At 68.4% G+C, this 57,671-nt stretch carries 52 protein-coding genes, 1 tRNA gene, 1 pseudogene and 1 riboswitch (1 of these 55 running past the window's edge); of the genes and pseudogenes, 36 read left to right on the top strand and 18 right to left on the bottom strand.

From position 1 onward, the window contains the following. The 8 genes from AMD30_RS08930 to AMD30_RS08895 form a co-directional block, all read left to right on the top strand. A protein-coding gene (locus tag AMD30_RS08930; RefSeq protein ID WP_055475400.1) for a M56 family metallopeptidase crosses the window boundary here: on the top strand, positions 1-282 show its 3' end. The gene continues 672 nt to the left of window position 1, outside the view; the window shows 282 of its 954 coding nt (coding positions 673-954); its start codon lies off the left edge, out of view; its stop codon occupies positions 280-282. A gap of 100 nt (positions 283-382) precedes the next feature. Beyond that, positions 383-1,840: an NADP-dependent phosphogluconate dehydrogenase gene (gndA, locus tag AMD30_RS08925; RefSeq protein WP_010843817.1), complete on the top strand. Its 1,458-nt coding sequence runs from the start codon at positions 383-385 to the stop codon at positions 1,838-1,840. A gap of 15 nt (positions 1,841-1,855) precedes the next feature. Next, entirely contained in the window at positions 1,856-3,289 is a 1,434-nt protein-coding gene (locus AMD30_RS08920) for a GuaB1 family IMP dehydrogenase-related protein (protein ID WP_055475399.1), read from the top strand. 1 nt (position 3,290) lies between these two features. Further along, a complete protein-coding gene (locus tag AMD30_RS08915) occupies positions 3,291-4,739 on the top strand; it encodes a hemolysin family protein (protein ID WP_055475398.1) in 1,449 nt (482 codons plus the stop codon). Further along, positions 4,732-5,805 carry a hemolysin family protein gene (locus AMD30_RS08910; protein WP_055475397.1) on the top strand — a complete coding sequence of 358 codons (1,074 nt, stop codon included), beginning with the start codon at positions 4,732-4,734 and terminating at the stop codon, positions 5,803-5,805. The genes AMD30_RS08915 and AMD30_RS08910 overlap by 8 nt, the downstream gene beginning before the upstream one ends. 5 nt (positions 5,806-5,810) lie before the next feature. Next, a complete protein-coding gene (locus AMD30_RS08905) occupies positions 5,811-6,713 on the top strand; it encodes a hypothetical protein (protein WP_055475438.1) in 903 nt (300 codons plus the stop codon). A gap of 73 nt (positions 6,714-6,786) precedes the next feature. After that, positions 6,787-8,979 (top strand): malate synthase G, encoded by a 2,193-nt coding sequence (locus tag AMD30_RS08900; protein ID WP_014926982.1) that lies wholly within the window; start codon positions 6,787-6,789, stop codon positions 8,977-8,979. A gap of 140 nt (positions 8,980-9,119) precedes the next feature. Beyond that, entirely contained in the window at positions 9,120-10,355 is a 1,236-nt protein-coding gene (locus AMD30_RS08895; protein ID WP_055475396.1) for a substrate-binding domain-containing protein, read from the top strand. Between the two features lie 91 nt (positions 10,356-10,446). On the opposite strand, the gene gcvP is transcribed toward AMD30_RS08895, so the two are convergent. From gcvP to secA2, 8 genes are all read right to left on the bottom strand, one after another. Continuing rightward, positions 10,447-13,398, bottom strand: a complete 2,952-nt coding sequence (gene gcvP, locus AMD30_RS08890; RefSeq protein WP_388033297.1) for an aminomethyl-transferring glycine dehydrogenase — start codon at positions 13,396-13,398, stop codon at positions 10,447-10,449. Positions 13,399-13,571: 173 nt separating this feature from the next. Next, a riboswitch (glycine riboswitch) is annotated at positions 13,572-13,675 on the bottom strand. A 29-nt stretch (positions 13,676-13,704) separates the two neighbouring features. Next, entirely contained in the window at positions 13,705-14,349 is a 645-nt protein-coding gene (locus AMD30_RS08885; RefSeq protein ID WP_055475395.1) for a MerR family transcriptional regulator, read from the bottom strand. A 295-nt stretch (positions 14,350-14,644) separates the two neighbouring features. Continuing rightward, positions 14,645-15,157 carry a bifunctional nuclease family protein gene (locus AMD30_RS08880; RefSeq protein ID WP_055475394.1) on the bottom strand — a complete coding sequence of 171 codons (513 nt, stop codon included), beginning with the start codon at positions 15,155-15,157 and terminating at the stop codon, positions 14,645-14,647. A 174-nt stretch (positions 15,158-15,331) separates the two neighbouring features. Further along, the gene (gene ftsR / locus AMD30_RS08875; protein WP_431840247.1) at positions 15,332-16,054 is read right to left on the bottom strand and encodes a transcriptional regulator FtsR; all 723 of its coding nucleotides are present in this window, start codon (positions 16,052-16,054) and stop codon (positions 15,332-15,334) included. Between the two features lie 5 nt (positions 16,055-16,059). After that, positions 16,060-16,512, bottom strand: coding sequence for a glycogen accumulation regulator GarA (gene garA, locus AMD30_RS08870; RefSeq protein WP_055475393.1), 453 nt, complete (start codon positions 16,510-16,512; stop codon positions 16,060-16,062). A 315-nt stretch (positions 16,513-16,827) separates the two neighbouring features. Then, on the bottom strand, positions 16,828-17,232 hold the full coding sequence (gene gcvH / locus AMD30_RS08865; protein WP_055475392.1) for a glycine cleavage system protein GcvH: 405 nt from the start codon (positions 17,230-17,232) through the stop codon (positions 16,828-16,830). 20 nt (positions 17,233-17,252) lie between these two features. Then, complete coding sequence (locus AMD30_RS08860) at positions 17,253-17,882, bottom strand: CDP-alcohol phosphatidyltransferase family protein (protein WP_055475391.1); 630 nt, start codon at positions 17,880-17,882, stop codon at positions 17,253-17,255. Further along, positions 17,879-20,290 (bottom strand): accessory Sec system translocase SecA2, encoded by a 2,412-nt coding sequence (gene secA2 / locus AMD30_RS08855; protein ID WP_055475390.1) that lies wholly within the window; start codon positions 20,288-20,290, stop codon positions 17,879-17,881. Before secA2 ends, AMD30_RS08860 begins: the two co-directional genes overlap by 4 nt. Positions 20,291-20,442: 152 nt before the next feature. Here secA2 and AMD30_RS08850 point away from each other — a divergent pair, with 152 nt between their 5' ends. Beyond that, a complete protein-coding gene (locus tag AMD30_RS08850; RefSeq protein WP_055475389.1) occupies positions 20,443-21,990 on the top strand; it encodes a hypothetical protein in 1,548 nt (515 codons plus the stop codon). A 39-nt stretch (positions 21,991-22,029) separates the two neighbouring features. Here the strand turns inward: AMD30_RS08850 and AMD30_RS08845 are convergent. Further along, positions 22,030-23,264, bottom strand: a pseudogene (locus AMD30_RS08845) (hypothetical protein). Positions 23,265-23,428: 164 nt separating this feature from the next. Here AMD30_RS08845 and AMD30_RS08840 point away from each other — a divergent pair. Genes AMD30_RS08840 through AMD30_RS08825 form a run of 4 tightly spaced genes read left to right on the top strand, consistent with a single transcriptional unit; the run spans position 23,429 to position 25,963 of the window. Then, positions 23,429-23,845, top strand: coding sequence for an META domain-containing protein (locus AMD30_RS08840; RefSeq protein WP_055475388.1), 417 nt, complete (start codon positions 23,429-23,431; stop codon positions 23,843-23,845). Between the two features lie 8 nt (positions 23,846-23,853). Further along, positions 23,854-24,825 (top strand): malate dehydrogenase, encoded by a 972-nt coding sequence (locus AMD30_RS08835; RefSeq protein ID WP_193363278.1) that lies wholly within the window; start codon positions 23,854-23,856, stop codon positions 24,823-24,825. A gap of 11 nt (positions 24,826-24,836) precedes the next feature. Continuing rightward, a complete protein-coding gene (ppk2, locus tag AMD30_RS08830; protein ID WP_010843798.1) occupies positions 24,837-25,667 on the top strand; it encodes a polyphosphate kinase 2 in 831 nt (276 codons plus the stop codon). Continuing rightward, entirely contained in the window at positions 25,667-25,963 is a 297-nt protein-coding gene (locus tag AMD30_RS08825) for a DUF503 domain-containing protein (protein WP_004022174.1), read from the top strand. The genes ppk2 and AMD30_RS08825 overlap by 1 nt, the downstream gene beginning before the upstream one ends. Here the strand turns inward: AMD30_RS08825 and AMD30_RS08820 are convergent. Both AMD30_RS08820 and AMD30_RS08815 read right to left on the bottom strand, forming a co-directional pair. Then, positions 25,944-26,546, bottom strand: a complete 603-nt coding sequence (locus AMD30_RS08820) for a mismatch-specific DNA-glycosylase (protein WP_055475387.1) — start codon at positions 26,544-26,546, stop codon at positions 25,944-25,946. The two genes, AMD30_RS08825 and AMD30_RS08820, sit on opposite strands and share 20 nt — an antisense overlap. Before the next feature lie 40 nt (positions 26,547-26,586). Next, positions 26,587-26,955: a VOC family protein gene (locus AMD30_RS08815; protein WP_055475386.1), complete on the bottom strand. Its 369-nt coding sequence runs from the start codon at positions 26,953-26,955 to the stop codon at positions 26,587-26,589. A 112-nt stretch (positions 26,956-27,067) separates the two neighbouring features. Here AMD30_RS08815 and AMD30_RS08810 point away from each other — a divergent pair, with 112 nt between their 5' ends. The 10 genes from AMD30_RS08810 (at position 27,068) to AMD30_RS08765 (ending at position 39,701) form a co-directional block, all read left to right on the top strand. Further along, the gene (locus AMD30_RS08810; protein ID WP_055475385.1) at positions 27,068-30,268 is read left to right on the top strand and encodes an AAA family ATPase; all 3,201 of its coding nucleotides are present in this window, start codon (positions 27,068-27,070) and stop codon (positions 30,266-30,268) included. Between the two features lie 122 nt (positions 30,269-30,390). Next, positions 30,391-31,818 (top strand): FAD-binding oxidoreductase, encoded by a 1,428-nt coding sequence (locus AMD30_RS08805; RefSeq protein WP_055475435.1) that lies wholly within the window; start codon positions 30,391-30,393, stop codon positions 31,816-31,818. Between the two features lie 68 nt (positions 31,819-31,886). Beyond that, on the top strand, positions 31,887-32,300 hold the full coding sequence (locus AMD30_RS08800) for a hypothetical protein (protein WP_055475434.1): 414 nt from the start codon (positions 31,887-31,889) through the stop codon (positions 32,298-32,300). A 115-nt stretch (positions 32,301-32,415) separates the two neighbouring features. Then, positions 32,416-34,044 carry an FAD-dependent monooxygenase gene (locus tag AMD30_RS08795; RefSeq protein WP_055475384.1) on the top strand — a complete coding sequence of 543 codons (1,629 nt, stop codon included), beginning with the start codon at positions 32,416-32,418 and terminating at the stop codon, positions 34,042-34,044. Between the two features lie 69 nt (positions 34,045-34,113). Continuing rightward, positions 34,114-35,418 carry a polysaccharide pyruvyl transferase family protein gene (locus tag AMD30_RS08790; protein WP_055475383.1) on the top strand — a complete coding sequence of 435 codons (1,305 nt, stop codon included), beginning with the start codon at positions 34,114-34,116 and terminating at the stop codon, positions 35,416-35,418. Positions 35,419-35,490: 72 nt separating this feature from the next. Then, positions 35,491-36,693 (top strand): serine hydrolase domain-containing protein, encoded by a 1,203-nt coding sequence (locus AMD30_RS08785; RefSeq protein WP_231632668.1) that lies wholly within the window; start codon positions 35,491-35,493, stop codon positions 36,691-36,693. A gap of 67 nt (positions 36,694-36,760) precedes the next feature. Beyond that, complete coding sequence (locus AMD30_RS08780) at positions 36,761-37,246, top strand: PPOX class F420-dependent oxidoreductase (RefSeq protein ID WP_055475381.1); 486 nt, start codon at positions 36,761-36,763, stop codon at positions 37,244-37,246. Positions 37,247-37,280: 34 nt separating this feature from the next. Beyond that, the gene (locus AMD30_RS08775; RefSeq protein ID WP_055475380.1) at positions 37,281-38,249 is read left to right on the top strand and encodes a daunorubicin/doxorubicin resistance ABC transporter ATP-binding protein DrrA; all 969 of its coding nucleotides are present in this window, start codon (positions 37,281-37,283) and stop codon (positions 38,247-38,249) included. Then, the gene (locus tag AMD30_RS08770; protein WP_055475379.1) at positions 38,246-39,049 is read left to right on the top strand and encodes an ABC transporter permease; all 804 of its coding nucleotides are present in this window, start codon (positions 38,246-38,248) and stop codon (positions 39,047-39,049) included. The genes AMD30_RS08775 and AMD30_RS08770 overlap by 4 nt, the downstream gene beginning before the upstream one ends. Positions 39,050-39,059: 10 nt before the next feature. Next, positions 39,060-39,701: a GyrI-like domain-containing protein gene (locus AMD30_RS08765; protein WP_055475433.1), complete on the top strand. Its 642-nt coding sequence runs from the start codon at positions 39,060-39,062 to the stop codon at positions 39,699-39,701. Positions 39,702-39,730: 29 nt separating this feature from the next. On the opposite strand, the gene AMD30_RS08760 is transcribed toward AMD30_RS08765, so the two are convergent. Then, positions 39,731-40,762 carry an LLM class flavin-dependent oxidoreductase gene (locus AMD30_RS08760; protein WP_010843785.1) on the bottom strand — a complete coding sequence of 344 codons (1,032 nt, stop codon included), beginning with the start codon at positions 40,760-40,762 and terminating at the stop codon, positions 39,731-39,733. Positions 40,763-40,894: 132 nt separating this feature from the next. Between AMD30_RS08760 and poxB the strand changes: the two genes are divergently transcribed. Further along, complete coding sequence (gene poxB / locus AMD30_RS08755; protein WP_055475378.1) at positions 40,895-42,631, top strand: ubiquinone-dependent pyruvate dehydrogenase; 1,737 nt, start codon at positions 40,895-40,897, stop codon at positions 42,629-42,631. On the opposite strand, the gene AMD30_RS08750 is transcribed toward poxB, so the two are convergent. Then, on the bottom strand, positions 42,628-43,278 hold the full coding sequence (locus tag AMD30_RS08750; protein WP_055475377.1) for an MBL fold metallo-hydrolase: 651 nt from the start codon (positions 43,276-43,278) through the stop codon (positions 42,628-42,630). The two genes, poxB and AMD30_RS08750, sit on opposite strands and share 4 nt — an antisense overlap. 143 nt (positions 43,279-43,421) lie before the next feature. Here AMD30_RS08750 and AMD30_RS08745 point away from each other — a divergent pair, with 143 nt between their 5' ends. Both AMD30_RS08745 and AMD30_RS08740 read left to right on the top strand, forming a co-directional pair. Further along, on the top strand, positions 43,422-44,681 hold the full coding sequence (locus AMD30_RS08745) for an oxygenase MpaB family protein (RefSeq protein WP_055475376.1): 1,260 nt from the start codon (positions 43,422-43,424) through the stop codon (positions 44,679-44,681). A 63-nt stretch (positions 44,682-44,744) separates the two neighbouring features. Next, positions 44,745-45,794, top strand: coding sequence for a fused (3R)-hydroxyacyl-ACP dehydratase subunits HadA/HadB (locus tag AMD30_RS08740; protein ID WP_055475375.1), 1,050 nt, complete (start codon positions 44,745-44,747; stop codon positions 45,792-45,794). Between the two features lie 9 nt (positions 45,795-45,803). Here AMD30_RS08740 and AMD30_RS08735 read toward each other — a convergent pair whose 3' ends face one another. Together AMD30_RS08735 and AMD30_RS08730 are read right to left on the bottom strand one after the other, a co-directional pair. Next, on the bottom strand, positions 45,804-46,280 hold the full coding sequence (locus tag AMD30_RS08735; RefSeq protein WP_055475374.1) for a hypothetical protein: 477 nt from the start codon (positions 46,278-46,280) through the stop codon (positions 45,804-45,806). 96 nt (positions 46,281-46,376) lie between these two features. Then, entirely contained in the window at positions 46,377-46,802 is a 426-nt protein-coding gene (locus AMD30_RS08730; protein ID WP_035717879.1) for a nitroreductase family deazaflavin-dependent oxidoreductase, read from the bottom strand. 120 nt (positions 46,803-46,922) lie between these two features. On the opposite strand from AMD30_RS08730, the gene AMD30_RS08725 reads away from it, so the two are divergent. Continuing rightward, positions 46,923-47,426, top strand: coding sequence for a methylated-DNA--[protein]-cysteine S-methyltransferase (locus tag AMD30_RS08725; RefSeq protein WP_055475373.1), 504 nt, complete (start codon positions 46,923-46,925; stop codon positions 47,424-47,426). A gap of 9 nt (positions 47,427-47,435) precedes the next feature. On the opposite strand, the gene AMD30_RS08720 is transcribed toward AMD30_RS08725, so the two are convergent. After that, positions 47,436-48,350 carry an alpha/beta fold hydrolase gene (locus AMD30_RS08720; protein ID WP_055475372.1) on the bottom strand — a complete coding sequence of 305 codons (915 nt, stop codon included), beginning with the start codon at positions 48,348-48,350 and terminating at the stop codon, positions 47,436-47,438. A 370-nt stretch (positions 48,351-48,720) separates the two neighbouring features. On the opposite strand from AMD30_RS08720, the gene AMD30_RS08715 reads away from it, so the two are divergent. The 9 genes from AMD30_RS08715 to AMD30_RS08675 all read left to right on the top strand — a co-directional run bounded on the left by AMD30_RS08715 (position 48,721) and on the right by AMD30_RS08675 (position 56,789). Then, on the top strand, positions 48,721-49,290 hold the full coding sequence (locus tag AMD30_RS08715; protein WP_055475371.1) for a recombinase family protein: 570 nt from the start codon (positions 48,721-48,723) through the stop codon (positions 49,288-49,290). Next, a complete protein-coding gene (locus tag AMD30_RS08710) occupies positions 49,287-49,589 on the top strand; it encodes a hypothetical protein (RefSeq protein WP_010843775.1) in 303 nt (100 codons plus the stop codon). The genes AMD30_RS08715 and AMD30_RS08710 overlap by 4 nt, the downstream gene beginning before the upstream one ends. A gap of 289 nt (positions 49,590-49,878) precedes the next feature. Further along, positions 49,879-50,298 carry a chorismate mutase family protein gene (locus tag AMD30_RS08705; protein ID WP_055475370.1) on the top strand — a complete coding sequence of 140 codons (420 nt, stop codon included), beginning with the start codon at positions 49,879-49,881 and terminating at the stop codon, positions 50,296-50,298. A gap of 1 nt (position 50,299) precedes the next feature. Then, positions 50,300-52,423, top strand: coding sequence for an aminodeoxychorismate synthase component I (gene pabB, locus AMD30_RS08700; RefSeq protein WP_010843773.1), 2,124 nt, complete (start codon positions 50,300-50,302; stop codon positions 52,421-52,423). Next, positions 52,420-53,313: a prephenate dehydrogenase/arogenate dehydrogenase family protein gene (locus AMD30_RS08695; RefSeq protein ID WP_010843772.1), complete on the top strand. Its 894-nt coding sequence runs from the start codon at positions 52,420-52,422 to the stop codon at positions 53,311-53,313. Before pabB ends, AMD30_RS08695 begins: the two co-directional genes overlap by 4 nt. Then, positions 53,310-54,251 carry a diiron oxygenase gene (locus AMD30_RS08690; protein WP_010843771.1) on the top strand — a complete coding sequence of 314 codons (942 nt, stop codon included), beginning with the start codon at positions 53,310-53,312 and terminating at the stop codon, positions 54,249-54,251. Before AMD30_RS08695 ends, AMD30_RS08690 begins: the two co-directional genes overlap by 4 nt. A gap of 23 nt (positions 54,252-54,274) precedes the next feature. Further along, entirely contained in the window at positions 54,275-54,748 is a 474-nt protein-coding gene (locus AMD30_RS08685) for a GNAT family N-acetyltransferase (RefSeq protein ID WP_010843770.1), read from the top strand. A gap of 38 nt (positions 54,749-54,786) precedes the next feature. Next, positions 54,787-55,875: an ATP-binding protein gene (locus AMD30_RS08680; RefSeq protein ID WP_014927020.1), complete on the top strand. Its 1,089-nt coding sequence runs from the start codon at positions 54,787-54,789 to the stop codon at positions 55,873-55,875. 182 nt (positions 55,876-56,057) lie between these two features. Further along, a complete protein-coding gene (locus AMD30_RS08675; protein ID WP_055475369.1) occupies positions 56,058-56,789 on the top strand; it encodes a dienelactone hydrolase family protein in 732 nt (243 codons plus the stop codon). Between the two features lie 14 nt (positions 56,790-56,803). Here the strand turns inward: AMD30_RS08675 and AMD30_RS08670 are convergent, their stop codons facing one another. After that, positions 56,804-57,280, bottom strand: coding sequence for a DUF6389 family protein (locus tag AMD30_RS08670; protein WP_231632667.1), 477 nt, complete (start codon positions 57,278-57,280; stop codon positions 56,804-56,806). Between the two features lie 143 nt (positions 57,281-57,423). Further along, positions 57,424-57,497, bottom strand: a tRNA-Pro gene (locus AMD30_RS08665). Between the last annotated feature and the right edge of the window lie 174 nt (positions 57,498-57,671).

The raw sequence follows: 57,671 nt of genomic DNA, 5'->3' as shown, positions 1-57,671 counted from the left end.
CTCGTCGAGGCACTGGCCGACGACCAGGCCGTCCGGGCGACCGCCCCGACCACCCTCGGTCGTGCCCTGGTCGCCTGTGCCGACGCGGTGGCGCCGCGCGGTGCGATGGCGGTCGGCGGGCCGACCACCCTGACGCGTGTCCATCGTCTCCGCGATGACCGTCCCGCCCGGGCCCTCGCCGCCGGCGCCTATGTCGCGGCGGCCGCGATCCTGGTCCTCCCGACCCTTGCGGTCGCGATCCCGTGGCTGACCGAGCTCAACCGCCTCATGTCGGCATTCTGACGACCCGACTCCCCGACAGCCGACTCCCGACAGCAATCGGACCGCGGTCACACGTGGAGGCAGATCGCCGGTTCGGACACCGAGGCAATAGGCTGTCGGCATGAACAACGTCGACTCATCGTCTCCCTCCGCGAAGGCCCAGATCGGTGTCACCGGCCTGGCCGTCATGGGTTCGAACATCGCACGCAACTTCGCCCGGCACGGGTACACCGTCGCGCTGCACAACCGCAGCATCGCCAAGACCGACGCGCTGCTCGAGAACCACGGCGGTGACGGTGATTTCATCCGCACCGAGACAGTCGCCGAGTTCGTGGCCGCCCTCGAGCGTCCGCGCCGGGTGCTGATCATGGTGAAGGCGGGCGACGCCACCGACGCGGTGATCGAAGAGCTCGCCGACGCGATGGAGCCCGGCGACATCATCATCGACGGCGGCAACGCCCTCTACACCGACACCATCCGGCGCGAGGCCGCGATGTCGGCCCGCGGACTCAACTTCGTCGGCGCCGGGATCTCCGGTGGCGAAGAGGGTGCGCTCAACGGCCCGTCGATCATGCCGGGCGGTCCCGTCGAGTCCTACGAGTCCCTCGGGCCGCTCCTCGAGTCGATCGCCGCCCAGGTCGACGGCGAGCCGTGCTGTACCCACATCGGCCCCGACGGCAGCGGCCACTTCGTCAAGATGGTGCACAACGGCATCGAGTACGCCGACATGCAGCTGATCGGCGAGGCCTACGACCTCATGCGCAAAGCCCTGGACATGCCTGTCTCGGAGATCGCCGACGTCTTCCGTGACTGGAACACCACCGAACTCGAGAGCTACCTGATCGAGATCACCGCGGAGGTCCTCAGCCAGGTCGACGACGAGACCGGCAAGCCGCTCGTGGATGTCATCGTCGACGCCGCGGGCCAGAAGGGCACCGGCCGCTGGACCGTGAAGTCCGCGCTCGATCTGGGCATCCCGACGACCGGCATCGCCGAGGCCGTGTTCGCCCGTGCCCTGTCGAGCGCCACCGACCAGCGCGTCGCCGCTCGCGGTCTGTCGGCGGGCAATCTCGGCTCGGCCCCCGCCGACCGCGAGACCTTCGTCAACGACATCAAGACCGCCCTGTACGCCTCGAAGGTCGTCGCCTACGCCCAGGGCTTCGATCAGATCGCCGCCGGCAGCGCCGAATACGGCTGGGACGTCGACCGCGGGGCACTGGCCACCATCTGGCGCGGCGGCTGCATCATCCGGGCGCAGTTCCTCAACCGCATCCGCGAGGCCTACCACGACGATCCGGCACTCCCGAGCCTGCTGCTCGCGCCGTACTTCCGCGAGGCCGTCGAGGTCGGCATCGACAGCTGGCGCCGGGTGGTTTCGACCGCGACCCTCCTCGGTATCCCGGTGCCGGCCTTCGCGTCGTCGCTGTCGTACTACGACGGTCTGCGCGCCGAACGCCTGCCCGCCGCACTGACCCAGGGCCTGCGCGACTACTTCGGCGCGCACACCTACCAGCGCATCGACAAAGAAGGCACGTTCCACACCCTGTGGAGCGGGGACCGCTCGGAAGTGACCGAATAGGAGCCTGCGAACTCAGTGCGATTCATCGAAGGCCACCGGCCGACACACGATCTGACGTACGACGATCTGTTCATCGTCCCGGGCAGGTCGGACGTCAGTTCGCGCTTCGACGTCGACTTGTCGACCTCAGACGGCAGCGGGACCACGATTCCGCTGGTCGTGGCGAACATGACGGCGGTCGCGGGCAAGCGGATGGCCGAGACGGTGGCCCGCCGCGGTGGGCTCGTGGTGCTCCCCCAGGACCTGCCCATCGAGGCGGTGTCCGCGTCCATCCAGTACGTGAAGTCGCGGCATCTGGTCGCCGACACCCCGGTCATCCTCGACCCGGGGGCGTCGGTGACCGACGCGGTCGCGTTGATCCCGAAGCGTGCGCACGGGGTGGCCGTCGTGGTCGAGGACGGCCGACCGGTGGGTGTCGTCACCGAGAAACGCTGCCGCGACGTCGACCGGTTCGCACGGGTGCGCGAGGTCGCCGACCCCGACATCGTGACGCTGCCCGTCGACACCCCGCCCCGCGAGGTCTTCGACGCACTCGGTGATCTGCACCTCGGCCTGGCCGTGCTCGTCGAACCCGACGGCCGGCTCGCCGGGGTCCTCAACCGCGTGGGGGCCCTGCGGCACGCGATCTACTCGCCGAACGTCGACTCCGCCGGCTCACTGCGCATCGCAGCGGCCGTCGGCATCAACGGCGATGTCGTGGGCAAGGCTCGCGCGCTGGTCGCGGCGGGTGCCGACCTGCTGGTCATCGACACCGCGCACGGTCACCAGGAGAAGATGCTCACCGCGCTCTCCGCGGTCGCCGACGCCGACCTCGGCGTCCCGATCGCCGCCGGAAACGTCGTGTCCGCCGAGGGCACCCTCGATCTCATCAGCGCGGGGGCATCGATCATCAAGGTCGGAGTCGGCCCGGGGGCGATGTGCACGACGCGGATGATGACCGGCGTCGGGCGCCCGCAGTTCTCGGCCGTCGCCGAATGCGCCTCGGTCGCCGCGGGGCACGGTGCGGCCGTGTGGGCCGACGGCGGCGTTCGACACCCGCGCGATGTGGCTCTGGCCTTGGCCGCCGGGGCGTCGAACGTCATGGTCGGCTCCTGGTTCGCCGGTACGCACGAATCGCCGGGTGACCTTCTCGAGGACGCGCAGGGCCCCTACAAGGTCAGCTTCGGGATGGCCTCGAAGCGGGCCGTCGCGGCGCGGTCCAGCGGCGACAGCACCTACGACCGCGCACGCAAGAGCCTGTTCGAGGAGGGCATCTCGAGTTCGCGGATCCGCCTCGACCCGGAGCGTCCCGGCGTCGAGGACCTGATCGATCACATCTGCGCCGGTGTGCGCAGCACGGCGACCTACACCGGCGCCCGAAATCTGCGCGAGCTGCACGACAAGGTGGTGCTGGGGATCCAGTCGCCCGCCGGTTTCGCCGAAGGACGGCCCCTGCCGGGCGGGTGGTGACGTGGAGATCCTGCTCCTGATCGCGAGTCTCGTCGGGTTCATCGCGCTGACCCTGGGAACCGCCCTGTTCGTGGCGGCCGAGTTCTCGCTGACCGCGCTGGAGCGTTCGACCATCACCGCCGACGTCGCCGATCGCGGGGACCGGCGTGCGCGGATGGTGCAGCGCGCGCACTCCACCCTCTCGTTCCAGCTCTCCGGCGCCCAGCTCGGTATCACCATCACGACGCTGATCACCGGCTACATCGCCGAACCGGTCCTCGCCCGGATCCTCCGGCCGCCGCTGGACGCACTGGGGGTCGGCGAGGCGGTCGCCTCGGCGACGTCGCTGATCCTCGCGCTGGTCATCGCGACGTCACTGTCGATGGTGCTCGGCGAGCTGATCCCGAAGAACCTGGCGATCTCGAAGCCGCTTGCGGTGGCACGAGCCACCGCGGGCCCGATGACCGTGTTCTCCGCGGTGTTCCGCTGGGCGATCGACGGACTCAACGGCGCGGCGAACTGGATCGTGCGCCGGCTGGGCATCGAACCGACCGACGAGCTGGCCTCGGCGCGGTCGCCTCAGGAACTCGTGTCGCTCGTGCGGAACTCGGCACGTCGCGGCGCTCTGGACGAGCAGACCGCAACCCTCGTCGACCGGTCACTGCGCTTCGGCGAGCTCACCGCGGAAGACCTGATGACCCCCCGCGTCACGATCGATTGTCTCGACCGCGCCGACACCGTCCGCGACCTGGTCATGGCATCGTCGCGGACCGGTCACTCGCGTTTCCCCGTCGTGATCGACGGCGACCTCGACGACCTCGTCGGGGTCGTGCACATCAAGCAGGCGTTCACCGTTCCGCCGGAACGGCAGGCCACCACGTCGGTCACCTCGATCGCCCGGCCGGTCCCACGCGTGCCGGCCAGCCTGGACGGCGACGCGCTGATGGAGCGGATCCGCGCCGACGGCATGGAACTGTGCGTGGTGATCGACGAATACGGGGGCACCGCAGGGATCGTCACCACCGAGGACCTCATCGAGGAGATCCTCGGCGATGTCACCGACGAGCACGACGACGAACGCGCCGACGTGGCCGTCGACGGCAACGGTTTCCTGTGCGCCGGGCTGTTGCGGATCGACGAGCTCTACGACGCCACCGGCTACCATGCGCCCGATGGTCCGTACGACACGCTGGGCGGGCTCGTCATGTACTGCCTGGGTCGCATTCCCGCCGTCGACGACGTGGTGGACCTGCCGCGCCGCTCACCCGGCGGCGAGACCGACGACGACACCAGCCAATCGCCTGATCGCGGCCCGGACGTCGCCTGGCGTGCGACCGTGACACAGATGGACGGGCGCCGGGTCGATGTCGTCGCCATCCGGCCCGCGCCCGCGGACCAGGACGACGTACAAGGGGCCGCCGGCCAGGACATCCACACGCCGACAACTCAGGAGGAGGACCCACATGGGTGATCTGTGGGCGGTCGGACTGACCGTCGTCCTCCTCGCCGGCAACGCGTTCTTCGTGGGTGCCGAGTTCTCCCTGATCTCGGCACGACGCGACCGCCTCGAAGCACTCGCCGAGAGCGGTAAGACCCGTGCGCGCACCGTGATCTACGCCGGCCAGCGGCTGTCGCTCATGTTGGCGGGTGCACAACTCGGCATCACGATCTGCTCCATCCTGCTCGGCCGCGTCGGCGAGCCCGCGGTCGCGCATCTCATCGAGGCGCCGCTGCATCTCGCGCACGTTCCCGACGCCCTGCTGCACCCCATCTCGTTCGCCATCGCGCTGTCGCTCGTCGTGGTGTTGCACATCCTGCTGGGTGAGATGGTGCCGAAGAACATCGCGCTCGCCGGGCCGGAGACGTCGGCGATGCTGCTCGTGCCGGCGCACCTGCTGTTCATCCGCCTGGTCCGGCCGCTGATCGCCTTCTACAACTGGACGGCGAACATCTCGCTGCGACTGCTCCGCGTGGAGCCGAAGGACGAACTGGAGTCGACGGTGTCGCTGGGCGAGCTGGCCGAGATGGTCGGCGAGTCCAAGCAGGAGGGCCTCCTCGATGCCGAGGAGCACGAACGCCTCACCCGCGCCCTGCAATCCGTCGGCCGCACGGTATCCGAGGTGATGATCCCGCTGGAACAGATGCGTAGTGTCGGCGTGCAGGTGTCCGGTACCGGCGGCATCGGGCCCACGCTGGGCGCCGTGGAGAAGGCGGTCACCGAGACCGGATTCTCCCGGTTCCCCGTCCGCGGGCCCGACGGCACCTTCACCGGTTACCTGCACCTCAAGGACGTGCTCGACGAGATCCTGGACGAGCACATCGGATCGGACACCATCATCGGCGTCGACAAGATCCGGCCGCTGCCGGTGATCGATTCGACCACGCCACTCGACGAGGCCACCGGCGTGCTGCGTCGTTCCAGTTCGCACCTGGGCGCCGTGGTCGACGACAGCGGCCGCACCATCGGCATCGTTCCCCTCGCCGATCTGGTGGAGGAATTCGTCGGCAACGTTCGCGACGAGACCCATCGGGTGTGAGTGCGATGGCGAGCACGCGACTGACCTCCCCGGGCACGGTTCGCGACGCCACGCTCCTCACCGGCGGAGCGTGGCGATCCCGCCGCGACGCGCATCGTCGGGCGGTCGACGACCTGATCGGCCCCTACCTCGACGCTCGGCGGCGCGGTGCGCGGCATCCGGTGATCGACTTCTTGTTCACCTACTACTCGTCACGCCCGGCGCACGTACTGCGCTGGCATCCCGGCTTCGGCGTGACTCTCGAGGAGGGTGAGGAGTTCCTCGGTCTGCGCGGTTACGAGCAGAACGAGGCCGGCGTGCACGTCGGCGAGTTCTATCTCCGGAGCCGGGCCGACGCGCTCGCAGCGGCCGTCGACATGCTCGGCGCCACCGCCCGGCGGCCCGCCCGGCTGGGGTGTTTCGGCCTGCACGAGTGGGCGATGGTCTATCGCACCGACCACACCCGGCACGACATGCCGTTACGTCTGGGAACGGCCGGGACGGACGCGGTCGTCGAGTCCATGCCGTTGCGGTGCACGCATTTCGACGCCTTCCGGTTCTTCACCGATCCGGCGCGGCCGCACAACGACACCATGCTGACCCGGGCGTCCCAGATCGAGCACGAGCAACCGGGGTGCCTGCACGCGACCATGGACCTCTACCGGTACTGCTTCACTCTCGCGCCGCTCGTGCCGTCGGACCTGACGCTCGACTGCTTCGCGCTCGCCCTGCGGGCACGTGACCTCGACATGCGCGCGAGTCCCTACGATCTCAGCGATCTCGGGTATTCACCGGTCCGAATCGAGACACCCGCGGGCCGCGCCGAGTACGTCCGCGAGCAATCGGCGATCGCCGAACGCGGAGGGACCCTGCGGTCTCGGCTCTTCGACCTGTGTACGGAGCTCGCGGAGCGCGCACACCACTCGTGACGGGAGGCGCCTGCCGCGCGCCGTTACCGACGAGTAGCATGTATGCGTCGTCATTCGCTCGAGAAAGGCTGCCATGTCTGACCGGATCACCGTCAACGGGTTGCAGGTCGCCACCGTCCTGCACGACTTCATCAACAACGAGGCGTTGCCCGGTTCCGGTGTAGATGCGGATGCCTTCTGGGCCGGCGCGGCATCGGTGATCGCCGATCTCGCCCCGCGCAACCGCGAGCTGCTCGCCGTCCGCGACGAACTGCAGACCAAGCTCGACGCCTGGCACCGTGACCACAAAGACGCCGATCTCACCCCCGGCACCGCCGACTTCGACGAGTACACCTCGTACCTCACCGAAATCGGTTACCTCGCCGAGGTCCCGGCCGACTTCCAGATCACCACGTCCAACGTCGACCGCGAGATCGCCGACACCGCAGGTCCGCAGCTCGTGGTCCCGATCCTCAACGCGCGCTTCGCGCTCAACGCCTCGAACGCACGGTGGGGCTCGCTCTACGACGCGCTCTACGGCACCGACGCGATCCCCGAGTCCGACGGAGCCGAGAAGGGTTCGTCCTACAACAAGGTCCGCGGCGACAAGGTCATCGCCTACGCCAAGGACTTCCTCGACAAAGCCGTGCCGCTCGAACAGTGCAGCTACACCGACGTACGTGCGTTCGCGGTCGTCGACGGCGCACTGCAGGTGACGCTCGACGGCGACAAGACCTCGACCCTCGCCGATCCGACCGCGTTCGTCGGATACCGGGGCGATGCCGGCTCGCCGACCTCGATCCTGCTGCGCAACAACGGACTACACCTCGACATCGAGATCGATCCGTCCTCGCCCATCGGCTCCACCGACCCGGCCGGCATCAAGGATGTCGTCGTCGAGTCCGCCATCACCACGATCATGGACTTCGAGGACTCGGTCGCCGCGGTCGACGCCGAGGACAAGGTGATCGGTTACCGCAACTGGCTGGGCCTCAACAAGGGCGATCTCGCCGAAGAGGTCTCCAAGGGCGGCAAGACCTTCACCCGTGTGCTCAACGGCGACCGCGAGTACACCGCCCCGGACGGCACCACGTTCGATCTGCACGGTCGGTCGCTGCTCTTCGTCCGCAACGTCGGACATCTGATGACCAACGACGCCATCCTCGACGCCGACGGCAACGAGGTCCCCGAAGGCATCCTCGACGGCCTGATCACCTCGCTGATCGGCATCCACGGAATGAGCGACCAGGGACTGCAGAACTCGCGGAGCGGTTCGGTCTACATCGTGAAGCCGAAGATGCACGGTCCCGATGAGGTCGCCTTCACCGTCGAGCTGTTCGGCCGCGTGGAGAAGGTCCTCGGCCTGCCGGAGAACACCCTCAAGGTCGGCATCATGGACGAGGAGCGCCGCACGACGGTGAACCTCAAGGCGTGCATCAAGGCCGCCCAGGAGCGCGTCGTGTTCATCAACACCGGCTTCCTCGACCGCACCGGCGACGAGATCCACACCTCCATGGAGGCCGGGCCGATGGTCCGCAAGGCCGAGATGAAGCAGCAGACCTGGATCGGTGCGTACGAGAACTTCAACGTCGACACGGGCCTGCACGCCGGCCTGCAGCACAAGGCACAGATCGGCAAGGGCATGTGGGCCATGCCCGACCTGATGGCCGACATGCTCGAGCAGAAGATCGGGCATCCGAAGGCCGGCGCCACCACCGCGTGGGTGCCGTCGCCGACGGCCGCGACGCTGCATGCGCTGCACTACCACCTCGTCGACGTCTTCGAGCGCCAGGACGAGATCGCCAAGCGCGATCCCGCCCGGGTCGAGGACGTCCTCACCATCCCGCTCGCGCCGAAGACCGACTGGTCCGACGAGGAGAAGCAGCAGGAACTCGACAACAACTGCCAGTCCATCCTCGGCTACGTGGTGCGCTGGATCGACCAGGGTGTCGGCTGTTCCAAGGTGCCCGACATCCACGACGTCGCGCTCATGGAAGACCGTGCGACCCTGCGGATCTCGAGCCAGCTGCTGGCGAACTGGCTGCGTCACGGCATCGTCGGCGAGTCCGACATCGTGGCCTCGCTCGAGCGGATGGCCCCCGTGGTCGACCGTCAGAACGCCGGCGACCCGACCTACCGTCCGCTGGCGCCGGACTTCGACTCCAACATCGCCTTCCAGGCGGCCAAGGAACTGATCCTCGAGGGCACGACGCAGCCGAGCGGCTACACCGAGCCGATCCTGCACCGGCGGCGCCGCGAGTACAAGGCGGCCAACCCGGCGGGTTGAGCGACCGCGTTCCGACATAGGCGATACGACCGTGCCGATCCACCGCGGATCGGCACGGCGTATCGTCGTACCCTGCACTGCGCACCGGCTCGCCACGGCCGACCGGGCGAGGGACGCACCGAGCAGGGAGGGCATCGGCGTTGGCACATCACCGGAGTAGCGGCGGGGAGAGCATCCGAAGCCGCGGCGTGAGCCGAGGTGTCGTCGCCACACTCTTGTCGATCCTGCTCGTCGCGGCCGTGGTCGTCACCTGGCAGGACCTCGGCGATCAGATCGATCGCCAGGCCGAGGAGGCCGCCGCGCAGTGCGTCGAGGGTCGTGAGTCGGTACCGATCGTCGCCGATCCCGACATCGCGCCGGGACTGGCGGCCGTCGCCCGCAACTTCGGCGAGACGAGCCCCGTCGTGCGCGACAAATGCGTCAGCGTCGACGTCCGGCCGGGCGACGCGAAGATCACCCTCGACGGTCTGTCGGGGTCGTGGGACACCGAGTCGATGGGCGCGTACCCGGCCGCCTGGGTGCCGCAGTCGTCGGTGTGGTCGGCAGATCTGGCGGCGGCGAAACCCGATGCGATCGAGGGCAACACCCGATCACTGGTCTCGACGCCGGTCGTGCTGGCGGTGTCCCCTGAGCTCAACAGCTCCCTGGCCGGCCGCCTCGACTGGTCACAGATCCCCACCCTGCAGCGCCGCGACAACTCACTCGCCGACTTCGGACTCCAGGGTTGGGGATCGTTGCGCATGGCGATGCCGATCGGCGCACAATCCGACGCCAGCGCGCTGGCCGCCCAGGCGGTCGCGACACGCGTCACCCGGACCACCGGACCGCTGACCACCGCCGACGCCGAGTCGCCGCGGGTCAGTTCCAGTGTCCGCGCCATGCTGGAGGGCGCGCCGCTCTCCCCGGACGGGACACCCCAGGGCGCGGCAACGGCCATCGCCGACGCACCGGACGCGGCCCGAGCGGAGATCCACGTCGTGCCCATCACCGAACAACGCCTGTTCCAGATGACCCGCGAGGACGACCGCGCACGCCTGGCCGAACTCATCCCGTCGGGTCCGACGCCGATCGCCGACTACCCCGTCATCCGGATGTCGGGTCCCGAGGTCTCCGAGTCGGCAGCCGATGCCGTCGCCGAGTTCATCCAGTTCGCCTCGGAGCCCGAGCAGTTGCAGTTGCTGACCGAGCTCGGTTTCCGCGGCGACGCCCCGATGCCCTCCCCGACCCCGACCGTGACGTTCCCGCGCACGCCCGATCCGATGGCGACACCCGAGAACGGCGCGATCGTCGCCATCAACCGGCTCGTCTACGGGCCGGCCAGCGTTCCGGCGAGCTCCACGCCGCCCTCGGTGCCGTCGGGAAGCGCGGGGGGTTAGAGCTCGCGAGGACGGGTCGTTTCGACACGGTTCGTCGCTGCGCTCCTCACCTGCTCAACGAACAGGTGAGGAGCTTAAGACGATGAAGAAGTCAGCTGCTGTAGGCCTCGATCGGCGGGCAGCTGCACACCAGGTTGCGGTCGCCGTACACCCCGTCGATCCGCCGGACGGCCGGCCACACCTTCGCCCGGCCACCTGCGGACGGCAGTCCCTGCGGGTAGACGGCGACTTCCCGCGAGTACGGGTGGTCCCACTCGCCGACGAGCGACTCGGCCGTGTGCGGGGCGCCGCGGAGCGGATTGTCCTCGGCGGGCCACTCCCCTCGTCCGACGAGTTCGATCTCGCCGCGGATGGCGATCATCGCATCGCAGAACGCGTCGATCTCGTCGAGGTTCTCGCTCTCGGTGGGCTCGACCATCAGCGTGCCGGCCACCGGGAAACTCATGGTCGGTGCGTGAAAACCGTAGTCGGCGAGTCGTTTTGCCACGTCGTCGACGGTGACGCCGGTGGCCTTGGTGATGGCCCGGAGGTCGAGGATGCACTCGTGGGCGACGAAGCCGTCCTCGCCGGTGTAGAGCACCGGATAGTGCTCACCGAGCCGCTTGGCGACATAGTTGGCGGCGGTGATCGCCGTGAGCGTCGCCCGCCGGAGACCGTCCGCGCCCATCATCGCGATGTAGGCATAGGTGATCGGCAGGATCGCCGCCGAGCCATACGGGGCCGCGGCGATCGTGGCCGACCCGGGCAGCTCGTCGGCGAGCGGGTGTCCGGGGAGGAACGGGGCCAGATGCTCCCGGACCGCGACGGGTCCGACGCCGGGCCCGCCGCCGCCGTGCGGGATGCAGAACGTCTTGTGCAGGTTGAGATGGCTGACGTCACCGCCGAAATGACCCGGCCGTGCGACACCGACGAGCGCGTTGAGGTTGGCGCCGTCCACGTAGACCTGGCCGCCGGCGTCGTGCACGGCGCCGCAGACGTCGCGGACGTCGTGCTCGAAGACGCCGTGCGTCGACGGGTACGTGATCATGATCGCCGCGACCCGGCCTTCGTTCGCCGCGATCTTGGCGCGCAGATCGTCGAGGTCGACGTCGCCGTTCTCGCGGCACCCGACCACCACGACGCGCATCCCGGCCATCACCGCCGACGCGGCATTCGTGCCGTGGGCGCTCGACGGGATGAGGCAGACATCCCGGTCGACGTCACCGCGGCTGAGGTGGTATCCGCGGATCGCGAGCAGTCCCGCGAACTCCCCCTGTGAACCCGCGTTGGGCTGGAGGCTGACGCGGTCGTAACCGGTGACCGCCACGAGCCAGCCCTCGAGCGTGGTGATCAGCTCGCGGATGCCCGCGGTGTCGTCGACCGGGGCGAAGGGGTGCAGCTGGGCGAAGCCGGGCCACGTGATGGGTTCCATCTCGGTGGTGGCGTTGAGTTTCATCGTGCACGACCCGAGCGGGATCATGCTGCGGTCGAGCGCGATGTCCTTGTCCGACAGGGCCCGCAGGTAGCGCAGCATCGCGGTCTCGGTGCGGTACCGGTTGAACGCCGGATGGGTCAGGTACTCGCTGGTGCGATTCTCGATCGGCTGCGCGAGTGCCCGCGGGGTGACGCCGGCGACGTCGAAGGCCCGCAGGACGGCATCGATGTCGGCGTCGGTCGTCGTCTCGTCACAGGCGATGCCGATGGTGTCGGCGTCGACGCGTCGCAGGTTGATCCCGTCGTGGCGGGCGCGGGCGAGGATCGTGTCGGCCTGACCGGGTGCGTGCACCTCGACGGTGTCGAAGAAGTTCGCGTGCGCCACCGAGAACCCGCCCGCGGCGATCGAGTCGGCGATCCGGGCCGCTGCGTCGTGGGTGCGTCGTGCGATGGCTCGCAGGCCGTCCGCCCCGTGGTACGAGGCGTACATGGCGGCCATCACCGCCAGCAGCACTTGCGCGGTGCAGATGTTGCTCGTGGCCTTCTCCCGGCGGATGTGCTGTTCGCGGGTCTGCAGCGCGAGCCGGTAGGCCAGGTTGCCGTCGGCATCCTTGGAGATACCGACGAGCCGCCCGGGAAGCTGTCGGGCGTGCATCGACCCGACGGCGAGGTAACCCGCGTGCGGTCCGCCGAAGCCCATCGGCACACCGAAGCGTTGCGTCGTGCCGAAGCAGACGTCGGCTCCCTGCTCGCCGGGCGGCGTGACCAGTGTCATCGCCAGGAGATCGGCACCGGCCGCGACGAGAGCGCCGCGCTCGTGCGCGGCGTCGACGATCGCGGTGGCGTCGACGATGCGACCCGATGCGCCGGGCACCTGGAGGATCACGCCGAAGAAGTCGCCGTCCGGCAGTCCGCATCCGGGCAGATCGGGGTGCAACGAGGCCTCGACGACCTCGATGCCCAGGGGCTCGGCGCGCGTGTCGAGGACGGCACGCGTCTGCGGGAACAGGTCCGCGTCGACGATCACGCGGTTCGACTTCGACTTGCCCGCGCGACGCATCAGCGTCATCGCCTCGGCGGCCGCGGTGGCCTCGTCGAGCATGGAGGCATTGGCCACCTCCATGCCGGTGAGGTCGGCGACCATGGTCTGGAAGTTCAGCAGCGCCTCGAGACGTCCCTGGCTGATCTCGGGCTGATATGGCGTGTACGCGGTGTACCAGGCGGGGTTCTCCAGCACGTTGCGCAGGATGACGCCGGGCGTGTGGGTTCCGTAGTAGCCGAGCCCGATCATCGACCGGGCCACGGTGTTACGGGCTGCGAGGTCACCGAGTTGTGCGAGGACCGCACTCTCGCTCAGCGGTGCGGGCAGCGCCCCCAGGACGTCGGAATCGAGTTCGTCGGCGATGACTGCGGGTATGACACGGTGCGCCAGATCATCGAGGGAAGCCGCGCCGATCGCCTCGAGCATCCGGCGGGTCTCGTCGGCGTCCGGACCGACATGACGGTCGACGAAGGCGGCCGACAGATGGGGAGCGGCCGGAGTGGGATCCGGGCCGGAACCTTCTGGGCCGGATCCTTCTGGGCTGGATCCTTCTGGGGCGTCGGACGGGGTCGCTTCAGTGGTGGACACGGTGGCGGGCAACCTCTCGCAGGCGCCGGTACACGGACCGGCTGCTGACCCTCCCCCTCTGTCATGTCTTCGGCCACAGCCGATGTGACGCCTGAGAGATTCGGCGCCGCGCAACTCTGCGCGATCGCCTTTCACCGTGGGCGGACGACGGATCGTCACTTTCCAGAGACGTCGTCACCACCGCGGTCCTGGGTGCCTGAGAGTTTGACGGAGAGGTGTTGCTCCTTCGGCGGCCGCCGGCGATGAGTATCCGACGGCGCTCTCCCGCAGCGTAGCGACGCGGGGCCAGTCTACGCGGAGTCTCGACTACCCGGTGCGACGGGCGCGGTTCTTGCGCCGCGCGGCCAGTTCGTCCTCGGGTGCGGTCTCACTGACACCGCCGTCGGCCCGCTCGCCGGGGAAGTCGGCGATGGTGCCGGTGAGTTCGCGCATCGCGCCGCTGACGGCGATGCCGAACACGCCCTGCCCGCCTTGCAGGAGGTCGACGACCTCCTCGGCCGAGGTGCACTCGTACACGGTCGTACCGTCCGAGAACAGGGTGATCTTCGCGAGGTCCTCGACACCGCGCTGACGGAGGTGGTCGACGGCGACGCGGATGTTCTGCAGGGAGATCCCGGTGTCGAGCAGACGCTTGACGATCTTGAGGACGAGGATGTCCTTGAACGAGTACAGGCGCTGGCTTCCGGAACCCGCCGCTCCGCGGATCGACGGGACGACCAGCGATGTGCGGGCCCAGTAGTCGAGCTGGCGGTAGGTGATCCCGGCGATCTGGCACGCACTCGGCACGCGGTAACCGACGAGTTCGTCGGGCACGGTGTCGTCCGGGAACAGACCTGGGGCGATCTCGCCGAGGCTGCCCTGGGTCGGGACGGCGTCTGGACGCTCGCCCACCGGACGATCGGGTGACTGGTCGCTCGACGTCGTTTCGCTGTCGACCGGACGATCGCCCACTTCTGACTCCCTCGCAAAGCTCGGATCGGACGCCGCACCACGGTGCCTGACGTCCACGTCCACAGTACGCGGTCCAGGCTGTTTCCGGTCGGCCGATCATCTTCATCGGCCCGTGTCCGGTGCTCGATGTCGCTGATGACGCTATGCGGCGGAGGACGGTGGATCAACGCGACTCGCCACGACACTCAACCTCAACTTGAGATCAAGACAAATGGTGATCGGGCGGTGTCGATTCCGTGATCTGAGTTTCGGTTCCGGTCGGCGAACACGTTCCTCGACGGATTCCACGAACCGGTCAGGCGCCGCTTGCCTTGAAGTCGTCCGGGGACACGTTGTCGAGGAACTCCTTGAACTTCTCGACCTCGTCCTCTTTGACCTCTTCGGGCTGCACCTCGGCGGACTCGTCGGAATCCTCGTCCGGGATCAGCAACCCCGCCTCGGCGAGAACCTCTTCGTCGGCGATGATCGGCACCTCGGCACGCATCGCGACCGCGATCGAATCCGACGGCCGCGCCGACACCCGCAGATCGCCGGTGAAGATCATCTCGGCGTAGAAGGTGCCCTCCTGCATGTCGACGATCCGGACCTCGACGAGGGTCTGCCCGAACTCCTTGATGAGGTTCACGATCAAATCGTGGGTCAACGGACGAGGAGGCTCGATCCCCTTCTGCCGCAGCGCAATCGACGCAGCTTCACTCTGCCCGATCCAGATCGGCAGGTAGCGTTCGCCCTCGACCTCGCGCAGCAACAACACCGGCTGACTCTGCGGGGGTTCGACCCTGATGCCCACCACACGCATCTCGCTCATCTCGCACCTCCCAGACGCCTTGTACGGCGCTCGATTCAGTGACCTCGACGCTACACCGACTGAGCGGACAGCGGCGGCCGACTCGCGGCGCCCCAGCGGATCCCCTCAGCGGATGCCCTCGACGGATCGTCGCTGTTCAGTCCGGTGCGGCGGTCGCACGCGCGCACGGCGATCTCAGTCCAGCGCACCCTTGACGGCCGCCTTGACCAACTGCGTGTGCAGCGTCACCGACAAGGCCGCGATCTCGCGCACGAGTTCCTCGGCACGGTCGCGCGCACCGGTGCCCTTGCCCTTGGCGATCGGGTTGGCGATCTGGGCGACGAGGCCCGCCTCGCGATCCGCGGACACCTTGAATGCCCGGAGATGACGCGTCTCCAGGCCGTAGCTGGCCAGGGCCGCAGCCGCCTCGACGAGCCGTACGGCGTCCTCGTCGAAGAACCCGGCGGGCCCGGCGGTCAACAGGCCGTTGCGCTGGAGTTCGGTGACGAACGCCGAATCCACCCCGGTGCGTTCGATCAGCGACTCCCGGGAGACGCGTCCGGCGCGCGCACCGAAGTCGGTGGCCGGCGCCACGGTCCCGCGGGCCGCGGACAGCACGCGCGTTCCGCCGGGACCGAAACCGCCGTTGCCGTTGTCGATCGCGTCGAGCTGTTCCTTGATCACCTTCAGCGGGAGATACCGGTCCCGCTGCGCGGTCAGCACGAACCGCAGCCGTTCGCAGTCGGCCTGACTGAACCGCCGATACCCCGACGGAGCCCGCTCCGGGGTCACCAGACCCTCCGACTCCAAGAATCGGATCTTCGAGATCGTGATGTCCGGGAAGTCATCACGCAATTGGGCGAGAACCGTGCCGATCGACATCGATCCTTCGCCGCGGGGGGCCGTGGACGCCGTCACGGGTGTCAGGCGTCTGCTTCGTCGCGGGGACCGCTGAGGAACACCAGACGGAACTTGCCGATCTGAACCTCGTCGCCATTGCTCAGCGACGCGGTGTCGACCGGCTCGCGGTTGACGTACGTGCCGTTGAGGCTGCCCACGTCGACGACCTGAAAGTCGTTGTCGCCGAGACGGAACTCGGCGTGACGACGGCTGACGGTCACGTCGTCGAGGAAGATGTCGCTGTCGGGGTGCCGGCCGGCCGAGGTCGTCGGCTGATCGAGGAGGAACCGCGACCCCGCATTGGGTCCTCGCTTCACGACAAGCAGCGCGGTCCCGGGAGCGAGTCGTTCGACCCCCGTGTCGGCCGGCTCACTCGAGGTGCTGGTCCCGGCATCGAGTTCATTGATGAACTCCTCCCGGAACACCGATGTGGTCTCCACCGGCGCCTCGAAGTCCCTGTCGTTTTCGCTCACCACTTCTCCTTCGTCGTCGTCAGTGCCGACCGCACAGTCGCCAACCTCGTTCTCGGAACCGCCGGCATCGCCTGGGACGGTGCCCGTCGGCTCTCGCCACGATGGCCGGTCGAATCTACATGACTTGTGCGGCCGGGTAGTTCTCGGCGCGAGATCGTGAGCATCGGTGTCACGTCGCGCCTCGTTCCCACTGCCGTAACCGTACCGGTCCTGCCGATCCCACCGGCGCGCGAGTCGACTCCGGCATCGACGATCATATCGTTCCGGAGGCGATCAGCCGGGTCGATCGGGGCACCGGCCGTTCACGGCCGGGAGAACTCACCCCTCGATGACGGCGCGGTACCCCGCGGCGTCGAGTACCTCACCCAGGTGTTCGTCGAGGGTCGCCTCGTCTGCCGCCTCGATCTCGACCAGCCACCCCTCGCCGTACGGGTCCGAATTGACCAGTTCCGGCGAGGCGTCGAGGGCGTCGTTCACCGCCGACACCGTGCCTGCGAGCGGCCCGAAGATGTCCGAGACGCTCTTCGTCGACTCGACCTCGGCGAACGACTCGCCGACGGTCACCTCCGCACCGCTCTCGGGTAGCTGGACGAACACCACGTCGCCGAGAGCGTCCTGGGCGTAGTCGGTGATCCCGACGCGCACCGTCGTCGGCCCGAGTCGCTCGATCCACTCGTGCTCCGCGGTGTAGCGCAAGGTCTCTGGCACTTTGCTGTCGGTCACGCGAACCCCTTTCGTCCTCGTCAGACTCTACTGTCTGCCGAGTCGCCTGCCGGGTGACGCGGCGGCATGAGCCGCATCACCAGGATCGTCTGATACCAGTACAGGACGAAGGACCACAGATACAGTCCGACGCCCCAGATCATGAAAGCCCAGCCGATCGGGTACGCGATGGTCCCCACGATCGAATCGAGCTGTCCGGCAAGAAGCCACGGGAATGCGCTCATCAGCGCGAAGGTCCCCGCCTTGCCGATGTAGAGCACCGGGAGCGCCAGCACGCCCCGCGATCGCAACAGTGGAGCGGACGCGAACAGCAGGACGTCGCGCGCGATGATCACACCGATCAGCCACCACGGCAGGAACTCCCGGATGCCGAACGCGATCGGGATGATCACGATGTAGAGCCGGTCGGCGGCCGGGTCGAGCAGCGCACCGATCTTCGACGACTGGTCGAGGAGTCGCGCAATCTTGCCGTCGGCCCAATCGGAGAAGCCCGAGAACATGAGGACGGCGAAGGCCCAGCCGTCCGCCTTCTCGACGAGGAGCAGCCACACGAACACCGGGATGAGTGCGAGCCGAAGCACGCTCAGCGCGTTCGGGACCGTGACGATCCGGTCCGGAGCCGGCGTGGTCGCCGCCTCCGGCTCGGTCACCGGAAGATCCCGATGATGCCCTGCAAGGTTTTCGCTCCGCCCGAGGAGAACAGGTTGTCGTGGACCATGTAGGTCCAGGTGGTCGTCGACCGGTGCAGATCCGCCGATCCGAGGTCGACGCCGTCGGGGGTGATGTCGGCCTCCCGGAACGTCTCGCGCGCCTTCGCGAGGGCCGTGCCGGGCAGATCGGCGAACTCGGCGAGGATCAGCCGGTGGAACTCGTCCAGCGGGCTCTCCTTGCCCAGCGACCGGAGGTGGATGCTGGCGCGGACGTCGGAGACGAAGGCGAGATGGTCGGCCCAGGCGCGGTCGAGATGGTAGAGCACGATCTCGCGCGCGGCCTGTGACAGCACCTCGCGAGGCACGGGCGCGACGGCGGGGGTGGCCTCGTGATCGGTCGCGGCCTTCTCGGCGTCGGCCGTCTCGGCGTCGGCCTTGTCGGCGTCGGCCTCATCGGTGGTGGTCTCCACCGTCGTCGTGTTCCCGGTCAACTGCGCGTAGCGGTCCGGTTCCAGATCCGCGAGCTCTTCGAGCGCGGCGTCGGTGGTCAGGATCTGCATACGACGTTCGACGATGATGTCCCGCTGCTGATTGACCAGCTTGTTGTAACGCCAGGTGTTCGCGTGGAGTTCGAGCATCACGCCCTCGGCAATCCGCTGGGCCTGCTCGATGAGGTCGACGCCCTTGCTGCCCATCGAACCGTCTTCGTTGGGCGACACGGGATCTCGCTTGAACGCGAGGTTCTTGGTGACGACCGGGTCCTCGAGGCTGGAGAAGAACACCGACGTACCGGGATCGCCCTGACGCCCCGCGCGTCCGCGCAGCTGACTGTCGAGACGTTCGGTGTCGTGGCGGCCCGTGCCGACGACGCACAACCCGCCGAGTTCGATGACCTCGTCGTGGGCGTCCGCGTCGTCCTTCGAGCCGCCCAGGCGGATGTCGGTGCCCCGTCCGGCCATCTGGGTGGACACGGTGACGGCGTCCCGGGCGCCGGCCTCGGCGATGATCTTCGCCTCTTCGGCGTCGTTCTTCGCGTTGAGCACGACCGACGACACCCCGGCCTTGTCGAGGAAGTACGCGAGTTCCTCGGACTCGGCCACGTCGTGGGTACCGATGAGGACGGGTTGTCCGGTCTCGTGAATCTCCTTGACGTAGGCGACGATCGCCTCGACCTTGTTGGCCTTGGTGTCGTAGACCCGGTCGGGCAGGTCGGTCCGGACGTTGGGGGTGTTCGGCGGGATCTGCGAGACGCGCAGTTCGTAGAACTGGCGGAACTGCTCGCCGGCGGCGAGCGCGGTGCCGGTCATGCCGCAGACCTTCGGGTAGCGGCCGATCAGGGCCTGCACCGTGATGGTGTCGATGACCTCACCCGAATCGGTCTGCGCCAGCCCTTCCTTGAGCTCGACCGCGGCCTGGACCCCGTCGGGCCAGCGCTGGAGCTGCGCGACGCGGCCGCGCGAGGCGTTGATGAGGTGCACGCCGCCGTCGCGGACGATGTAGTGGATGTCGCGTTCGAGCAGATAGTGGGCGTGCATGGCGATGCTGACGTGTACGAGCGTCGTGCCGACGTGTTCCTCGCTGTAGAGATCGATGCCGCCGAGTTCTTCCTCGACGAACACCGCACCCTCGTCGGTCAGGGTGACGTTGCGGCCCTCCGCGTCGACCTCGTAGTGCTTGTTCTTCATCCGCGACACGACGTCGTGGATCGCCGCGTCCGGCACCTCGGTCTCGGTCGAACCGGCGAGCACCAGCGGCACGAGCGCCTCGTCGACGAGCACCGAATCCGCCTCGTCGATGATGGCCACGTCGGGTGTCGGTGAGACGAGGTCCGCTTCGGACAGGGCGAGCTGATCACGCAGGACGTCGAAGCCGATCTCGTTGACCGACCCGTAGGTGACGTCCCCGGTGTAGGCGCGTCGCCGTTCCTCGCGGCTCGAGTTCTCCGAGACCGCGTGGACGGTGATGCCGAAGGCGTCGAACAGCGGCTTCATCCACTCCGCGTCGCGGGTCGCCAGATAGTCGTTGACCGAGATCACGTGGACCTGATGTCCCTGCAGCACATGGCCGATCGCGGCGATGGCGCCGGCGAGCGTCTTACCCTCACCGGTGGCCATCTCGACGATGTCGCCCTCCAGGAGTCGGAGGGCGCCCTGCAACTGGACATCGAAGGGCCGCAGGTCGATGGTGCGGTCGGCGGCTTCCCGGACCAGGGCGAGGAACTTCGCGCGGTCCGCGGGCTTCTCGGCGATGTCGAGTTTCTCGGCCTCCGCGCCGAACGCGTCGTCGGCGAGTTCGGCGGCCCAGTCGGTGTGGGCTTCGGCGTCCTTGATCACACCCAACGACTTCGACTGGTTGCGAGTCGACTGGGCGCCCAGAAGGCGCCACATGCTGTTGCTCAGCTTTCCCACCGAAACATTTCTCCTGATCGTTCCCGGTTCCGTCGCGACCCACCCCCTCCGGGCGGTCAGGTCAGCAACAACGGTACGCGGCCGCTGGTCGACCGAGGACGCCGACATTATGATCAGTCCACCCGATTCGGCTCGAGGACTAAGGACGGCCCATGACCAGGACTCGCCGGACCAGGGTTCGACTCCGTCTCCTGCGCGCGACGATCGCCGGGTTGCTCATCGCGGTCGGGGTAGGCCTCGGTGCATTCAACGACTGGTGGGTCGCGCTGTTCTTCGGGATCCCCCTGGTCTTCGCCGGCATCGCGGTCAGTCCCCGCGCTTCCCGGGTGTCGGAACTGCCGGAGTTCCGGCGCGCGACGTCGCCGGACGCCCCGCAGGTGGAGGTCGAGGCGCTCACCCGCAGCAGCCTCACCGCCGACGACTCGCAACCGACCATGGTCACCGCGACGATCAACCCACCGAACGACACCGCGTACCGGGCGCGCTGGATCACCTCGATGACCAAGGGGAATTTCCAGTCGCTGACCGACACCCCGTTCACGACACTGCCGCCGGACTCACTGCCGCCGCGCGATCAGACCGACACCCCCGAGTTCGACGACCAGCCCGGGCGCTGGGCTCTCGCCTACCCGGTGGTGACCCTGCTCGTGGCCGGCGCACTGCTGTTCGGCGTCGCCGGCGGTTGGCACGTGGAGGGACCCTCGCTGTCGGGTTTCGACTCCGCCCTCGATTCCGGCGACGACTCGTCCACCGAAGAGGAAGCGGCGAGCCTCGCCGACCGGCACCGTCGGATGCTGGAGGCGATCGTCGAATACGAAGGGCCGGAGGCGACGCGCAACGTGCTGGCGCTGAGGTATCAGATCGACTCCTCGTCGGATCAGGCGATCGTCCTCGACCCGGCAACCGGACGCGCGACGAGCGTCCTCGTCGGGGACGGGTACTCGAATTCCTCGGCGGTGCCGAACACCGACCGGGCGAACAAGACCTTCGACGCCACGACAATCGACCCGAACGTGCTCGGCTCGGTCACCGAACCGATGGTTGCGGCCGTCCGTCCGTACTCCACCGAACCCGAACTCGAACGAATCGCGATCGAGCGCGGCGCACCGGACGCGCCGGTGCTCATCACCGGGACGATCGAACCCGGCGAGGGCGTCTTCGAGGACTACTCCGTCCAGGCGACACCCGACGGCACCGTCGCCGAGTTCTTCGACCCTGCTGACTTCCAGAAGTCCTTCGAACTGGCCCGGCGTGAACTGGCCGCGGCACGCGTCCCGCTGAACGCACCCGTCATCGAGGAGTTCATCATCCAGGGCATCGCCGACGGCGTTTCTCCGGTGACGGCGAGCGTCATCCAGAACTCGGGCGGCGTTCTGGTCCGCTACCGGATCGCCGACCGTGGCGGCGAGATTGCCGTCGCCCCAGGCTATTTCCCTTCATCGAGCATCTCGGCGGGCCGGTATCGAGCCGACGGTTTCCGCTTCGACAGCATCTCCGCGGAGGTCTTCGATCGGGTGCGTGCCGACCTGATGACACGCGCGTCGGTCCCCGAGTACGACCGCGACGCAGTGGGCGTGGAGGTCGAACTCGACCGCATCAGCGACACTCAGGAGTTCGTGATCCGGATGGAGATCGCCAATACCGACGGCGCCGAGGGTTTGTACACCCTGGACGGACGTTTCATCAAGGAAGGCCGGTAACCGGACGGCTCCCCTGGCCGGGGCCTTTACCGCCTCACCTCACACCTTCGGCGTACCCGCCTCGAGCGCTCTCCGGGTGACGGCCTGCAGTTCGGCCACCGCCGCCTCGGGCGGGTGGAGCACACCGCGGTCGGTCATGGTGCTGACGATGTCGCGGACCCGGCCGTAGTAGGTGGCCTGCTCGGCAGGCGTGGTGCTGGCCGCGGCGTGGTTGTAGAGCTTGAGCGCGGTGTCGAGGTCGTCCTGATCGCCCTGCTCCAGGTAGGACGCCCCCACCCGTCGGCCGTTCTTCTCGCAGGCGATCCAGGCCCGCCGCAGTCGGGCGACCGACTGCTGGTAGGCGTCGGCGCGCGAGCGGTTGCCCGGGTAGTCGTCGGTCCGCAGGGCCATCGCCTCGTCGAGCGCGAGATGGAAGGTCTGCGTCTGGTCGACGGTCACGTCGGTCACGGCCGGGTACCGGAGCAGCATGGCGGGATCGAGTTCGTAACTTCCGTAGGCGCCGAGAACTTCGTCGTGGCGACGCGCTGCCTCCTCCCACAGTCGTTGCGCCGCTTCGTCGGAACCCGCGTCGACGATCCGCGGTCCGCTCGTCGAGGGCCGGGTCAGATCGACGGGCTCGTCCGGCGGAGCACTTGCCGCGGCGGCCCGCGGCTGCTGCCCGGCCGACGTCGCGGTCTTCTTCCTGGTGGCAATGCGTTCGGGCGCGTGCCGCCGGAGACGGGCCAGGACCTCCGCCACCGCCGGGTCCCCTTCCACGACGGCGACCCGCCAGAAGTGCGTCTCCGGCGCGGTGTCGGGGTCGTCGTCGCGGTCACGCGGGGTCCGGTCGGCGGGGACCGGCTTTCCGTCCCGGGTCGCGAAGGTCAGTTTGAGGTACTTCTGCCCGATCACCGTGAGATGTCGAGCACGCTCGCCGGTCATGTCCGAGGTGGCGTCCGCCGGCCCGCCCACCGCGACCGTGACCAGTGAGGAGAGCGGATAGCTGACCAGTGTGCGGTCCTCGTTCCCGAAGTAGACCGTGTCCTCGTCGACGGTCAGCAGGACAGCGCCTCGTTCGCCGAGCCGCCCGAATGCCGCCCCGAGCAGGGAGGCCACGATTGCCGCGCCGACAACCGCCGAGGTGACCAGACCGCCGAGGTGACCAGACCGCGGACCCCGGCGACGTTGAGGGCCACGAGGGCGACCATCCCGGCGACCATGAGGACCCATGCGGCTGTGGCCGAACGATGATGGCGACCGGTCAGGTACTCGGTTCGACACGTCACCGGGACCATGGAGCGCCCACATTCGTCATATCCATACCCCTGTCCGGTCGGCTACCGTTGTGCACGTGAGCTCCGGCGAACGCCGTCATCCGGCGCAGAGACGTCAACCCGTACCGGGACGTCGATCCGCGCACGACCGTCACCCAGCCCGCGAACACCGCATCAGCTTACGCATGGCGTTGCTGCTCAGCGCGGTGATCGTAGCGCTCGGTACGACGATCGTCGGAGCCGGTTCCGCGTCCGCGGCTCCCCCGGCCCCCGGCTTCGTCGGCAAGACCTACACCTCGACTGCGGTGACCGGAGAGCAGATCCCCGGCGGCGGACCGCTGGAGGTCAGTTTTCCCGCCGCCAACCGGATCGCCCTGTCGGCCGGCTGCAACCGACACATCGGCGACCTCCGCGTCGACAACTCACTGCTGCGCCTGGGCTCCCTCGCCTCGACGATGATGGCCTGCCCCGGGCCGCGCGCCGGCGCCGACACCTGGGTCACCGAGTTCACGAAGGAACCGCTGACCTGGTATTCCGTCGGCCACGCCCTGGTCCTCGTCGGACCGGCGGCTCAGGTCCTGCTCACGGAGAAGGCGTCGTGAACCGTCGGATGCCCGTCACCGTGACCGTGACCGGAGCGGCGGGCAGCATCGGGTACGCCAGCGTGTTCCGCATCGCCGCCGGCGCGATGCTCGGTCACGACCAGCCCGTCGCCCTGCGGCTTCTCGAGCTGCCACAGGCGATCTCCGGCGCGGTCGGGACCGCCATGGAACTCGACGACGGCGCCTTTCCGCTCCTGACGTCGGTGGACGTCCTCGACGATCCGCGCAAGGCGTTCGACGGGGCGAGTTTCGGTCTGCTCATCGGGGCCCGGCCGCGGACCAAGGGCATGGAACGGGCCGACCTGCTCGCGGCCAACTCCGACATCTTCGCGGCCCAGGGTTCGGTGATCAACGACGTTGCCGCGGACGACATCCGGGTGATCGTCGTCGGCAACCCCGCCAACACGAACGCCGCGGTGGCCGCCGCGCATGCACCCGAGGTGCCGGCCGAACGGTTCACGGCGCTGACCCGTCTGGACCACAATCGCGCGATCGCGCAGCTCGCCCGGCGCACCGGCGCGAGTGTCGACGAGATCAGCCGGGTCACCGTGTGGGGCAATCACTCCGCGACGCAGTATCCCGACATCTTCCATGCGCGGGTCGGCCGCCGGAGCGGCGCGGACATCGCCGCGGACCGCGACTGGCTCGTCGACGACTTCATCCCGACCGTCGCCCGGCGCGGCACCGCGATCATCGAAGCCCGCGGATCGTCGTCGGCGGCGTCGGCGGCCAACGCCACGATCGACCACGTCCACGACTGGGTTCTCGGCACACGGCCGGACGACTGGACGTCGGTGGCGTTGCCGTCGCCGGGTGTGTACGGCGTCCCCGACGGACTCGTCTGCTCGTTCCCGGTGCGATCGGTCGACGGGCGGTGGCAAATCGTGGAGGGTCTGGACATCAACGAGTTCTCCCGGGCGCGCATCGACGCGTCGGTCGCCGAACTGCAATCCGAGCGCGAGGCCGTCCGCACCCCGTAGTCTTTCTGCTCATGTCGAAGAAGGACAAACCGAAGCAGGCCAAGATCGCGAACAAGGTCTACGAGGCGGAACTGTTCCGGTTGCAGACCGAGCTCGTCAAACTCCAGGAGTGGGTCCGCGAGACCGGCGCCCGCGTGGTGGTCGTCTTCGAGGGACGCGATGCCGCCGGCAAGGGCGGAACGATCAAACGCATCAGCGAGTACCTCAGCCCGCGCATCGCGCGGGTCGCCGCGTTGCCCGCACCGACGGATCGTGAACGCGGCCAGTGGTATTACCAGCGCTACGTCGCACACCTGCCCGCGCCCGGTGAGATCGTGTTGTTCGACCGGTCCTGGTACAACCGGGCCGGCGTCGAGAAGGTCATGGGTTTCTGTACGCCCGAGGAGCACTCGCGGTTCCTGCGGCAGACCCCGATCTTCGAGCAGATGCTCATCGACGACGGCATCCTGCTGCGCAAGTACTGGTTCTCGGTGTCCGACGACGAACAGCTCAAACGATTCCGGTCACGTATGAACGACCCTGTCCGGCAGTGGAAGCTGAGCCCGATGGACCTCGAGTCGGTGTATCGGTGGGAGGACTATTCGCGCGCCAAGGACGAGATGATGGTCCACACCGACACCGCCCTGAGCCCCTGGTATGTCGTCGAGTCCGATGTGAAGAAGCACGCGCGGCTCAACATGATCTCCCACCTGTTGTCGACCATCGACTATGAAGAGGTCCCGCGTCCCCGCGTGTCCCTGCCCAAGCATCCGATCGAGTCGGGCAACTATCACCGGCCGCCGCGCTCGCTGTCCAAGTACGTACCCGACCACGTGGCGACGCTGATCCGCACCGACCACTGATGTGGATCGGGTTCTGCGAGTTCGACTATCTGCTCGGTGATGTTCATTCGCTGAAGCAGAAGCGGTCGGTGGTACGGCCGATCGTCGCCGATCTCCGCAAGCGGTACACGGTCTCGGCGGCCGAGGTGGGTCACCTGGACGTGCATCGTCGGACCGTCATCGGTGTCAGTGCGGTGGCCGCCGATCGCGGGCACGTCGTCGACGTGCTCGACGCCGTCGAACGGTCAGCTGCGGGCCACCCCGAGGTCGAGCTGTTGTCGGTGCGGCGCCGCGTCGTCAGCTCCGAGGACTTCTGAGGTCCTCCACCACCCCGGCGGCGACCGCGGCCCGACGGTAGGCGGCGGCGAGGGAGTCCACGGTCTCGTGGGCGTTCAGCCCGCTGGGGTTCGGAACCACCCACAGTTCGGCACCGTCCCCTGTGCCCACATCCCACGTCTCGTCCTGCCGTCCCGGCACGGCGTCGCGGCGCCCGAACGCGCTGCGGTAGGCGGTGATACCGGCGATGGCAACGACCCGCGGGCCGATCATCCGAACCCGCTCGCGCAGCCGGCGTCCGCCTTCACGGAGTTCGTCGACGGTCAGTTCGGCGGCGGTCGCGGTGGCACGCGGCACGACATTCGTGATTCCCACACCGCGGTCGAGCAGCAGCGCGCGGTCGGCGTCGGACATACCGCGTGAGGCGTCGATGACGTGGTCGACGATGCCGGCCTTGGCGAGCGCCGGGTAGAACCGATTGCCCGGACGCGCGAAATGCGCTCCGGTGGCCGCCGTCCAGAGACCCGGATTGATCCCGACGAACAGCAGCCTGCACCCTTCGCCGACCAGATCGTCGACGGTGCGGTCCTGATAGCCGAGGAGTTCGGCACGAGTGAATCCCATCAGGGGCACCCGTCGGTCGGCCGGACGACATGCCTGCGTGTCAGGACGTCGCCTCCGCCTCGTGCCTGGCCGACACACAGAACTGATTGCCGTCGGGGTCGGCCAGGGTCACCCACGCGAAGCCGGGCATCTCGCGATCGGCGATCTTGGTGGCGCCCGCGGCCACGAGTCGCCCGACCTCCGACTCGAGATCGTCGGTCGTCAGGTCGAGATGGATGCGGTTCTTCCCCGGTGTGGGGTCCTCGACCTGCTGGAACGCGAACAGCGGGGTGCCCTCCCCGACTGCGACGACGACGAAGTACCCGTCGTTCTCCTCGACGATCCGACCGCCGAGCTGGTCGGCCCACCACGTCGCCAGTGGTGCCGGCGCGAGCGCGTCGACGGTGATCATGCCCAGTGCGAGAGTCATGGCAGCCAAGCTACTCCCGGTCACCGACATCCGGGCTCGGTCGCACTGGGGGTCGCCGGGCGCGTTCGCCACTACCGCCCCACGGCTGCGGTCACCACCTAGACTCACGCTGATGCCCGAACTCTCCTACACGATCCTGGGCGGCCTCGGGGCTCAGATCGGTTCCGACCCCGTCGAACTCGGCACGCGCAAGCAGCGGGCGACGCTCGCCCAGCTGATCCTCGCCGAGGGCGCGCCGGTGCGCGCCGACAGTCTGATCGAGGGCATCTGGGGCGATTCACCCCCCGAGCGGGCGGAAGTGTCACTCCAGTCCTACATCTCGGGTCTGCGCAAGGCCCTCGAACCACACCGGAAGCCACGGACCCCCTCCACGGTCCTGCTCACCCACGGAACCGGATACAGCCTCCCCACGACCGCCGAGCAGGTCGACGCGCGTCGGCTGACCGCGCGGCTCGGCTCCGCACGCACCCTGATGCAGCGGGGCGACGCGGCGGGGGCCGCACCACTCCTGGCACAGGTGCTCGACGACTATCGCCCCCTGCTGCCGGAGTTCGAGGGCCTGGCGTTCCGGGACGAGGCCGCCGGACACCTCGACCGCATGGTGCAGGCCGCTCGGGAGATGTCCTTCGAGGCCCGGATGGCCGACGGCGACCACCGTCTGCTCGTCACCGAACTGGAGAGCGAGGTCGCGCGTTCGCCTCTCGACGAGGGACTGTGGGTGCTGTTCGCCACGGCGCTCTACCGTCTCGGTCGCCAGTCCGACGCCCTCGGTGCGATCGCCACCGCCCGTCGAATCCTGGCCGACGAGATCGGCGTCGACCCGGGACCGCGGCTCCGGACCCTCGAGAGCGACATCCTCGACCACGCTCCGCATCTCGACGTGCCGAGGGCGCCCCGCCCGGACACCGCGACCATCGCGTCGGACCTCGCCGACCCCGGCCCGACGACCCCGGCGGACACCGTTCCCGACCACGGTGTCGACACCCTCGAACCCGACGAGACGCCGTCGGTCGTGGGCCGGACCGAGGAACTCGCCGCCCTGCATCGCGCAGTGCTCGCCTCGATGTCGGGGCACGGGGGCGTCGTCGTGGTCGAGGGTGAGCCGGGCGCGGGAAAGACCGCGCTGATCGACGAAGCCGGCCGCCGAGCCGCGGGTGCCGCCGATCTGCTGGTCCTGTGGGGACGCTGCGTCGACGACCCGGCCGCGCCGTCGATGTGGCCATGGGTGCAGATCCTCGGTGCGGTGCTGCCCCGGCTCGATCCCGCCGATCGGGAACGTCTCCTCGACAGCTCGCTCGGCCGGATGGTGACCGAAGGCGTCAACGTGATCCCGCCGCCCCGGCAGATGCCCGATGCGGCCGCCCGATTCCAGTTCTACGACCAGGCCGCCGATCTCCTCGACGGAGTGGCCGCGACGGCGAAGCTGATCATCGTGCTCGACGACCTGCAGTGGGCCGACGGTGCGTCGCTGGAACTGTTCGCGCACATGGCCGCACGACGGACCACCGGCGTGACGTTCTTCGCCTCGCTGCGTTCGCCGTCGGCACGACCCGTCGTCGCCACCACGCTGGCGACGCTGGCCCGTCTCCCGGAACACCGGCGCCTGCACGTCGGACCGCTCAGCGGCGACGACATCTCCGAACTCATCCGGCGCGAGACCCGGCAGTGGCCGGAGGTCGCCACCGTGTCGTCGATCGAGCGACGAACCGGCGGCAACGCCTTCTTCGTCAGGGAGCTGGCCCGGATCCTGGCCGATCGCGGGTCCATCGCCGGCACCGCGGTCCCGTCCGGTGTCCGCGATGTGGTCCGCCAGCGACTGGTCGGATTGTCGCCGGAGACGACCGAACTCCTCGAGCTGGCGTCGCTCATCGGAACCCGCGTGGACCTCGTCCTCCTGGCGACCGCCGCGAACCGCCCGGTGGACGAGGCACTCGACCTGCTCGAGCCCGCGGGCGGTGCGGGGGTCATCGACCTCGGACCGGATGATCCGTTCGGTTTCGGGTTCAGCCACGACATCATCCGGGAGGCGATCGCGGACGGCATCGCCGCGATGCGCGCGCGACGGCTGCACCTCGCGATCGCCGACGCCCTCGCCGGCAACTCCTCGCCGCATGCGGTGACGAGAGTCGCCCGGCACCTGTGGTCCGCCGGACCGCTGGCCGATCGGGAACGCACCACCATCGCACTGCTCACCGCGGGTGACATCGCCTTGCGCACCTACGACTTCGACGGCGCACGCAGACATCTCGGAGATGCGGCGACGCTCGCCCGCTCGACCGGCGACCAGCAGGCGGAACTCGTCGCGATCACCACCCAGCTGGCCGGCGAGGTCGCGGCGCACGGCTACTTCGCCGCCGACCCCGTCCTGCAGGAGCGCGCCCGGACGCTGGCATCGACACTGGGCGACACCCGCCTGCTCGCGACCCTCGACTACGCACGCTGCGCGGCCCACATCCAGATCGCGGACACCGAGACCGGTCACCGCCTCGCGCAGGACCTGCGTCGGCGCGCCGAACGATCCGACGACCCGGTCGTCACCCACCTGGGCATGCACGCCGCCGGTATCGACGACTTCCACCGCGGGAACTTCGGTGCGGCGCATCGCATCCTGGAGACCTACGCGCCGATCGACGTCGATGTCGAAGGCCTGCGCGACGATCAGCTCGCGATGGCCCGCGGTTTCCGTGGCTGGGCGGCGACGGTGCACCTCGGCTCCGATGCCGGCCGGGCGCTGTTCGCGACGATGGCCGACGCCCATCCCGATCCCCGGTCGCAGTTCGGCATGGCCATCTTCGCGGTCGGCGCGGCGTCCATGCTCGGCGACGCAGAGTGGGTTCTGGATGCCGGTCCGGCCATCATGTCCGACGGCGCCGCCGCGCTCGCCTACCTCCGTCGTGGCGGCGAACGGATGTACTGGTGGGCGCGGGCGATGACCGGCGACCTCGACGAAGCACTCGAGCACATCGACCGGCTCGGGGCCGACGACATCGGCATGGAGGACCATCCGCGCACGGGTGAGGGCTACTGGCTGGGCCTGCACGCCGAGGTCCTGGTGGTCGCGGGCAAACTCACCGACGCCGCGACGCTCCTCGACCGGGCCGCGGACTTCGCCGGCCGCACGGGCGAACGCTATGCCGACGCACACCGTCTGATCGTCCGCGCCCGGTACGAATACGCCAACGGTCGCCCGGCCTCCGTTGTGGGCGCGACCCTGTCCGCCGCGCGCGACACCGCACTCGCACAGGAGGCGGACGGGCTGGTCCGGAGGATCGACGCACTGGCGTCGACCTGGGGACTCACCTCCCCCGCCTGAGCGCACCAAGTCCGTCTCAAGTCGCATCCAAGGACCTTCGGCGACCCTTGTCGGGAATCCGGCGCCGACCGGAGCCCGACGAATCCTGCCGGACCGCTCCGGCCGCAACCGAGGACCTGCCGATGACCGCAACACCCGCCTCCTCCACGCCCGAGAACACCGAACGCCTCACCGTCCGAACCCGCACCTCGGTGCTCGCACAACTCCGCGATCGGATCGCGGGTGACGTCTACGGTCCCGGCGACGCGGGCTACGTCGACGCACGATCGGGTTTCAGCCGGCTCGACGTGCATCGTCCCGCCGTGATCGCCGTTCCCGCCAACCACTTCGATGTCGTGGAGGCGGTCCGTTTCGCCGTCGAGGAGGACCTGCGCGTCGCCGTGCAGGCGACCGGGCACGGCACCGGCAGGCCGGCCGACGGCGGGTTGCTGATCAACACCTCCCGCCTCGCGTCGGTCAGCGTCGACCCGGTCACCCGGACCGCGCGCGTGGGTGCGGGCGCCACCTGGCGGACGGTTGTCGACGCCGCCACGCCATACGGACTGGCGCCGCTGATGGGCTCGGCGAGTGGTGTCGGTGCGATCGGATACACCCTGGGCGGCGGCTTCGGCTGGCTCGGTCGGCGCTTCGGCCTGGCGTCCGACCACGTGCTCTCGTTCGACCTGGTCACCCCCGACGGCACGCCGATCCGGGTCACCGACACCAGTTTCCCGCACATCTTCTGGGCGTTGAAGGGCGCCGGCGCAGGCGGCCTCGGCGTCGTGACGTCGATGGAGATCTCGCTCGTCGAGGTGTCGACCGTGTACGCGGGCAACCTCTTCTACCCTGCCGCCGACGCCGAAGAGATCATCCGCAGATTCCGGGACTGGGCACCCGCGCAGTCGGACGCGCTGACCTCGGCGGTCGCCATCCTCAACCTCCCGCCCACCGACGACGTCCCGGAACCGCTACGCGGCCGGAGCTTCGCCGTCGTGCGCGGATGCTGGTCAGGCGATCTCGACGCCGGTCGCGCGGTCGTCGACGAATGGCGCGACTGGCGCACGCCCGTCGTCGACATGTGGGATGTGCTGCCGTTCGCCGCGATCGACGCCGTCAGCATGGATCCGACCGAACCGATGCCGGTGATGGTCACCACCGAATGGTTCGACGACCTCCCGGACGTCGCCGTCGACATCGTCGCCGCGAGGGTCCGGCCCGCCCCGGCATCGGCACCGCTGATCGTGATCGGCGAGATCCGCCACGCCGGCGGAGCGATCGCCCGCGGCGCGGAGCACGCGCCCAACGACCGGGCCCGGACGGGACGGTTCCTCCTCGAACTCGTCGCGGCGGTGCCCGACCCCCAGGTGGCGCTGGCGGTCGAGTCGACGCTGCGCGTGACCCGCACCGAGCTTGCGCCGTACGTCACCGGCGCCGCCTATCTCAACTTCACCTCGGGTACCGAACGGGTGGCCCGCGCCGACGACGCGTACAGCTCGGACCACCGACGACGTCTCGACGAGATCAAAGCCGCCCTCGACCCGTCGAACCGCTTCTGCCACGGCGACATCTGACGGGACGACCCGGGCGGGCGATCACGGCCCACTTGCCCCGGCGCGCACTGTGTGCGCTGATGGTCGGCATGACTGATCCGTCCGGACTCCGGTCCCACAGCGCGGACGATGCCCGTCCCCTCCTGGTCGTCGACGGCGCCAACGCCGTCGGTTCGGTGCCCGACGGCTGGTGGCGCGATCGCCGTGGTGCCGCCGAACGACTGCGGACGCGACTCGAGGCCGTCGCCCTCGGTGGCCTCGCGGGACTGCCGGGACCGCTCGAGGTGGTGCTCGTCGTCGAGGGCCGGGCTCGCGGAGTCGAGGCGAGCGAACACGTCCGGGTCGTCGAGGCACCCGCCGAAGGCGACGACACGATCGTCGAGGTCGTCGCCGACTCGAGCCCGCACCGGGAGCGGATCGTGGTCACCGCCGACCGCGAACTGCGGGCCAGGGTCGTGCGATTGGGCGCACGGGCGATCGGTCCCGCCGCCATCCCGCGGTAGTCCGCCGCTCGGTGACGTCTGTTCGGCGTCCGCTTTCTCCGACTTGTCACCCGGTCGGCGCGATCGGCCGATAATCTCCTGAGCATCGGCGACCGGCCGACCACAGGAGGATTCCATGACCGAAGCAGATGTCCTGATCGCCGGTGCCGGACCCATCGGCCTGACCGCCGCCGTCGAACTACGCAGGCGCGGAATCCGTGTCCGCATCGTCGATCCGCTCCTCGAACCTCCGCAGTACGCCAAAGCTGTCGGCATCCAGCCCCGCACGCTCGAGGTGTTCGAGAGCATGGGCGTCGTCGGACCGGTGCTCGACGCCGGCCTGGAGATGCGCGGTCAGCTCGTCTACGTCAACGGAAGTCAGGTCTCACGGGTCGACCTCACGACACCGCCCGATGTTCCCTACCGTTTCCACCTGCTCCCCCAGTACGCGACCGAGCGCATCCTGCGTGAGCGACTCTCCGATCTGGGCACCGAGATCGATCGGGGCACGGCGGTCTCGGCATTCGAGCAGGACGCAGACGGCGTGACCGTCACCCTCACGGGTCAGGACGGGGAAACCACCGTCCGGGCGGGCTATCTCATCGGCGCCGACGGTGCGCACAGCGTCGTGCGCAAGGGACTGGGGCTGAGCTTCGAAGGCGGCGCCTTCACCGAGCAGTACATGCTCGGCGACGTCGTGGTGGACTGGTCGATGCCCCGCGGCTACGCCATCCGATCGATGCACCAGACCGCGGACGGCACCACCGACGACCAACTGGTGTGCATCCCGCTGCCCGGCCGCGGCCGCTACCGGATGTCCATGCTGGTCCCCGACGAGCTGGCGGTCGCACCGACGACCGGCGGAGACGGTGTGGCCCACGGCTTCGAGGGCACCCGCGCGCCGGAGTTGTCCCACATCCAGGCCGTGGTCGACAGGCTCGCGCCCGAGCCCGCAACGGTCTCGCACCTGCGATGGTCGTCGGTGTTCCGCATCAGTCATCGGATCGTCGATTCCTACGGCCGCGGACGCGTGTTCGTCGCGGGCGACGCCGCCCACATCCATCCGCCGACCGGTGCGCAGGGCATGAACACCGGCGTGCAGGATGCGCACAACCTCGCCTGGAAACTCGCGCTCGCCGTCACCGGGGTCGCCTCCGACGCGCTCCTCGACAGCTACGACCTCGAGCGCCGGCCCGTCGGCGAGGAGGTGGTGGGACGCACCGTCCGAGACGCTCGCGAGGGCATCGGCGCCGGTTCCACCGACATGGACTTCATCATGCGGCGGGAGGCCCAGCTGCTGATCTCCTACGCCGACAGTCCCGCCGTCGCGGGGTCGACGGTGCCCACCGCCCCGGCCGCGCCACGGGCAGGCGAGCGCGCGCCGGACGCGACGGGCCTCAGCCGCGAATCGGTCAATCACCCGGTGCGCCTGTTCGGCGTGCTGGACGGCGTCGACCACTCGCTCATCCTGTACGCGGACGCCACCGCCGGGACCGGGGACGTCGCGGTTCTCGAATCCCTCGCCGGCGAGATCTCCGCGAAGGCGCACGGCCACATCGACATCCATGTGATCGCGGCCGCGACGGCACAGGTCGGCAGCACCGATCTACCGCTGCTCCGCGACACCGACGGCCGGTTCGCCGACGGCTACCTCCCAGACGGTTCGACGGTGTTCGTCATCCGGCCCGACGGTTACATCGGATACCGCGGCCCCATCGCCGACACCAAGGCCGCACTCGCCTACCTCGAGGGCACGTTCGGGTAGCTCTCGCGGGCCCCCCGGCACACCGTCCGGCGGGGGCCGATGCCCGGGCACGCCGTAACGTTGGGGACCGTGACGAGACGACCGGCAACCGACCGTCCGCTGTTCCGGACCGCGGGCATCCTCGCCGACCGCATCGGCATTTCGGTCCGGCACCGCACCGCCGATTCCCGGCTCGGCCGCGCGATGGGCACCGGCGAGGTGATCTATCTGGTGGCCCCGGCCGGTCATCCGAACTACGGCGACGAACTCATCGCCCGGACGTGGCTGCGACATCTGGCTCGGGTGCGCCCGAACGCCACGGTCGTGCTGGACTGCCACAGCCCCGGTACGGCCACGACGCTGCTGCACGACGCACATCCGAACATGCTCGTCGTCGACACGCTGTGGCAGTTGACCACCTACGCGGCGGACGCCGAACAACAGGACCCCTGGGAATGGGTGTCGTCCGCTGCGCTCGACTCCGGTCTCGCGCCGCGCGTGACCGCGGGTATCGACCTCCTGCACTCGGCGACCACCATTCACCTACTCGGTGGCGGTTACCTCAACACCGTGTGGCCGCACCACGTTTCGTTGTTCGTCGCCGCCGCCGGAGTGGCCCGGCGATCCGGCGCCCGACTCGCCGCGACCGGTCAGGGACTCGTTCCCGCACTGCAGGGCCGGGCTCGGGCCGCGCTGACCGAGGCGTTCGCCGCATTCGACATCGTGGACGTGCGCGACACCGCGTCGGTAGACGTACTCGACGGCGCCGTCGCGGCACGGCATTCCGGTGACGATGCATGGCTGGCTCTGCACCGGCCCCGACCTCCGCTGTACCGCACCGACCCGCCGGCCGAACGGGGTGTCGTACTCTGCCTCCAATCCGATCTCACCGAGCGTTTCGTCGGGCCACGGGCGACCGGCGTCGAGGCCCTGGCCGATTTCGTGCACGCGACCCTCGACGCCTGGGACGTGCCCGGATCGGCGGTCACCGTCGTCGAAGGAATCCCGGGGCACGACAACGAGGTTCCCTACCTCCTCGGTCCGCGCCTGGCCGGCGCCACCGTCCTCAACTTCCGCGACGTGTGGAGTGGCGGGTTGCCCGCCGGGCATCGAAACACGTGGATCAGTACCCGGTTCCACCCGCATCTCATGGCCGCGGCCGCGGGCGATCCCGGGGTCGCGGTCGTGGCGATGCCGGGGTACTACTCCACCAAACACCGGTCCCTGATCGAGGCCGGCTCGGACTGGACCGTCGTGGATTCCGGTACGTCTGTACCGGACCGACCGGACGGACACGGCTTCGACGCGGTCGCGCGGGAGCGGGCGGTCGCGGCCAAACTCGCCACGGCCATCGACATCTACCCCGTCCCGCCGGTGCTGGCACACCGCATGTGACTCCTCGCCGGAACCTTTGCGGCTTTTGTCTCAATCCACCTCGCCGCGCCGGTCTGCCGCTACAGTGAGCGGATGAGCCGAAAGCCTCTGCGCGCCACCGTCCTCCTCCGTATGACGACGCTCGGTGCGGTGGCCGCACTCGGCCTCGTCGCGTGCTCGCCCTCGGAGACGGCGTCGGGTACGGGATCGTCGGCACCGGCGTCCGGTTCGGGACAGACGACCTCGGTGCCCGCCGACACCGCTGCGGCATTCCAGAAGGCGATCGACGACACGCGCGCCGCCGGCGACCTCCCCGGCGTCATCGCCCGGGTCATCTCGCCGGCCGGAACCTGGACGGGGACATCGGGTGTGCGGGCGGCCGGCGGGAACGAGCCCACCGAACCCGCGGACCATACGCGGATCGGTTCACTCACCAAGACGATGACCGCGACGCTCCTGCTCCAACTCGTGCAGGAGGGCCGGGTCTCCCTCGACGATCCGATCGAGAAGTATGTCCCGGACGCACCCAACGGCACCGCGACGCTGCGGCAGGTCGCCGACATGACCAGCGGCATACCGTCGTACACCGCCTCCGAGGCCTTCGACCGCAGGTTCTTCGCCGATCCCGAAAGCGTGTGGAGCCCCACCGAACTCGTGGACACCGCGAAGGCGCTGCCACCGAGCTTCCCGCCGGGGCAGGGCTGGCAGTACTCGAACACGAACTACGTCCTGCTGGGTCTGGTCATCGAGAAGGTGCTCGCCAAACCCATCGGCGAGATCTTCGCCGACCGGATCTTCACGCCGCTCGGAATGGACGAGTCCTCATGGCCCGGCGGGTCCGTCGAGATCCCCGATCCACACCTGAACGGACTGACCGACCAGGGTCAATCCGACGGTAAGACGGTCGATTCCACTCGCTGGAATCCATCCTTCGCCTCCACCGCGGGCGCCGTGATATCGACGATCGACGACCTGCAGACCTGGGGCGAAGCGCTGTTCACCGGACAGGGTGTCCTGGATCCGGCGACTCAGCAGCTCCGCCGGGATTCGATTCTCACCTCGCCGGCGCCCAACACCGCCACCTCCGGATATGGCATCGGTATCGGGAACCGCGACGGATGGTGGGGCCACGACGGCGATTTCCCGGGATACAACACCTCGCTGTTCCACGACTACGAGTCGGACACGACGATCATCATCGTGATCAACACCGACGATGCCGTCACCGTCGACGGCAAGTCCATGGCCCCGGTCTACGCGGTCCAGGCGGGCCTCGTCGCCGCACTACCCGACTGAGTCCGGCACCTCACCCGAATCGGAACGGGGCCCACTCCGACACCGGTCCCCGCGTAAAGTCGGCGGCATGGCCAGAACAGTCGCGAAAGCCGATGTCGTCGACCGTGCCGGACTGCTCGAGTTCATCCGGCCGCGTCACCACATGATCCTCAGCACCGTCCGATCCAGCGGCAGTCCGCAGATGTCGCCGGTCACCGGCGGGGTCGACGAACAGGGTCGCATCGTCATCTCGACCTACCCCGGTCGGGCCAAGGCCGCGAACCTCCGGCACACTCCTGTCGCCACCGTCGTGGTGCTCTCCGACGACTTCAACGGCGCCTGGGTCCAGGTCGACGGCGACGCCGAGGTGCTCGACATGCCCGAGGCCGAAGATGCACTCGTGGACTACTTCCGCAGCATCTCCGGTGAGCATCCGGATTGGGACGAGTACCGCGCCGCGATGCGGACCCAGGGCAAGTCGCTGATCCGCATCACGCCGACGAGTTGGGTCCCGGTCGCCACCGGCGGATTCCCCGCCGACGTCGCGGCACGACTCGACGCCGACGATCGATGATCGACGCACGCGGCACGACGACGGACCCGATCGGTTGACCGCCGCCGCCGACATCGAGATCAGCGGACTCACGAAAAGCTATGGCGAGCACCGTGTTCTCGACGGCATCGATCTGCACGTTCCCGCGGGCGGCGTGACCGCGCTCCTGGGCCCCAACGGTTCCGGGAAGACGACGACCGTCGGCATCGCCTCGACCCTGTTCCCCGCCGACTCGGGAACGGTGACCATCGGCGGCTACGACACGGTCGCGCAGACCCGGTCGGTCAGAGCGATCATCGGCGTCACCGGCCAGTCGGTCGCCGTCGACGATCTGTTCAGCGGGCGAGACAACCTCGCTCTCATCGCCGACCTTCGCCGGCTGGGCCGGCGCAGCGGGCGGGCACGAACGCAGGAGTTGATCGAACAGTTCGACCTCGTGGAGGCCGCCGACCGCCCGGTGTCGACGTACTCCGGCGGAATGCGCCGGCGGCTCGATCTCGCGATGACGCTCGTGGCGATCCCGCGCGTCATCTTCCTCGACGAACCGACCACAGGACTCGACCCCAGGAGTCGTCGGATGCTGTGGGAGACCATCTCCCGGCTCGCCGCCGACGGCGTCACGATCTTCCTCACCACGCAGTACCTCGAGGAGGCCGACCACCTCGCCGACCGCATCGCCGTCCTCGACCACGGACACATCGTGGCCGAGGGAACAGCTGCGGAGTTGAAGAGCCGGGTTCACGCCTCCGAGGTGCGCCTGACGTTCGCCGACCGCGACTCGCTCGACGCGGCGGCCTCGCTGCTCCCGGATGCGCGTCGCGTCACCGACTCACGGCGCCTCGACATCGCGACAGACGACACCGTCGCCACGATCCGGACCACTCTGAATCGGCTCGAGGCCGCAGGGGTACCGGTCGCCGACGTGAGCGTCCATGCGCCGACACTCGACGACGTGTTCTTCGCCCTCACGGGCAACCCGGCTCCCGAGGTCCCCGACCCGGATCAGTCCGGAGCGGGATCATGACGGCCCTGGCCCACACGGTGTCGGATTCGCGGGTCATGATCCGCCGCAACGTTCGTCGGCTCCTCCGGTTCCCGGCACTCACCGTGATGCTGGTCGGAATCCCGGTCGTTTTCCTGCTGCTCTTCGTCTTCGTGTTCGGCGGGCAGCTCGGCGCCGGGATGACCACGCAATCCGGTGACAGCGGGCGGGCAACCTACCTCGACTACGTGGTGCCCGGGATCGTGCTGGTCACCGTCGCGTCAGCGGTGCAGGGTACCGCCATCGTCGTGGCGATGGACATGACCGCGGGAATCATCAACCGATTCCGCACGATGGACATCGCCCGCTCCGCGGTCCTGACCGGTCACGTGGTGGCCAGCCTGCTCCAGGCACTGTTCAGCATCGTCCTCGTCCTCGCCGTTGCGGTCGCGATCGGGTTCCGACCGACGGCCGGCCCTCTCGACTGGCTGGGCGCGTTCGGGGTGACCAGCGTGTTCGCGATCGCATTGATCTGGCTGTCGGTCTATCTCGGACTGGCGGCGAAAAGCGTGGAGACGGCCAGCAACACACCGATGTTCCTCACGATCCTGCCTTTTCTCAGCACGGGTTTCGTCCCGGCCGAGTCGCTGCCCGCCGGGCTGAGGCAGTTCGCGGAGTATCAGCCCTTCACGCCCGTCATCGAGGTCCTGCGCGGTACCCTCACCGACGCCTCGGTCCCTGCCGGGAGCGTGATCGCGGCACTCGCCTGGAGTGTTGCCATCGGCGGGGCCTCGTACTTCCTCGCCCTCCGAACCTATGAGCGGCGGCGCATTCCCGGATAGGGTCGTCGGCGTGCCCGAGAAGGTCGATTTCAAGAAGACATTCGACGCGTACAAGGCCCATCGGGGCCGGATACGTGTGCTCGAGGTACCCGTGATGCGCTACGTCATGATCGACGGGTCGGGAGACCCGAACACCACGCCACAGTTCGTGGCGACCATCGAGACGCTCTACCCGGTCGCGTACACCCTGAAGTTCGCGAGCCGAGGCGAGCTGGGCCGCGACTACGTCGTCCCCCCGCTCGAGGGTCTCTGGTGGGCCGAGGACATGAGCGCTTTCACCGGTGCTCGGGACAAGGGCCGCTGGAGTTGGACTCTCATGCTGATGATCCCGGACTGGATCGACGACGGACTGCTCGACGCCGCCGTCCTGCGGGTCGGCTCGAAGAAACCACCGCCGCGCCTCGACGACCTCCGCATCGCATCCCTGGACGAGGGACTGTGCGTCCAGACGCTTCACCACGGTTCGTTCGACGACGAGGGCCCGGTGCTGGCAGAGATGCACGATCGGTTCATACCCGACAACGGTTTGACCATGCGGGGCCATCACCACGAGATCTATTTCAGCGACTTCCGCCGGGTCGCGCCGGACAGACTCCGGACGCTGTTGCGCCAGCCGGTGGAACCCGCGACGCCGGCCACCGGGATTTCGTAGCGAAAGACGGTGTATAGCACGCACTTTTGCTACACATCGCCCCCGGCCGGCGCCCAGCCGAGCGCCGGCCCGAGCCGTCCGGCGAGGTCACCCACGATCTGCAGGTAATCGGGTTCATCGAAGGAGAACGGCAACGCGAAGGCCACCTCCGTGGCGCGTTGGAATCCCGCGTGATCATAGAGCTTCTCGGCGAGCTCGTCGGACGGCCCGACGTGGTCCGGCGAGAACAGCAGGCCACGCGGACCCTGCGGGGTGAGCGTGCGCTCGTATCGGCTGTCGGCATAGGCCCGGTATTTCCGGACCTGGCTCGGGGTTGCCGAGTCCGTGGGGATGACCACCAGTCCCTGGGAGACCCGCGCACGGTCGGGATCGATGTGATTGGCGCGGTAGGCGTCGATGTGTTCGGCCTGAATGGTGGCGAAGTCTCGCGACCGTGTTCCCTCGACGGTCACCACCGAGGAGGTCAGGTAGTTGATCCCCTGCCGGCCCGCCCAGATCGCCGAGCTGAGTCCGCCTCCGTACCAGACCCGATCGGCCAGGCCGGGTGAGTGCGGTTGCACTCGCCGCGAGAAGGTCTCGATCCCGACGGTCCCCTCGAAGTCGCTGACCGGTTCACCGCGCAGGCCGTCCAGCAGCCGCACCACCCGGTCCTTCGAGAAGTTCTCCAGCGCATGGGTTTCGGGATACATCGCAGTCTTGTAGTCGTCGTAGCGCATCGGGACGCCCACGGACACACCTGGATTGAGACGTCCGTCGCTGAGGATGTCGACGGTCGCCAGATCCTCGGCCAGGCGCAGCGGGTTCTCCATACCGAGTGGGATCACCGCGGTGCCCAGCTCGATGCGGCTGGTCCGCACCGCGGCGGCCGCCAGCACTGCCACGGGTGAGGAGATGCCGTACTGGAAGTGGCGGTTGCGCACCCACACGCTGTCGAAGCCGAGTTGTTCGGCGAGCTCGATCATCCGCAGCGTTTCGAGGTGGCCGGGGCGAGGGTTGTCGCCGTCGAAGCGTCCGATGGTCAGGAATCCGAGCTTACGGAGGGGTTCACCGCGTCGAGGCATGCGTCGATTCTCACACTGCCATGAGCCGGACGACGCCCAAGAGGATCAGCGTGAGCCGAACTCCGTGGCCGCCGGCGGTACCCGACTCGCGTCTATAGTCGGGTCACACCGACCCCGACCGAACGGATCGCCATGTCGACCACAGTCGCGGAGAGGATCGTCGAGGAGCTCGACCGTGCGGGAGTGCGGCGCGTCCACGGGCTACCAGGCGATTCGCTCAACGGTTTCACCGATGCCCTGCGCAGGAACGACACCATCTCGTGGCGGCATGTCCGGCACGAGGAGTCGGCGGCCTTCGCCGCGTCCGCGGAAGCCGCCCTCACCGGTGAACTCGCGGTGTGCGTGGGAAGTTGCGGGCCCGGCAATCTGCATCTGATCAACGGACTGTTCGACGCACACCGCAGTCGTGTTCCGGTCCTCGCGATCGCCGCGCACATCCCCGCGACCGAGATCGGCACCGGCTACTTCCAGGAAACGCACCCCGAGCAGCTGTTCCGGGAATGCAGTGCCTTCTGCGAGATGGTCAGCACTCCCGAGCAGATGCCGCGCCTGCTCGACATCGCGCTGCGCACCGCCGTCGAGAAGCAGGACGTCGCGGTGCTCGTCATCCCGGGCGAGACCTTCCTCGCGCCGTGCCCGAAGCGACGAGCGGGCGCCCCCATCCGCCACATCCCGCGCGTCACACGTCCCACCGACGGCGAGATCGCGCGTGCCGCTGCCACTCTCAATGCCGCCGAGCGGGTGACCATTCTCGCCGGTGCCGGGGTGAAGGACTCCCACGACGTGGTCGTCGAGCTGGCGCGGGTCCTGCAGGCCCCCATCGTGCATGCGCTGCGCGGCAAGGAGTTCACCGAGTACGACAACCCCTACGACGTGGGAATGACCGGGCTGCTGGGCTTCTCGTCGGGGTATCGCGCGATCGAGAAGTGCGACACCCTGCTCATGCTCGGCACCGACTTCCCGTACGAACAGTTCTATCCCTCGAAGGCGACGATCATCCAGGTCGACATCCGCGGTGAGCAGATCGGCCGACGCTGTCCCGTCGACCTGCCACTCGTCGGTGACGTCGGCGACACCGTCCGAGCGCTTCTGCCGTCGATCACCACCGGCCGCGACTCCGAACACCTGTCGACCTCGCTGGCCCACTACGCCACGGCGCGGCGCCGCCTCGACGACCTCGCCGGCAACGACCGCAACCGGGCACCGATCCACCCGCAGTACCTGGCCCGCCTGATCAGCGAGAAGGCAGGCGACGACGCGGTGTTCATCCCCGACGTCGGTTCACCGGTGGTCTGGGCGGCTCGCTACCTCGCGATGAACGGTGCCCGCCGCCTGATCGGTTCGTTCACCCACGGCTCGATGGCCAACGCGGTGTCCCAGGCCATCGGTGCGCAGACCGCCTTTCCCGACCGCCAGGTGATCGCGCTCGCCGGCGACGGCGGGCTGGCGATGCTGCTCGGCGAGTTGCTCACCATCACGCAGAACCGGCTGCCGGTGAAGATCGTCGTCTTCGACAACTCGTCCCTGAACTTCGTCGAGGTCGAGATGAAGGCCGCCGGATTCGTCAATTACGGAACCGATCTGGAGAACCCGGACTTCGCCGCGCTGGCGGAGTCGGTCGGCATCCGAGGCCGCCGGGTCGAGCAGCCCGACGATCTCGCCGACGCGGTCGACGAGTTCCTCGCCCACGACGGTCCGGCCCTGCTCGACGTCGTCACCGCCCGGCAGGAGCTGTCCATTCCGCCGGCGATCACCGCCGCCCAGGCGAAGGGGTTCACGCTGTACGCCCTGCGAACCGTGCTGTCGGGACGTGGCGACGAACTGGTCGACCTCGCCGAGACCAACCTGTTCCGACGTCTGTTCGACTAGGCCTGCCGGTCGACGGCCGCCCGCACACCGTGGGCGGCCTCCGCGACATCCGCGCTCCACGTCGACGCGTCGACCCGGTGAACGGCGGAGTCACCCGCATAGGCACTGGAGATGACGACGTCCGGATCGAGCGTTCCCAGGAGTTCCATACTCGCCGCGAGCTGGTCCGCGTCGCTGATACCCGGTAGGTAACCGGCGGTCCATCGCCCCGAGGCGTTGCGGTAGAGAGTGTCCCCGGTGAACAGGTACCGGTCGCCGTCGGCGCCTGTCGCGAGGTAGCTCGTGCTCCCCGGGGAATGGCCGGGTGTCGGGATCACCTCGACCCCGTTGTCGTCGATGTGCCGGTCCGCGACGGCAACCCCGATCCGAGCGTGGCCGCCGATCCGGTCCGCTTCGGCGGCCGGCGCGTGCAGCGTCGCCCCGAAGCGTTCGGAGATCGCGCCCAGCTGCGGCCCGGCCTCGTCCTGATGCGACAGGTACTGGTGATCGATTCCTCCGAGCCGCTCGAAGTCGTCGAACTCGGCGTCGGAGGCAACCGAGTAGAAGAGGACGTTCCGGTTCGACGTCCACAGGTAGGCATGTGTGGTCAGTCCGGGAAACGGACTGTCGCTGATGGTTTCCCACAGGTCGGCGAGAACGCGGCGCATCGGTGTCTCCTCGAGTCGGTCGGTATGTCCAACCACGGTGCAACTTCATGTCCGCTTGAAGTCAACGTCCACGACCGCCCGTACACGAGTCCGCCACCGAGTGATACACATATGAAGATCCGTCTCACCTGTTTGGAGTTCACGTGTCCACTTCGCTGTCGTCCGACGCTCCCGCGTTTCCCGCCGCGGTCGGCTATGAGTCCGCGATGGCGAACCGGCGCCTCCGACGCGCCCGGGCGCTGGTCCGCCGCGCCACCGGGAAGGACCTCTTCCCGGAGCAGGAGAACCTGCGCACCTTCGCCGCAGACATGTTCCGCACCGATCCGGTCGCCGAACGGTTCGTCGACGAGGTCTACGGCACGATCGGCGGCGACGCGGCCCGAGCGCTCCTCGACCAAGCACTCACCGACGGCCTCGACAGCATCGACGATCCCCCGCCGGCGCTGGTCGAGTTGTTCGAGGAGTTCGAGGCCGTGCCCGACTGGGTCGACCCCGAGCTGATCGCCGAGGGCGAGGCCATCTGGCGTCGGTGGGGTACCGGCCTGTTCAGTGTCGCCGGCGGGATCACCTTGGAGATGTACACCGAAGCCGCTGTGGCGAAGCCGCTGTCACTGGCCGGCGGTTACGCGGGAGACAACGCGTTGCGCAGGTTCCTGGAGACCTCGCGCTTCTGGATCGACGTCTCGCAACCCGGGGCGTTGCTCACGCCGGGGTCGCAGGGTCGCGCGACGGCCATGCGGGTGCGCGTCATGCACGTGTGGGTTCGTCGCACGGTCGCCGACCACCCGGAATGGGATCGGCATCGCTGGGGCGACCCGATCAGCCAGTCGTATCAATTGCTGACCCTGCTCGGCGGCAGCGTGGTTCCGGCAATGGCCCTGTGGCTGACCGGAGTACAGACGACGCCCCGTGAGATCCGGGTCCTGATGCACTACCAGCGCTACCTCGGCCACCTGCTGGGTGTACGCACCCAGTGGTACCCCGAGACCATCGCCGACTCGCTGCGATTGCTGGCGTTCGTCACCTCGACCCGCAGCTACGACGCCGGGGACGACGGCGCCGAGCTCATCGAGTCGTTCCCCGCGGCGTTCGCGAAGAGCGGAGCGACCGGCCTGGAGCGACTTCGCGGCCGGTACAACGCGGCGATGTACGCGGCCTATTCGAGCATCTACATGCTGCCCATGACGCGGTTGCGCTATCGGATGCCGAGTCCGGTTCCGGGGGTGCTGGTCATCGTGCTCCGCCTGCCCGCCGTGATCGTCGTCGAGACAATACGTCGACTGTCACCCCGATTTCGCCGGGTGCACGAGAAGTGGATGTGCCGCCACCGGGAGAACTGGCACGACTGGCAGACCTCCGGGCGTCCCGCCGAGTACGCGCACGGGAAAGGACTCCGGCGCTGACGACAGCACACCGAAGTTACTCCGGAGTTGGACACGAATGCACACACCGTTAGCCTGTTCGGGGTGACGCACACTCCGACGACCACCGCCACGACCGATGATCCCGCCGGGATCGAATCCCGCGTGGGTCATTACTACGTCCTCGACGGCTCGTACCAGGTCGGGCGAGAGAAGGTTCGCGAGTACGCACGCGCGGTCCAGGACTATCACGGCGCCCATTGGGAGCCCGAAGCCGCTGCGGCACTGGGTTATCCGGGACTCGTCACACCGTTGACCTTCACCTCCATCCCGGCCATGGCGGCGAACCGGGAGCTCTTCGAGAAGGTCATCGTCGGATATGACACCTACGTGCAGACCGAGCAGGTCTTCGAGCAGCACCGTCCGATCGTCGCCGGGGACGAGCTGACCACCGACGTCGAGCTGACCAGTGTTCGGCGGATCGCGGGTAAAGACCTGATCACCGTGACCAACACCATGACCGACGCCGCGGGCGAGCGAGTGCACACGATGCACACCACGGTCGTCGGCGTGACCGCCGACGAGGTCGACCCGGAGTTGAGCATCGCGGTTCGCAAGGTGATGATGCACGACGTCAACATCTTCAGCCACGACGAATCCGCGCAACGATACGTGAAGACGGTTCGTCCCGACGGCGACATCCGGGCCGCCGATGACACCGGCCGGACCTCGGGAGCCCGCAACTTCGACGAATTGAGCGTCGGCGACGAGCTACCGCCGCACACCATTCGGCTGTCCCGCGGCGATCTCGTGAACTACGGCGGTGTCGCGGGCGACGCCAATCCCATCCACTGGGACGAGACGAGCGCGAAGCTGGCGGGCCTGCCCGATGTGATCGCGCACGGCATGCTGACCATGGGCCTCGGGGCCGCCTTCGTGTCCTCGTGGTCTGGTGACCCGGGTGCCGTCACCCGCTACGCGGTCCGCCTGTCCCAGCCCGCTGTCGTCTCGGGCGCCGAAGGCGGCGAGATCGAATACAGCGGTCGCATCAAGTCGCTCGATCCGGAGACCCGAACGGGCGTCGTCATCGTGGTGGCGAAGTCGGGTGGTCGCAAGATCTTCGGTCTCGCGACCATGAACATCCGCTTCAAGTGACCGTCAGGGTCAGTACTCCCCTTTGATGACGAAGTACGACCCACGGATGACGCCGGCGAGCTTCGATTTCTGCCTTGCGAACTTGAACCTGGACTCCAGCTCCGCCGGAACGTCCATACCGTCGGAGAGTTTGAACCCGACGGCCCGCTTCCCGGCCGGGTCGATGCTGTACATGACGTTGACGGCCAGGCCCGACTCGTAGAACACGTACGACATACGGAGCCTGGCGTCGTCCGGGCCCACCTCGAAGTCGCTGACCTCGAGCGCGGGCGAGCTGATGGTGATGTCCCGCTCGTTCGCCAGGATCGTGGTCACCCGATCGAGGATGTCGGGCGCATCCGACGCCGGGACGACGGTGAAGTCGTGCCCGTACTTCGTCTTGTGGTACCGGGCCTCGTTGGCCCGCAGACCGGCCAGCGCCTCCGACACGGGTGAACTCTCGAGTCCTGCGGTGGAGACATCTTTGAAGTCGGCGACGTGGCCCATGGCACTTCCTTCCCGAACACTGCGTGAGACAGAGTAGAGCCCCCGACCACCGTCGGGGGCTCTATCGGTTCAGCGTGGCTCAGTCCAGCGCGATTCTCACTCGAGGACGAACACCGGGATCTGCCGGTCGGTCTTGGTCTGGTACTCCGCGTAGGGAGGGTAGGCCGCGACAGCGAGCTCCCACCAGTGGTCACGCTCCTCGCCGTCACTCAGCTCACGAGCGGTCAGTTCCTTCACCTCGGTGCCGTCCTGAGCGGTGACCTGAGGATTCGCTTTCACGTTGTGGTACCAGGCCGGATGCTCGGGAGCGCCGCCCTTCGAGGCGACCATCAGGTACTTGCCGTTCTCTTCAACGCGCATCAGCGGGACGTAGCGCTTCTTGCCCGACTTGGCGCCGGTGGTCGTGAACAGGACGATCGGGCGGTCCATCACTGTCACACCGTCGGTGGTGCCCTGCTCGAGGATCTTCTCGGTCTGCTCGCGGACCCAGCCTTCAGGACTCAACTCTGCATTAGCACTCATGGTGGGCGGAACACCACGACCGCCCCGGATATTCCGCGTGCCGACGTGCTCCTCACCGTCCGATGTTCTGACCCTCCGCTACTGTGGCGACACCCGACCCCTGATCGCGAGTCTCCACCGATGCCCTCACCACGCCGTGCTCTCCTGCCGACGCCGGTCGGCACCGTGGCCGTCGACAGCAACGGCTCCGCCATCGTGCGCGTGGCCTGGCGGGTCGGCACCGATACAGCGACCGACATCGACACCACCGATGCGGTTCTCGCCGAAGCGATCCGACAACTCCGGGCCTACTTCACCGGCGAGCTCACCGACTTCGATCTGCCTGTCGACCTCGACGGGATGTCGGACGCCGCGCGTGCAGTCCTGACGACGCTGCATCGGGAGGTCACCCACGGCGACACCGTCACCTACGGGGAGTTGGCGGCGATGACCGGCACACGGGTCTCCGCGCGTGGCGTCGGGACCATCATGGGCATCAATCCGGTACCGCTGATCGTCCCCTGCCATCGCGTGATCGCGGGTGACGGTCTCGGCGGCTACTCGGGAGGCACGACCGGTCAGGGTCTGGCGACCAAGCGCTGGTTGCTCGAGTTCGAAGGCGTTCTCCCGCCGACGCTGTTCTGACGTCGAGCGTCACGTTCGCGACGCCCCGGACAGATGGTCGACGACCAGCGACTGCAGCCTTGGAGCGTCCTGGCCGAGCCACAACGACAGGTGCGTTCCTTCGTCGACGGCTTCGAGGCGAGCATCGGGCAGCGTCTGCGCCGCGTGGACACTCTGATCGAACGGGACGTCGGCGTCGGTTCGGGCGTGTATCGCCAGCACGGGTGCGCTCACCTCCGCGAGCGGTAGGTCGAGGTCACAGAATTGGTCGAAGTCGTTGTCGAAGCCCGCTTTTCGCGACCCCGACACGGTGTCGAACAGATCGATCGCCAGCGTGCGCTGGTCGTCATCGGCGATGATCTCCGCGGTGAGCGCCCTGATCTGCGCACGCGACAGGTCTCCCTCACCGGACAGGAGTGTCGAGATGGCCGTGGACGGCGCCTTCGACACGAGCGTGGTCGCCAGCCACTGACCGAAACGGCTGAAGAGGAGTTTCTCCTCGGATAGTTCGAGTCGTCCGCGCAGGCTGCTCCGCGGGTCGAAACGAGTGCTGACCGTGGCGACGGCGACCATCGATGCGACCCGCTCCGGCACCGCGGCAGCCAGCGAGTACGCGGCGGGTCCACCACCGGACCAGCACATCAGCGCGAAACGCTCGACCCCCAGTGCATCCAGGGTGGCCGCGGCCAGCTCACCCTGCGCTGCCGGGGCGCGCGTGTCATGACCGAGGGGCGTGCCCAGGTAACCGGGCCGCGAGATCGCGATGACACGGTGCGACCCGGCGAGGAAACGAGTCATCAGAACACCCTGGTCACAGCCACCCGGCGACCCGTGCAGGAACACCAGCGGCGGTCCCGTCCCGACGTCGATGCACTCGACCGGCCCGGCCGGCGTCTCGATCAGCCGCGATCCGGTCGCATGGCCGTCGGAGTGTGTGAGTCCCATGAACCTGCCTCCACCGTCGACGTCGGGTGGTGCGACGGTAGCGCCGGTGCGGGCCGTTCGCGGCGGAAGCGGACGAAACCCCTGTGAACAGATGGTGTCGGCGCGCTTTACATCTATGCCATCCGTCCCGAAAGCAAGGGCGATGTGCACGATCACCGCCGACCGCGGCCTTCCACCCGCCTCGCCGGCAGTCTCAGATTATTTCGAGACCATATATGAGACTTCTGAGAGTTCGTAGCCGGCATCCACCACTGAGTGCGCAATCGCTCCGCAAATGCAGTCTCGAAAACGCAGCGCGCCGTGGCGCGGTATTTCGATACTTTTGAGATACGCTGCCCCGGTGACAGCAGATGCAACAGAGTCGTCGGGGATGGCCCTCGGCTATGCCCGCGAAACAGCCGGCGCCCACCCACTCGCGCCGCAGATCGATGCACTCACCGACGCCGGCGTCGATCCCGCACGCATCTACACCGACGCGAGCGACCGATCCGCACCTTCCGGCCACCGGCCCGGGATGGCCGCACTTCTCGACTACGCACGTGCCGGAGACATCACGGTGGTGGTCGGTATCGATCGCCTGGGCCGCACCGTGCACGAGGTCATGGAGATCGCCAACCAGATGACCGGGCGTCGTATCGGACTGCGCTCGTTACGCGAGGGCATCGACACCGCCGACCCGGCCGGAGCGATGATCGTCGCAGTCTTGGCGTCGTTGGCCGAACTCGACGACGCGGGACCGCGGTCGGACCGTTCGACACCGAGGACGCTGCGCGGGTCGACGTCGACCATCGGTCGTCCGCGCGCGCTCGACGCCGACCAGGTGGCGCGCGCCGAGCAGATGCGCGCGCGAGGGGTCTCCGTACCGAAGATCGCGCAGGAGCTCGGGGTCAGTCGCGCAACCCTGTATCGTACGCTTGCCGAAAGGCGTTCGGTCCGTTGAAGAATCCTGATTCCGACCTGCCCGAGCTCGATATCGTGACCGAACACGGCGTCGTCACGCGGTTGCCCACGTCGTTTCCCATCTACGACGCCGAACTCGACGAGCACCTCGACCCGGACCTGTTCCAGCAGGGTTTTCTCGATGCCGCTGCCGATCTCGATGCCCTCCCGGCGCCCTGGGCGCGACAACTCGCGTCGTCCACGCTCGCCTGCCCGCCCCATCCCGATGACGAGGAGCCGAGCTACACCCGCGGCTATCGCGCCGCCCTGTACGGGCACCTGCGGCACGCCGGAAAGTGAGTGCTGCAAAGGATTCGGCGGTTCGCACTGCCCGGAAGGCCGGACTTGCCGCAATCGAACCGGTGCCCGGCAACGGATCTCGCCGCGGTGACGTATCGGTCGTTGGTGAATCGTGATCAGGTGGTGACGTCAACGCCTTCGCGATCTCGCGGTCGGTGCGACCATGGACCGAGGCGGGGTTGGGGTTCGCCGACGCGAACCCAGGCGCAGTACCCACGGGGCGGCGCCGCATTTCGGGGCGGTTCAAGCCGGCGGGCCGCACATTCGGACACTTCTAGGTGGTCGCGCCGTGAACCAATCGACGAACATCGACGGGCGAGTGCTGGGTGAGAACGAGCTCAGCGAACGCGAACTCGAAGCACTGCGAACGGAATTGGACGGGATCGACGATCGATTGCTCGAAGACGTGCGCGCCCGGCTCGAGGTGTGTACCCGCATCGCGCAACTCAAACGGCGATACGCCATTGCCGTGATGCAACCGCACCGCGTCGGAGCTGTGCACGAGCACGCCCACCGGTTCGCCGTCGATCATGACCTGTCCCCGGATTTCCTGCACGCCCTCTACGACCTGATGATCTCGGAGACCTGCCGCGTCGAGGACCTCATCGTGGCGGCCGAGCAACCACGGCCGAACCGCGGTTCGGCGCGACAGGCGAACCCGGATCGGGCCCCCGTCCAGCGCACGTCCGCCGACTCGAGCGCGGAGTGAGGTGGCCGCGGTGCGCACATTGCTGATCGACAACTACGATTCGTTCACCTACAACCTGTACGCGCTGTTGACCGAGGTCAACGGCCAGGAGCCGGTCGTCGTCGCCAACGACGTGCCGTGGGCGTCGGTCGACCTCACGGCTGTCGACAACGTGGTGGTCTCCCCCGGCCCGGGTCGACCGGACTACGTCCGCGACTTCGGGATCAGCGCAACGGCTCTGACCGACAGCGGGCTGCCCGTACTCGGTGTGTGTTTGGGACACCAGGGCCTGTGCCATGTGTTCGGCAGTCCCGTGGTGCGGGCCCCGGAGCCACGACACGGGCGGGTCAGCGCGGTGCACCACGACGGCCGGGGCCTCTTCGCGGGGCTGCCGTCCCCGTTCCGGGCGGTGAGATATCACTCGCTCGCGGTGATGGATGTCCCCGACGTGTTGGAGGAGCAGGCGTGGTCGGACGACGGCGTCCTGATGGCGGTGCACCACCGGGATCTGCCGATGTGGGGGGTGCAATTCCATCCGGAGTCGATCTGCAGCGAGTACGGCCGGGAACTGCTGGCGAACTTTGCCGCAGCGACACCGCTGCGTACGAACCGGCGGGCGACGGGCGTGGCGGCGGGAACGTCACCGACGACGAGATCTGTTCCCGCAGAGCATATGCCGTCGACGAAACACGAACACCGCTATCGGGTGCGATCGGTGCGCGTCGACCGGACCGTGGATGCGCAAGCGCTGTATGAGCGATTGTTCGCCGACGGACCCAACAGCTACTGGCTCGACGGATCGGCGGCCGACGACGAGGACGGCAGATTCTCCGTCATGGGCGACTGTTCGGGACCGCACGCCGAGTATGTGACCTACCGTGTGCCGGAAATGACGGTGCGAGTGCAACATTCGAACGGAACGGTCGAGGTGGTCGGCAGCACCTTCTTCGACTATCTCGGCGCGCAGGTGCGGGAGCGCTCGGTGGCGCCGCGGTCGGATCTGCCGTCCGGGTTCTGTCTCGGTTATGTCGGCTACCTCGGTTACGAACTCAAGGCGGACACCGGTGGACAGTTGGCTCATGCGTCCGAGCAGGCCGATGCCGCGCTGGTGTTCGCGGACCGGGCGGTGGTGATCGACCACGAGGGCGGGTGCGTGTACGTACTGGCACTCGAACCGGTCGAGAATTTCGGCACACCGGATCCCGACACGACTCGATGGTTGCGCGAGACGGCGTCGACCATCCGGGAGTTGCCGCCCCCACTCCCCCGATCGACGACTCCCCCGCTGGTCCCGGTTCCGCATGAGGTGCCGATCGTGTTCCGGCACAACCACGAGACGTACCTGAGGCTCGTCGAGGACTGCCTGGCGGAGATCCGGTCCGGGGAGTCCTACGAGGTGTGCCTGACGAACTCGGCCACCGTGCACCGCACCCTCGACCCCGTGTCCGGGTATTCGTGCCTCCGCGAGATCAGCCCGATGCCCTACAGTGCGTTGCTGCAGTTCTCGGGGCTGTCAGTGCTCAGCGCGTCTCCGGAACGCTTCCTGAAGGTCGCCGCGGACCGCACGGTGGAGTCGAAACCGATCAAGGGCACCCGGCCTCGGTCGGCGAATCCGCTGGAGGACCAGGAATTCCGATGCGCGCTGCGAGCGAGCGAGAAGGACCGGTCGGAGAACCTGATGATCGTCGACCTCGTCCGCAACGACCTCTCGCGCGTCTGTGAGCCGGGTTCGGTGCACGTGCCGTCCCTGTTCGACATCGAGACCTACGCACCGGTGCATCAGATGGTGTCGACGGTGCGTGGGACGCTGCGCGAGGGGCTGTCGGCGGTCGACTGTGTGCGGGCGGCGTTTCCGGGCGGTTCGATGACCGGGGCGCCGAAGATCCGCACGATGGAGATCATCGACAAGCTCGAGGCCGGTCCGCGGGGGGTGTACTCGGGCGCGATCGGCTACTTCTCGCTGACGGGAACCGCCGATCTGTCGATCGTGATCCGCACGATGGTCGCCACCGATTCCGAGGTGACGTTCGGGGTCGGCGGTGCGATCGTCGCGCTGTCGGATCCGGACGAGGAGTTCGAGGAGACGATGGTCAAGGCGCTCACCATGCGACGCTGCCTGTCCGTTGCCGACGAAAGCGGGCCGTGACAGGATCGACCGCCCCCGGTGCGCGGTCGGTGGTCGTGGCCGGCGGTGCGGGAGCGGTGGGGGCGATGTTCGCGGACCGGTGGCGCGCGGACGGCGCCGACGTGTACATCCTGGACGCCGCGTTCGGGGACGACATCAGGTCTCCCGGCCCGGAGTCGGCGGCGCGGATGCGCGAGGCCGACATCGTGGTCCTCGCGGTCCCCGAAGACGTGGCGCTGGCGGCGGTGGCAACGGTCCGGCCGTTGCTGCGTTCGACGGCGCTGCTGATGGAGACGCTGTCGGTGAAGTCGCGGTTCTCGGCGGCTGTCGCGCGTCTCGACGGGGTCGACGTCGACGCGGGCGGGCCGATCGTCGGGGTGAATCCGATGTTCGCGCCGTCCCTCGGACTACCCGGCCGTGCGGTCGCGGTCGTCGTCCATCGGGGCGGGCCGGGCGCGGACCTTCTGCTCGACGACCTGGCACGGTGGGGCGCCAGGAGGGAGGTCACCACCGCGGACCGGCACGACCGCCTGTGTGCGGCGGTGCAGGCCCTCACCCACGCGACCATCCTGTCGTTCGGGTGCGCGCTGGCCGACCTCGGCGTCGACGCCGACGAGACCGCGACGCTGGCAACCCCTCCGTTCACGACGATGTCGGCGATGCTGGCTCGGATCACCGGTGGGACACCAGAGGTGTACCGGGACGTGCAGAGATCGAACCCGTGCGCGCCTGCGGCGCGAGATGCGCTGGCGCGGGCCGTGTCCCGGGTGTCGGCCGCCTGCGACGGTGACGATGACACCGCCGGCACCGAGTTCACGGCGCTGCTCGCCCGGGCGGGTGCATCGCTGGGCGACCGCGGGGACGGATACGCGGAGATGTGTGCCCGACTGTTCGACGGAATGGCATCGTGACCGGGGGGCTGCCCGACCACGACGCCTCCGATCCGGTGGAGACGGCGGTGATCCGCGGGCTGGTCCGCAGCTGGCCGCGCCGTGCGACGGTACGGCGCACCGAACCCGAACTCGACGGTCCCACGATGGACGACGTCTTCGACGACGCCCGTTCCGACTATCCCGATTCGATGCTCCCGTTCGACGGGCATCCGGGCTGGGATCGGCTCGACGAGGACATCCGGTCCAGGGTCCGCGCCTGGGCCTGGATCGCCTACAACAAGAACGTCGTCGACATCGAGCAAGACGTGGTGACACCCGGTTTCGGACTGCTGTTCCGGGATACGTTCGGCACGGGGTTCTCGGATGCGGGCCGGGCGGCGGTGGTGCAGTCGATGGTCGACGAGGAGTACCACACGCTGATGCACCTGAACGCGTCCGCGCTGACCCGCCGGCGGCGCGGCTGGGCGCTGCCGGACGCGGCGCTGCCCGAGTCGTTGACGGTGCGCCGGCACCGAGAGGCGCTCGCGCGGGCGGAGTCGGCGCGAGCCGCGGCTCTGACGACCCTGGCGTACGCGACGGTCGCCGAGACCTCCATCGGCGACTACCTGGCCCTCATCGCCGACGACCGGACCATTCAGCCGGTACACCAGGCCACCGTCGCCCTGCATCGCCGCGACGAGCGCGCGCACGGCTCGGTCGCCGGTGAGATGATCGGTCTGGTCCACGACCGGCTGGACCCAGACGATCGGATCATCCTGGCGCGCGCCCTGCGTGACGGTGTCGACGCGTTCACTTCCACCGATGGGGCCCTGTGGTCGGCGATCGTCGACGCCGAGCGAATCCCGGACGGCGACACGATTCTCCGCGATGTCGCCGAGGACCCCGATCGCCGTCGAGTCCTGCAGGACTGCAGCGCAGTCGACCGTCTCCTCGCCCGGTTCGGCCGGATCGGCTGAGTGCGCACCGCTACCGTGGGATCGTGAACGTCCACAACCGCGCCCGACTGGCGACGACGGCAGACGCAGCGACGATCGCCGATCTGCTGGATGAGTTCAATCGCGAGTTCGACGAGCCGTCGCCCGGGCCGGTGGCGCTGGCACGCCGTCTACACGAGTTGCTCTCCGGTGCTTCTACTTTCGCCGTCGTCGCCGGCGCTCCGATCGTGTCGCTGGGACTGGTCACCATCCGCACCAACGTCTGGGTCGAGGGCGGCATCGCGCTGCTCGACGAGATGTACACGACACCCGCCGAACGGAGCCGCGGACTCGGCAGTGCCGTTCTCACCGCTGCCGTCGCCGAGGCGACACGGCGGGGCGCCGGCGAGTTCGAGATCGAGGTCGACGAACCCGATGTCGACGCACACCGCTTCTACGCCAGGCACGGATTCCCGATGCGCGACCCCGCCACCGGCGACCGAGCTTTCGTACTGCGCAAAGAGCTGTCCACCCCGTAAGTCCGATGAGATGCCGCTCGTGCCAGTAAGGTACGGGCGTGGTTCAGCTGACAGTGGGAAGCCATCGCGACAACGCGACGACCGACGTCCTCCTCGCCGCGGAGAAGTTCAACCGCCACACCTTCTGGTGCGGCCAGAGCGGATCCGGAAAGACGTACGCGCTCGGGGTGGTGCTAGAGCAGCTGTTGCTCCGCACCCGACTCCCCTTGCTCATCCTCGACCCGAACGCCGATTTCACGCGGTTGCCGGAGACACGAGGCACCACCGACCCCGCAACGGCCGACGCGATCGCGGCCGCCGACATCCGGGTGCTCCATTCCACCCGGCGCGACGGACCGCAGTTGCGGACACGTTTTCTCGCCCTGCCGCTCGCCGCGAAGGCCGCGGTCCTGCAGCTGGATCCGATCGCCGACGCCGACGAGTACAACGTCCTGCTACACGCCGACGCCACGCTCACCGAGACGTCGGACCAGACCACCTACCTCGAGGCCCTCCGCCGTTCCGACGACCCCGGACACCAACGGCTGGCCAAGCGGATCGAGAATCTCCAGGTTCTCGACTGGGCACTGTGGGCGCGGGGTGGCGTCGCAGCCACCGACATCGTCGACGAGCGACCGCAGGCGACCGTGCTCGACCTGGGCGGCTTCGCCCACCCGGCGGAACCGAAGGTGGCCGCTCTCAGTGTGCTCGAGCACCTGTGGGAACGCCGCGACGAACGACGGCCCGTCCTCATCGTGATCGACGAAGCCCACAACATCTGTCCGCCGCTGGCCACGAGCGCGGTGGAACAGGCACTGATCGATCGCGTCGTGCAGATCGCCGCCGAGGGACGCAAATTCGGCCTCTGGCTGCTGCTGTCGACGCAACGGCCCACCAAGATCCATCCCAATGTCCTGTCCCAGTGCGACAACCTGTGCCTGATGCGGATGAACGCCCCGCGGGATCTCGCCGAACTCGCCGACACCTTCGGCTTCGTCCCCGAGCACCTGCTGGCGGAGTCCCCCGGATTCCGCCAGGGTGAGGCGCTCTTCGCGGGCGGGTTCATCACTGCCCCCACCTACACCCAGATGGGTGCCCGGATCACCGAAGAGGGCGGTGCCGACGTCGCGGTGCCGCTGGGTGTCTAGCGCCGACGACAATCCGGCGTGGCGGCAGGTCGACCGCTGCTAGTGTGTTCACCGTCCGTGCGACAGACCGAGGAGGCGATACCCATGAACGATTCGACGTGGGCGCTCCCCTGCGGAGTCACGGTCGGGCGATAGGTCGTCCGGGGAGCGCCGTATGAGCGCACTCCCCGAAAGGCACGACCATGCACTTCACCTCTGAGACCCACCTCGTCGGCGGCGTCGTCGAACGGAACTTCGTCCTCGGCGACATCCCGGGCATCCTGTGGTCGCCCGCCACGACCTCGTCACCCGTTCCGCTGATCCTGCTCGGCCACCCCGGCGGCCTTCAGCAGATGTATCCACGGCTGTCCGCCCGGGCGCGGCGGGCAGTGACCGACGGCTTCGCCGCGGCGACGATCGAGACTCCCGGCGGCGGTGACCGACCGACGTCGATCGCTGCCGAACACGCCCGTGCCGAGCTGCGTCGAACGCTGCAGGCCGGCCTTGAGGTCAGCGCCGACATCGTCGACCGGCTCGTCCTGCCCCTGGTCGAGCAGTCGGTCCCGGAATGGCAGACGGCGATGGACCAACTCCTCGCACTGCCCGACATCGATGGGCCGGTGGGCTATTCCGGGGGCGTCATCTCCGTCGGCGTCCGGCTCGCCGTGACCGAACCCCGGATCGCGGCCGCCGTGCTGTTCGCGGGGAGCTTCATCCCGCGAGCGATTCTCGACGAGGCCCGACGCGTCACGATCCCCCTGCACGTGCTGCTGCAATGGGACGACGAACACAATGACCGGCAGGCCGCGCTGGACCTCTTCGACGCCTTCGGTTCGACGGAGAAAAGCCTCCACGCGAACATGGGTGGACACACCGGCGTCCCGACGTACGCGGGTGACGCCGCCGCCGGATTCTTCGTCCGCCATCTGAGCTGATCGGGCGCCGAGCGTCAGCCCCGTGGGCCTGTTCCGTCCCGGTCGGCGCTCGGCCCCAGCGGCCGTCGGTCGAGCGTTCCTGCGGCCGAACCGATCTCCCAGTGCACCGGCCCACTCGGGACAAGCGCGTCGAGCCACGTCGCGACGACATCGACGATCGTTTGCTCCAGGTCATCTTGCGACCATCCCCGCGGTCGCGACGGCACCTCCGGTTCCCCGCCGAGTTCCCCCCATTCGACGCCGAACAGCCATCGCTCGTCGCCGAATCGCCGGTCCAGTCCGAACGCGTCCGCACCCTCGAATCGTGCCCAGACATCGAACGGACCTTCGCCGTCTTGGTCGACGAACACATCGATCATCACACCGTCGACCGTCACGCCGCCGGCGACGTCGGACGCCGCCGCGCCGAGGCGTTCCAACATTGCTGCGACATCTACGGATCGCGTCGCAAGGATGTGTGCCAGGCTGCGTCGGTACTCGGCTGCGTCCACACCACGAGCGTATGTGGGTCGCCACCGGCGCACCGCATCGCACAGTGCGACCTGCCGGCGCGTACGCCGACCCGGAAACGGGAGAACCGTCGGACGCCGCGAAAGAAAAAACCCTGATGAGCGACGCTCATCAGGGTTTTCTGTCGGGCTGACAGGATTTGAACCTGCGACCACTTGACCCCCAGTCAAGTGCGCTACCAAACTGCGCCACAGCCCGTTGCTCCCGCCGAAGCGGAGCGATGTAAAGCGTAGCCGACGAGCACGGTCCCGAACCAATCGGCTGGTCAGGGGCCGATTCGACGCTTGCCGTCAGGTGTCGCGAAACGGTGCGATCGGCGCAACGATCCGCGACATCTCTTTGCGGCCTAGATGTACTGACCTGAGAGGTTGG

Source organism: Gordonia sp. HS-NH1 (assembly GCF_001418765.1).
Lineage (GTDB): Bacteria > Actinomycetota > Actinomycetes > Mycobacteriales > Mycobacteriaceae > Gordonia.
Note: the sequence above shows the minus strand (reverse complement) of the source record. Positions and strands in the feature narration are given on the sequence as shown.

Excerpts from the sequence above, each read along its gene's own strand:
- AMD30_RS08840 (WP_055475388.1), top strand. The coding sequence starts at position 23,429 with ATGGCGTTGCTGCTCAGCGCGGTGATCGTAGCGCTCGGTACGACGATC.
- AMD30_RS08815 (WP_055475386.1), bottom strand. The coding sequence starts at position 26,955 with ATGACTCTCGCACTGGGCATGATCACCGTCGACGCGCTCGCGCCGGCA.
- ppk2 (WP_010843798.1), top strand. The coding sequence starts at position 24,837 with ATGTCGAAGAAGGACAAACCGAAGCAGGCCAAGATCGCGAACAAGGTC.
- AMD30_RS08800 (WP_055475434.1), top strand. The coding sequence starts at position 31,887 with ATGACTGATCCGTCCGGACTCCGGTCCCACAGCGCGGACGATGCCCGT.
- poxB (WP_055475378.1), top strand. The coding sequence starts at position 40,895 with ATGTCGACCACAGTCGCGGAGAGGATCGTCGAGGAGCTCGACCGTGCG.
- AMD30_RS08905 (WP_055475438.1), top strand. The coding sequence starts at position 5,811 with ATGGCGAGCACGCGACTGACCTCCCCGGGCACGGTTCGCGACGCCACG.
- AMD30_RS08730 (WP_035717879.1), bottom strand. The coding sequence starts at position 46,802 with ATGAGTGCTAATGCAGAGTTGAGTCCTGAAGGCTGGGTCCGCGAGCAG.
- AMD30_RS08770 (WP_055475379.1), top strand. The coding sequence starts at position 38,246 with ATGACGGCCCTGGCCCACACGGTGTCGGATTCGCGGGTCATGATCCGC.
- AMD30_RS08850 (WP_055475389.1), top strand. The coding sequence starts at position 20,443 with ATGACCAGGACTCGCCGGACCAGGGTTCGACTCCGTCTCCTGCGCGCG.
- AMD30_RS08880 (WP_055475394.1), bottom strand. The coding sequence starts at position 15,157 with ATGAGCGAGATGCGTGTGGTGGGCATCAGGGTCGAACCCCCGCAGAGT.
- AMD30_RS08720 (WP_055475372.1), bottom strand. The coding sequence starts at position 48,350 with ATGGGACTCACACACTCCGACGGCCATGCGACCGGATCGCGGCTGATC.
- AMD30_RS08835 (WP_193363278.1), top strand. The coding sequence starts at position 23,854 with ATGCCCGTCACCGTGACCGTGACCGGAGCGGCGGGCAGCATCGGGTAC.
- AMD30_RS08750 (WP_055475377.1), bottom strand. The coding sequence starts at position 43,278 with ATGCGCCGCGTTCTCGCCGACCTGTGGGAAACCATCAGCGACAGTCCG.
- AMD30_RS08795 (WP_055475384.1), top strand. The coding sequence starts at position 32,416 with ATGACCGAAGCAGATGTCCTGATCGCCGGTGCCGGACCCATCGGCCTG.
- AMD30_RS08810 (WP_055475385.1), top strand. The coding sequence starts at position 27,068 with ATGCCCGAACTCTCCTACACGATCCTGGGCGGCCTCGGGGCTCAGATC.
- AMD30_RS08780 (WP_055475381.1), top strand. The coding sequence starts at position 36,761 with ATGGCCAGAACAGTCGCGAAAGCCGATGTCGTCGACCGTGCCGGACTG.
- AMD30_RS08785 (WP_231632668.1), top strand. The coding sequence starts at position 35,491 with ATGAGCCGAAAGCCTCTGCGCGCCACCGTCCTCCTCCGTATGACGACG.
- AMD30_RS08735 (WP_055475374.1), bottom strand. The coding sequence starts at position 46,280 with ATGGGCCACGTCGCCGACTTCAAAGATGTCTCCACCGCAGGACTCGAG.
- AMD30_RS08760 (WP_010843785.1), bottom strand. The coding sequence starts at position 40,762 with ATGCCTCGACGCGGTGAACCCCTCCGTAAGCTCGGATTCCTGACCATC.
- AMD30_RS08825 (WP_004022174.1), top strand. The coding sequence starts at position 25,667 with ATGTGGATCGGGTTCTGCGAGTTCGACTATCTGCTCGGTGATGTTCAT.
- AMD30_RS08725 (WP_055475373.1), top strand. The coding sequence starts at position 46,923 with ATGCCCTCACCACGCCGTGCTCTCCTGCCGACGCCGGTCGGCACCGTG.
- AMD30_RS08900 (WP_014926982.1), top strand. The coding sequence starts at position 6,787 with ATGTCTGACCGGATCACCGTCAACGGGTTGCAGGTCGCCACCGTCCTG.
- AMD30_RS08820 (WP_055475387.1), bottom strand. The coding sequence starts at position 26,546 with ATGGGATTCACTCGTGCCGAACTCCTCGGCTATCAGGACCGCACCGTC.
- AMD30_RS08715 (WP_055475371.1), top strand. The coding sequence starts at position 48,721 with ATGGCCCTCGGCTATGCCCGCGAAACAGCCGGCGCCCACCCACTCGCG.
- AMD30_RS08805 (WP_055475435.1), top strand. The coding sequence starts at position 30,391 with ATGACCGCAACACCCGCCTCCTCCACGCCCGAGAACACCGAACGCCTC.
- AMD30_RS08675 (WP_055475369.1), top strand. The coding sequence starts at position 56,058 with ATGCACTTCACCTCTGAGACCCACCTCGTCGGCGGCGTCGTCGAACGG.
- AMD30_RS08910 (WP_055475397.1), top strand. The coding sequence starts at position 4,732 with ATGGGTGATCTGTGGGCGGTCGGACTGACCGTCGTCCTCCTCGCCGGC.
- gndA (WP_010843817.1), top strand. The coding sequence starts at position 383 with ATGAACAACGTCGACTCATCGTCTCCCTCCGCGAAGGCCCAGATCGGT.